Genomic DNA, 57671 nt, shown 5'->3' with positions numbered 1-57671 from the left:
GATGAATCTGAAAGTTTTTTTTTAGTAGAATTAGACAAAGAAAAAATGTTAGAAACCAGACAAAAATTAGGTTTTTTGAACGATAGAGATTTTTTTGAAATAAAAAACATATAAGTTTTAGTTCTTTTTTTCTGTTTTCGTATCTGTTTTCTTTTTAGGTTCCGGAATGTATGGAAGGCTCAAATCAAAAATTTGATTTACATCCCAATTAGCACGGACATCAATTTCTTTGGAAAAATAAATGACTTCTTCGGCTTGACGTTTTTCTAAATAATTACCGGAATCCCATTCCTTGTTTTTATTGGTGTCATAAATAGCACGCAAAGTATAAAGTGCAGGTTCAATCAAGTTAAAGTCTATTGTGGTGTTTTTTTCAGTGTATTCAGTAGCCAAAACATCACCTTTTATATTAGTCAGTTCTACAATGACAGGGAATTGCTTCACATTTTCTAATGCCACAGAAAGATTCCCATAATCTGAGGTGTTTCTCGTGTTTAATTTATAGGTCAAAGTGTCATTTGATTTTTCGAAAAAATCAGTTAACGCTCCAGGCAAAATTTCAAAAGTATAATTTTCTAAGGGTTCCTTTTTAAAATCAAAATACAATTTCTGATTAAATTCGTCGTATTCGGTGGTAAAAGGTACTGCGGCTTTTGCATTATTAATCAAATTTATTTTAGAATTCTCAATGCGAATTAATGGAGTTGAACTTTCTAAAGTAAATTTATCTCTAAAATTTAAAGTGCCACTTTGCACAGGCGTAATGTTTAAGGTGTCTTTTTTCTGGTCTTTTATTTTAAAGATGAAATTGGCTCCGTATTTGTCTTTGGCTACAGCCAAATTTAACGAATCTGTCTTGATGGGTTTATACCAGATTTGAAGGGAATCCTTTTTCGGGAATTTAGTAGTAATCGTAGACAAAACATCAGTATTGTTTTTCAAGATTATTTTAGGTCTCTCATTAGCAGAATTTACTTTCCCTTCATATCCCAAAAGCAATTTATTTCCAGATGCTTGGCTTGGTTTGAAAGCCTTAAAAGGGAGTGTTTCCTTAAATAATTCCAACTCGTAAATGGTGTCGTTTGGAATAGTAATAAAGTCTTTGCTAAATCCAATTTTATCCGTTTTTGGATTGTATTTGTTATTGCTGTTGTAGTCTTTCATCGCTACAAGAAGATATTTTCCGGCTTTTAAATTCTCAAAACGAAAAGTCTTCAAACTATCTAATGTGTTTGTCACATATCTTGGATTCTCATTATAAACTATTGAATCTTTAAAGGTGTCATTCACATCATAAAGCATAACCGAAACGAATGATTCTACTTCTTTGTCATAAGCACTTTTTACAGTTCCGCCAAGGCTTAAAGAGTCAATATAGTCTCCGGTAGAAAACACATATTTGAATTGGTTAAACGGATTTCCTTCGTTATTGTCAGCGATGCTTTGGCCAAAATTAAAGCTGTAAGTGGTATTAGGTTGTAACGTGTCTTTGATTTTTATTGTAATCGTTTTGCTTGGAGTAGTAGGTAAAATTGATGGTTCGTATTTCATGGGTGGTGAAATAATCAATTGCTTGTTGAGGTTTTTAAGTTTAATGTTTTCGTCAAAGACTAGTTTGATCTCGTTATCTTTGAAGTTTTTGCTGAAATTTTCCGGAAAACTTGCTTTTAAAACGGGTGCAATGGTATCTTTCAAACCACCAGTGATGGAGCCTCTTTTGGCACATCCAACAATAACTAAAAGCAATAGAAAGAAGGTGTATTTTAAATTGTTTTTCAACATATCAAATCATAATTAGAATGTACAAAATAACAATTATAATTCATGCAATCGAAATTTTTTATAGAATTATTATGAGCGATTTAATTCAGCTTACTTTTTAGAATGCCTCTCTTTTTTTGTTTTTAATGTTTAATTTTGCGTCAAATAAGTTTTGTTGCGGCTAGCTTACTGTTTAAATTTGAAACTAATGTTGAATCGATATTATAAATAATGAGAAAAATAGAACATATAGGGATTGCTGTTAAAGACTTAGAAGTGTCAAATTTAGTTTTCGAAAAACTCTTTGGGGCTCCAGCTTATAAATTCGAAGATGTAGCAACCGAAGGAGTAACAACTTCTTTTTTTAGGAATGGCCCCAATAAAATTGAGCTTTTAGCGGCAACTAATCCAGAAAGTCCTATTGCTAAGTTTTTAGAAAAAAAGGGAGAAGGGATTCATCATATCGCTTTTGATGTTGAAGATATTGTTTCAGAAATAGCGCGTTTAAAAAAGGAAGGGTTTGTGGTCTTGAATGAAATTCCGAAAAAAGGAGCTGATAACAAGTTAGTTGCATTTCTGCATCCAAAAAGCACGAATGGTGTTCTGATAGAATTGTGTCAGGAAATAAAATAATTTAATTGCAGATAAATGGGTAGTATTCTAATTTTCAGTTGGTTTCTATTTGAAATAAGTTAATAATTGAACTATATTAAAATCTAAGTCAAAAATATTTGGAGCAATTGAAAAATAGTGGTAATATTGCACACTCTAAACCGGTCCTATAGCTCAGCTGGTTAGAGCACCTGACTCATAATCAGGTGGTCCCTGGTTCGAGCCCAGGTGGGACCACGTAAAAAGCCTTTCAATTTTTTGAAAGGCTTTTTTTTATAACAGTATAAAAGCATATTTCATGTAAAAAAATCATACTTTTGTAACGATTACTATTGTTTTTGTTAAAGCTGTGAATTTTTTTGTAAAAAAAATAAATTATCAAATAAAAATATTTTTTAGGAGTAATTGATGCTTTATCTTTCTGATTTATGAAAATTTTTAAAAATATTTTTTTTATAATAATCATTTTCCTTTTTGGGATTATGGATGTTTTTGCGGGGCCTACGCCTCCAAATCCTTTTGGAAAGAAGAAGCCACCACCACCGCCTGGATTGCCTATTGATGAAAATATTTGCATACTAATGATAATTGCATTGTTATTTGGAATTTATATTATTTACAACAATATGTTAAAAACAAAAACCCCAATTTAAATTGGGGTTTTTGTTTTTAACATAGTTAAGGGGGATTATTTGTTAGCGTATAATCGGGAAACGTATTTGCCAATCACATCAAATTCAAGATTTATTTTTGTGCCAACTTCAATGGTTTTGAAATTAGTGTGCCCATGTGTATAAGGGATTATGGCTACACTAAACTGATTTTTTTTAGAATTCACCACGGTTAAACTTACGCCATTTACGGTAATTGAACCTTTTTCGATAGTAATGTTGTTTAATTTTTCATCATATTCAAAGGTGTAAAGCCAGCTTCCATCGGTTTGCTCTGCGATGATGCAGGTTCCTATTTGGTCTACGTGTCCTTGAACGATGTGTCCGTCAAGTCTGTCTCCAAGTTTCATTGCCCTTTCTAAGTTGACACTGTCGCCAACTTTCCAATCGGCTAAATTTGTTTTTTTTATCGTTTCGTCTATGGCGGTCACGGTATAGAAGGTGTCCTTGATTGCAACAACTGTAAGGCAAATTCCGTTATGAGCAACGCTTTGGTCAATTTGTAGTTCGCTGGTAATCGATGAATTCATCGTTATGTGAACATTACTGTTCTCTTTTTTTATTTCTTGGATGACACCAAGGGTTTCTATGATTCCTGTAAACATTTCTTGTTTTATTTTACTAAATTTGCACTTCAAAATTAGCAATAAATAACGTTAGGTCATGATGAAAAAAGCAGAAAATATAATCGTCGGGATTTCTATAGGAGATTTAAACGGTATTGGAAGCGAAGTTGTTTTAAAAACATTCGAGGATTCTCGTATGTTGGAGTTGTGTACTCCTGTTATCTTTGCTAATGTTAAGTTGTTATCTTTTGTGAAGAAAAGTTTTCAGTCTACTTCTTTGTTGCACGGAATTGATAAGTTGGATCAAATTGTAACAGGAAAGATTAATGTTTTAAATCTTTGGAAAGAAGGAGTTGATTTGAATCTTGGAGTAAATGATTCTAAGGCAGGTGAGTATGCTATAAAATCATTTGTTGCGGCCGCCAAAGCTTTGAAGGATGGTCTTGTAGATGTATTAGTTACTGCGCCTATAAATAAGTATAATATTCAATCAGAGGATTTTAAATTTCCGGGACATACGGATTATTTAGATCAAGAATTGGAGGGAAATGCACTTATGTTGATGGTTCAGGATAATTTAAGAGTTGGGCTCTTGACGGATCATATTCCGTTAAGTGAAGTGGCTTCTCATCTTACGGAAGAATTGATTAAAAGAAAAATTGAAACGGTTAAGCAATCATTGATACAGGATTTTAGTGTTAATAAGCCTAAAATAGCTGTTTTGGGGTTAAATCCTCACTGTGGTGACGGAGGAGTTATCGGTACCGAAGATGATTTGATATTAAAGCCAACATTAAAAAAAATATTTGATAAAGGAACCTTGGTGTTTGGTCCTTTTGCAGCTGATGGTTTTTTTGGAAGTAACCAATATGAGAAGTATGATGCTATAATTGCGATCTATCACGATCAAGGATTAATTCCTTTTAAAACGTTGTCTTTTGGTAATGGAGTGAATTATACGGCAGGTTTGAATAAAATAAGAACGTCTCCGGATCATGGTACTGCTTATGATATAGCAGGAAAAGGAGTGGCTGATTTTAACTCATTCAAAGAGGCGGTTTATTTGGCACTTGATATTTATCATTCGAGAAATCAATATGCCGAAATCAGTGTGAAGCCATTGAAAACAAAAGAAAAACAGTTGTAAACAAAAAAAAGTGAATAACATTATTAGATTTGCAATAATTTTATATCTTTGCACTCCCGAAGTTTAGGGTCAAATTGTTGTTGAAATGAAGAAGACAAAAGAATATTTAATACCTTTTATAGGATTAAAGCTAGGAAAACATCATTTTGAGTATCAAATAAATAATTCGTTCTTTGAAATCTTTGATTATAATGAATATCAAGATTCAAATATCAAAGTAAATGTAGTTTTAGAGAAAAAAAGTACGCTGTTAGAGTTAAGTTTTAAGCATAAAGGGACGGTAAATGTACCTTGTGATTTGACAAGCGAAGATTTTGACTTGCCGGTTAAAGGCAAAATGAATTTAATTGTTCGTTTTGGTGAGGAATATAATAATGACAATGAAGAATTGTTGATTTTACCTCATGGAGAGTTTGAAATTGATATTGCACAATATATCTATGAAATGATAGTGTTGTCAGTGCCTCTAAGACGTGTTCATCCAGGAATTAAAGATGGAAGTTTAAAAACGGAAGCTTTAACTAAGCTTAATGAACTGATAGTAAAAGAAGAAAAAAAAGAGAATAAACAAGAAGAAAATATTGACCCGCGTTGGGACAAATTAAAGCAACTATTAACGGATAAATAATATAGTAAAATGGCGCATCCTAAGAGAAAAATCTCCAAAACAAGAAGAGATAAAAGAAGAACACATTACAAAGCTACTGTAGCACAGATTGCTACTTGTCCTATTACAGGAGAAGCGCACTTATACCATAGAGCTTACTGGCATGAAGGTAAAATGTATTACAGAGGGCAAGTTGTTATAGATAAATCTGTAGCTGTTGCTTAATACATTTTTGTAAATGATATTCGAACTCTCACATCGTGAGAGTTTTTTTGTTGTTTATAATTTTCATTAAATAAGAAGTTCCAAATCAATGAAAATGGAATTTTTTTTTGTAATTTTCAAGTCTTTTAAAAATTTTTCAAATGGCAACATTTGACAAAAAATAATCGCATCCAATGAATACAATTACAGCCGCAATAACCGCTGTTGGAGCCTATGTTCCAGACTTTGTTTTAACTAACAAAGCTCTTGAGGCCATGGTCGACACCAATGACGAGTGGATAACCTCTCGTACAGGAATAAAAGAAAGAAGAATCCTCAAAGAAGAGGGTAAAGGAACTTCTTTTTTAGCCATAAAAGCTGCACAAGATTTATTAGCTAAAGCCAATATTGACCCTCTAGAAATAGACTTGTTGATAATGGCAACTGCAACGCCAGATATGCCAGTTGCTTCAACAGGTGTATATGTAGCAACCGAAATAGGAGCCTTAAATGCTTTTGCATATGATTTGCAAGCAGCATGTTCCAGTTTCTTATTTGGGATGTCAACGGCAGCAGCTTACATAGAGTCCGGAAGATACAAGAAAGTACTATTAATTGGTGCTGATAAAATGTCCTCTATCGTAGATTATACTGATAGATCAACCTGTATCATTTTTGGAGATGGAGCTGGAGCAGTATTGTTCGAACCTAATTATGAAGGATTAGGATTGCAAGACGAATACTTGCGCAGTGATGGAATCGGAAGAGATTTTTTGAAAATTGACGCTGGTGGTTCTCTACTTCCTGCCTCTTACGAAACAGTAAGAGATAATAAACACAATATTATTCAAGACGGAAAAACAGTATTTAAATATGCTGTGACCAACATGGCTGATTCAAGTGAATTAATTCTGAAAAGAAATAATTTAACCAATGAAGATGTAGATTGGTTAGTTCCTCATCAAGCCAACAAACGTATTATTGATGCAACAGCAAATAGAATGAATTTAGAAGATTCTAAAGTGCTAATGAATATTGAAAAATACGGAAACACAACTTCTGCGACTTTACCATTAGTTCTTAATGATTTTGAACATTTATTCAAAAAAGGAGATACGATAATTTTGGCTGCTTTTGGAGGTGGATTCACTTGGGGATCTATATATCTAAAATGGGCATACGATAAAAAATAAATTTAAACTAAAAACAAATAATTATGGATTTAAAAGAAATTCAAAATCTAATCAAGTTTGTAGCAAATTCAGGAGTTGCAGAAGTTAAATTAGAGATGGATGATGTAAAAATTACCATCAGAACAACTTTAGAAGGGAATGTAACAGAAACCACGTATGTTCAACAAATGCCGGCTCAAGCTGCACTTCAACAAGCAGTAGCTCCGCAACAAATTGCTCCGGTTGCAGTAGCTCCAGAAGTTCCAGTAGCAGAAAACGCTCATTATATCACCATAAAATCTCCAATCATTGGAACTTTTTATAGAAAACCATCTCCAGATAAACCAATGTTTGTTGAAATAGGTAAAACAATTGCTAAAGGTGACGTACTTTGTGTAATTGAAGCTATGAAATTATTTAATGAAATTGAATCTGAAGTTTCTGGTAAAATTGTAAAAATATTGGTTGACGATATGTCGCCAGTAGAATTTGACCAACCGTTATTCTTAGTAGATCCATCATAAGGAATTATAAATTATGAATTATAAATTATGAATTGGTTTTTATCACCAGTCCTATATTTTAAAAAATTCATAACTCATAACTCATAACTCAAAAAAGATGTTTAAAAAAATATTGATTGCCAATAGGGGGGAAATTGCGTTACGCGTAATTAGAACATGCAAGGAAATGGGTATAAAAACGGTAGCCGTTTATTCTACTGCAGATGCCGAAAGTCTACATGTAAAGTTTGCTGACGAAGCAGTTTGTATTGGACCACCTCCAAGCAACTTGTCCTATTTAAAAATGTCAAATATTATTGCCGCTGCCGAAATTACAAATGCAGATGCAATACATCCGGGATACGGATTCCTTTCTGAAAATTCTAAATTTTCTAAAATTTGTCAAGAACATGGTATCAAATTCATTGGAGCTTCTCCAGAGATGATTGATAGAATGGGAGATAAAGCTTCCGCAAAATCGACTATGATTGAAGCGGGTGTTCCTTGTGTTCCAGGTTCAGTAGGAATTTTAGAATCGTATGAGCAAGCCTTACAATTATCAAGAGATTTTGGCTACCCAGTAATGCTTAAAGCAACTGCTGGTGGTGGTGGAAAAGGAATGAGAGCTGTTTGGAAAGAAGATGAATTGTTGAAAGCTTGGGAAGATGCGCGTCAGGAATCTGCAGCAGCTTTTGGAAATGATGGAATGTATCTGGAGAAATTAATCGAAGAGCCTCGCCATATTGAGATTCAAGTAGTAGGTGATTCTTACGGAAAAGCCTGTCATCTTTCAGAAAGAGATTGTTCAGTTCAAAGACGTCATCAAAAATTAACTGAAGAAACTCCATCTCCATTTATGACAGATGAGTTACGTGAAAAAATGGGTGAAGCAGCTGTAAAAGCAGCTGAATACATTAAATATGAAGGTGCTGGAACTGTAGAATTTTTGGTTGATAAACACCGTAATTTCTACTTTATGGAAATGAATACCCGTATTCAAGTAGAGCACCCAATTACAGAACAAGTTATTGATTATGACTTAATCCGTGAGCAAATTATGGTTGCCGCTGGAATACCTATTTCGGGTAAAAACTACTTGCCACAATTACATGCGATCGAATGCAGAATTAATGCAGAAGATCCTTATAATGATTTCCGTCCTTCTCCAGGAAAAATCACAACATTACATATGCCGGGTGGACACGGAGTTCGTTTAGACACTCACGTGTATTCAGGGTATACTATTCCACCAAATTACGATTCAATGATTGCAAAACTTATTACTACAGCCCAATCCCGTGAGGAAGCGATTAGTAAAATGAGAAGAGCCTTGGATGAATTTGTAATCGAAGGAATAAAAACTACCATTCCGTTTCATAGACAATTAATGGACGATCCTCGTTATATCGCAGGAGAGTACACTACTGCATTTATGGATACTTTCAAAATGAACGATCCGGAATAAAAAATACTTTATTTAAGTAAAAAACCTTGCAGCGATGCAAGGTTTTTTTGTTTATTATATTTTGATACTGCCTGAATTGTATAATAATTATACACTTTGCCCCAGTATTTATACATCTTTCTTGTGTTTTGAATTTAATGGCTATTTTTAAAGCGTTGTTTTTTAATGCATTAACGATGTGATGCCTTGCTTTAAATGATTGGTATAATTATTTCTTTGTTTTAAGTAACAATAACAAATAAATAATTTAAAATTAAATACTATGAAAAAGTTAATCTTATCCGCAGCAATCGTTTTAGGAAGTTTGTCAACTTATGCTGCTACAGCTCCAATCGTGAGTAGTACCATTAAATCAGTATCAATTCAAGAGGAATACACTGAAGTAAAATTGGAAGAAGTTCCTGAAGCAATAAAAGCGGCATTAAAAGCGGCATATCCAAGTGCTGTTCTTGACAAAGCGTATATAAATGCTAACAAAGAATACAAATTAGACATTACTGTTGGAGATAAAAAAGGAAATCTTTTTGCTGATGCAAATGGGAAATGGATTCAAAAATAAAAATATAATAATAAATAAAAATATAATAATATGAAAAAGTTAATGGTATCAGCAGCAATCGTTTTAGGGAGTTTATCAGCATTTGCGACTACAGTTCCTAATCAAAATTTTCAAGTTCAATCCTCATTATTTCAAGAAGGATATACTGAAGTAGAAACAGTTCCAGATGCTGTGAAAAAAGCACTGGAAACAGCACATCCGGGTGCGGTTCTTGGAAAAGCATTTATAAATGCAAAGAAAGAATACAAATTAGAGATTACAGTTGGAGACAAGAAAGCTACTGTTTATGCGGATGCCAATGGGAAATGGATAAATAAATAATTTAGGTGAGTTTTGTTTTTAAAAAGAGAGATTGTTTGTAACAGTCTCTCTTTTTTTTGCAAAAAATTATGAGAATACAAATTTAATACCTTATATTTTAGCCTTAAAGTTAAAATGTAATGGCTAAGATTTTATTGATTGAAGATGATGTTGCCTTTTGTAAATTATTAGAAAAATTTCTAATAAAAAAAGCATACGATGTAACGCCGGCATTTTCAGCGGCAGAAGCAAAATCCAAAATTAAGAGCAACGAATTTGATTTGGTCATCACGGATTTAAGACTTCCCGATTCTGATGGGATTGCACTTATGTCAGAAATAAAATTGACTCACCCAAATGTCCCCGTAATACTAATGACGGGATATTCTGATGTGAGTACGGCTGTTAAAGCTATAAAAAATGGTGCTGCGGATTACATCTCCAAACCATTTAATCCTGAAGAAGTTCTATTGGTTATTACCAATGCTTTAGAAATTTCAAATGTCACGGAGTCAAATCAAATAGTCACCGCGACAAAAATCGGAAAACAAAGTGTAAAAAAAGATGCCAATGAATTCGTTAAAGGAATTTCTAAAGCATCCCAAAAGCTTGCCGAATACATACAGCTGGTCAGTCCGACAAATATGTCCGTTTTAATTATCGGCGAAAGCGGAACTGGAAAAGAAGTCATTGCCAAAAGTATTCACGAAAACAGTTCCAGAAAAAATACTAATTTCATTGCTGTTGACTGTGGTTCAATTCCAAAAGAATTAGCAGCGAGTGAATTTTTCGGTCATATTAAAGGATCTTTTACGGGAGCAATTCAGGATAAAATTGGTTTTTTTGAAGCGGCAAATGGGGGGACTATTTTTTTGGATGAAATTGGGAATCTGTCTTATGAGAATCAAATTCAGCTTTTGAGAGCTTTGCAGGAAAGAAAAATCAAACCCATTGGCAGTAATAAAGAAATAGACGTTGATATTAGGATTATTACCGCAACAAATGAAGATTTGCGTGAAGCGGTTAAAAGTGGAGATTTCAGGGAAGATTTATATCACAGAATCAATGAATTCTCTATTCATTCCCCGTCATTAGTCGAGAGGAATGAAGATTTAATGATCTTCTCAGATTTTTTTCTTGAAAAGTCAAATCAGGAATTGAATAAAAATGTCATCGGATTTTCTTCGGAAGTCATGACTATTTTTCAAAACTACAGATGGCCGGGAAATCTTCGGGAACTTCAAAATTGTATCAAAAGAGCAACGCTTTTATCGCAAGGGGATTTTATTGAAAAAACGGCACTTCCTATGGAGTTTTTTCAAAATGAAGACAAAAAAACTACCGATTTTTCTTTGTTTGAAAATGAGAAAGAAACCATTCTTGAAGCTTTAAATCAAACGAATAACAACAAATCTGAAGCTGCGAAATTGTTGAAAATTACCAGAAAAACGTTATATAATAAATTAAATCGTTACGATATTAATTAGTCTGATTCCTTTTCTAAAAGAGAAAAAAGACGGTCAATTTTATCTTTTAAGTTTTCAGAATGGATTTTAATTGCTGCGATTGTAAAATCGTCTAACTCTAAGTGATCTAATATTGCGCTAATTTTGTTGGCTTGAATTTGTTTGAACATTGGTCCCATTTTATGGGCAATATTTTTAATCTCAATAAAATTTTCTAAAGAAATAGCTTGTTCTAAATTGCCTAAATTTTCTTTGGTACTCGCCATAAACGATTCTAAAACCTCAGTTAAAGCCTGTTTTTCATTGGGTAAAAATGATTTTAATGCCTTTAAAGAATAGAGCTTGTCTGTTTTTGTAGCATCAGTCCTATTTTTTAATCCAATAGGAATTTCATCATTATTCAAAATTGCTTTTATGATTTTAAGTAATGTTTTAGGCGAATATGGTTTTCTGACAACGGTTGTGAATCCGGCTTTTTTATAACGCTCTAAATCCAAATCACTTTTTCCAGTCACGGCCATTATCGGTTGCTTTTTATAATTGGAGTCGGGTGTGTTTTGGAGTTCTTTTAAAAATGAAAAACCGTCCATAACGGGCATTTGAATATCCGTAATTATGAAATCAAAAGAGTTGTTCTTAATCCAATGAAGTGCTTCGCTCGCATTGTTAAACGAAACTGTATTAAAGTGATGCTGTTTTAAAACTTCGGTTGTCAATTTTAATAAACTCTCATCATCATCGATGATAATTGCGGTAAATTCTTCTTTTGATGGAGTGTTATTTAATTCTTTTTGAATCGCATCATCAAATTGTAATGGAATCTGGATCTGAAAAATACTTCCTTTGCCCAGTTCACTTTTCAAACTTAATTCACCGCCTAAAATAGCTGTCATTTTTTTAGAGATGGTAAGCCCTAAACCCGTTCCTCCATATTTTTTTTCAATATTTTCATCGGCCTGTGTAAACTCCTCAAAAATTAATTGTTGATTTTTTTCTTCTATTCCAATGCCGGAATCTTCAATTAGTATGGCTATTGTATTGGTTTCTGAATGAATTTTGGCTTGAATTTTTATGAATCCTTTTTCCGTAAATTTGAAAGCATTCCCAATGATGTTAGACAGTATTTGTCTTAGTCGGAATGGATCTCCAATGATTCTTTGTTTTAGATTAGGATCAATTTCAATAATCAGTTCAATTTGTTTTTGTGTATAAACAGATTGAATGCTATTTCCGACTTCGTTAATGATGTCGTCTAATGAAAACGAAATTTTTTCTATAGTGATTTTTCCCGCTTCAATTTGAGTGAAATCTAATAAATCCTGTACTAATTGTGAAATGTAATCGGAGGAGCCTTTGATGTTTTTGGTAAAATACAATTGCTTGGTATTTAAATCAGAATTTCCCAGCAGTTCCGTGTAACCAACAATAGTGCTCAATGGTGTTTTCAAATCGTGGCTTACTGTCGAAATAAGTTGTTCTCTGCTCGTTAATAGTTTTTTTGTTTTAGAATTTGCAATCTCCAGTTGTTTCTTATAAGATTGTGTTTTGGAGTAATCATTTAAAATGATAATCAAAAAGAACAAGGTCAATAACAATCCAATTATTGCGGCAGTGGTAACAATTTGGTTTGTTTTTTTTAAGGAATTCTCTCGGTCTGAATAGCTTTTGGTCGTATTTATAATGATTTCACGTTCTATAATATTGAGTACTTTTCTTAATTGATCGGATATCGAAAGTTCGTTTTGCAACAATTTATTTTCTTCCTGATTTAACAGCAGTTTCTTTTTTGCGGTTTCTTTCTTTACGTCATTCAGCAAGTTTTTTGAAGCCATTAAAATGGAATCTGATGCTTTTTTGCTTAATGTATTGGTGCTGTCATCGGGAATATTTTGATTCAAATAAGCCACGTACTTTTTAAGTACATTCCGTTGGTATTGCCCCATTTCCGAAGGGTATTTCACAAAATCTTCCAATTGAAGTTTTCGCAATGAAGACTCCATTTTTGTCAAATCCTCTATGGCGGTTTTAACAGAAGTTTCATCCTCGGTTTTATTTTTTATCGTTTTTAGTTGCTGGATGTTTTTAGTTTTTTTGGACAATAAATATTTTACACTATCCAGTAAAGTGATTTGATAGGGAGTAGAAACCAATAGTTTTAAAGAATCAATATCTGATTTTAAAGATGCAGTTTTGCTGATGTAATTTTTAAAATCTTTCTCTGATTCAGATTGAATAGCGATTCGGGCTAAACTTTCCGTTTTATGCATGTCAGATAGTAAACTACTCACTTTCAAAATAGTGCTGCTTTCCTCCGTAATTCTCTTCTCAGTTTTAGAAAAACTCTTGTTTTCAGTATATAAAAACCAGCCTACGCTTACAAAAAGTAACGCCAGCACCAGATAGCTTAGGAGAATTTTTATCGGAATATAACTTTTTTTACTATCCATTTTTCAAAGATAAAAATTACAAAAGCGTTTAAAGTTAAGTTATTCAAAATGTTTTGATACAAACAAAAAACCCCACTGAAAAGTGAGGTTTTATTTTCTTTAAGTTTTAATTTACAAGGTTTCTTTCAACCATTTGAAAAATTCACCTTGCCAAATTTGAGCATTCTGCGGTTTTAATACCCAATGATTCTCTTCAGGAAAATACAAGAATCTACTTTTTATCCCTTGTAATTGCGCCGCTTGGAAAGCTTCTTGACCTTGTCCTATCGGCACACGAAAATCTTTTCCGCCTTGAATAATTAAAATTGGTTTGTTCCATTTTTCTACCATGGTCATAGGATTGAAAATAGTGTAGGCTTTTTGCGCAACAGCATTGTCTTTTTTCCAATAGTTACCACCAAAATCCCAGTTGGTAAAGAAAACTTCTTCGGTAGTTCCATACATACTTTGTGTATTAAAAATTCCATCATGGGCAATAAAGGTTTTGAATCGGTTGTTGTGCATTCCGGCCAGATAAAAAACAGAATACCCGCCGTAACTGGCGCCAACACATCCTAAACGTGTCGCATCAACATATTTTTCCTTCGCCACATCATCAATCGCTGAAAGGTAATCTTGGATTACTTGTCCGCCCCAGTCTTTACTGATTTGCTCATTCCATTCCACACCATGACCTTGCATGCCGCGACGGTTTGGAGCTACAACAATATAACCGTTAGCGGCCATCAATTGTAAATTCCATCGGTAAGAATAAAATTGTGTCAATGGAGATTGTGGCCCGCCTTGACAATACAAAAGGGTTGGATATTTTTTTGAGGCATCAAAATTAGGAGGAAGAACGACCCAAACCAACATTTTTTTGCCATCCGTAGTCGTTACATATCTTCTTTCGGTTTTGCTTAACGCCAAAGAATTATAGGTTGTTGTATTGACATTAGATAGTTGTTTCCAAGTGTTTTTCTTTAAATTATAAGAAAAAATTTCCGCAGCATGATTCATGTCAGTTCTCGTTACGATGATGTTATCACCGGAAAAACCAACTAAATCATTGACGTCAAACTCACCATTAGTGATTTGGTGAACGTTAATTGCAATTTTGGTCAGACCCGGAAAATTAACTTCAAACAACTGTTTTGTACCATTTATTGGTGCAATAAAAAAGATTTTTTTTCCGTCAGTACTCCAGATAAAATGATCCACGGTTCCATCCCAATTAGCCGTTAAGTTCATTTTCATTCCTTTGAAGCTAACAATCAGGTCGTTTTTATCGGCTTCATAACCGTCTCGTTTCATTTGTAACCAAGTCAAATTTCCTGTAGGAGAAAATTGTGGAGCGATATCATATCCTAGATTTTCTTCGGTTCTATTGATGGTTTTTCCAGTTTCAAGATTGTATTCGAAGATATTAGTGTTGGTAGAAACAGCATAATCCGTTCCTGCTTTTTTCTTGCTTACGTAAAGAATACTTTTGCTGTCTGGCGACCAAATATAATCTTCATCACCACCAAAAGGTTTTTGTGGACTGTCGAAATTTTCTCCCTTCAGAATGTCAATTCCCACAGCGCCTTCTTTGTTTTCTTTGTAAAAAACATGATTGTATTTGCCTTCATTCCAAGTGTCCCAATGGCGATAATTCAATCCGTCGTAGATTTGAACATCTGATTTTTCCAGTTCAGGATAAAAATCTTTTCCGTGAATTTTTTCGATTTTCACTTCTTCATTGTAAACAATATATTTCCCGTCTGGAGAAATGTTCTTGTCTTTTAATAGGTCTTTAGTCTCTTTTACTTCGGTTGGATTTCCACCATTTACTGGTAAAATGTAGAATTTTGTATCCGATTTATTTTCTTGAACAGAAGGAGTTGTTACTTTATAGACTATATTTTTTCCATCTTTGGAAATACCTAAAGGAGTTACTCTTCCTAGTTTCCAAAGCAGCTCCGGAGTCATTACATTTTGTGCCATAGCAGTTAAACTCATCATTAATAAGGGTATTAGCAGTATTTTTTTCATTTTAATAAGTGATTTTTTCGAATGCTAAAATTAGCCAATTTAAATTGATGTTTTTTCGTTTTTAACACTTGCTTTTTAGCCCCGATAAAAGTGGAAATCCTTTTATTTTTTTGCTTTAAAAAAATAAAAGATTACTTCACACTGCTTTCATTTTAATTGAAGTTCAGTGAATTTATTTGCAAGGGATAGCGGGATTAGCTCCAAAAAATTATTATTTTTATAAAAAATATTTGGACATGGATTTGAGCTATTGGGAATTAAAAAACTGGTTTACTGATGTTAATTACACCATCGTAGGGAGCGGTATTGTGGGCTTGCATGCTGCATTACGCTTGCGCGAAAGATTCCCGGACAGCAAAATTTTAGTCTTAGAAAAAGGAATATTACCGCAAGGTGCGAGTACTAAAAATGCTGGTTTTGCCTGTTTTGGAAGTCTTTCAGAAATCATAGATGATTTAAAATCCCATTCAGAGGAAGAAGTGATTCGTCTCGTTCAAAAACGATGGAAAGGCCTGAAATTGTTACGAAAAAGACTCGGCGACGACACTATAGATTTCAAACCGTATGGCGGATATGAGTTGTTTTTAAAAGACGATGAAAGTTGTTACAGTGAGTGTGTTGGAAAATTACCCTTCGTCAATGAAATTTTAAGACCACTTTTTAAAGCCGATGTTTTTGCCAAGGAAGTAGACCGTTTTGGGTTCAGCGGCATACAGGAATATTTGGTTTTCAATCCTTTTGAAGCACAGATTGATACCGGAAATATGATGCAGGCGTTGTTGAAAGAAGCAGTTTCTAAAAATATTTTAATTCTAAACCAACAAACTGTTACCTCTTATTTCGACAAAGGAAATGGAGTTGAAGTGGCGCTTGGCAATTTTAGTTTTAGTACCCAAAAAATACTGTTTGCCACTAACGGTTTTGCGAATGCATTGACAAATGGAGCCGTTAAACCAGCCAGAGCACAAGTTTTAATTACGGAGCCTATTAAAAATTTAGATATAAAAGGAACATTTCACTTGGATAGGGGCTATTATTATTTTAGGAATATTGGCGACAGAATATTGTTAGGAGGTGGAAGAAACCTGGATTTTGAGACAGAAAACACAATAGAATTTGGACAAACAGAAATTGTCCAAAAAAAATTGGAACAATTATTAAAAGAAGTAATTTTGCCTCATCAGGATTTCCAAATTGCACACCGTTGGAGCGGGATTATGGGTATTGGGAACAGCAAGAATCCAATCGTTTCACAACTGTCCGATAATGTGTATTGTGGCGTACGATTGGGCGGAATGGGAGTGGCAATAGGTAGTTTAATTGGAACAGAATTAGCAGATTTAGTATAATGGCAACGAAAATAACACCTAGAAAATCAAGACAACCCGTTAAAAAAGAACCGACCTCTTTTATGAGCAAACTAACTCGTTTTATATTCAAAATATTTTTATGGTTCCTCGGACTCTCTTTGTTTTTTGTGGTACTTTTTAAATTTGTCCCAGTTCCGTTTACGCCTTTAATGGTCATTCGGGGGATTGAAAATAAAGTTGCCGGAAAAGAAGTTTTTTTCAGCCACGATTGGGAACCAATTGAAAACATCTCCATGAATCTTCAAAAAGCCGTAATTGCCAGTGAAGATGGAACGTTCCTGAAACACAATGGTTTTGATTTTGTTGCGATGCAAAAAGCGTATAAAAGCAATGAAAGAGGCCGAAGAATAAAAGGCGGAAGCACGATATCGCAACAAACAGCCAAGAATGTATTCCTTTGGCAAGGCCGAAGTTATTTGAGAAAAGGACTTGAAGCCTATTTCACTGTTTTAATAGAAATCATTTGGGGTAAAGAACGCATTATGGAAGTCTATTTGAATAGTATCGAAATGGGAAATGGTGTATATGGAGCGCAAGCAGCCACAGAACATTGGTACCGAAAAAATGCTTCCAGTCTCACACCGATACAGGCCGCAGGAATAGCAGCCATATTACCCAATCCAAGAAAATATTCGGCAACCAGTTCTTCCTCGTATATCAACAGAAGAAAAGCGAAAATTGTACGCGTGATGCGACAAGTGGGGAAAATTGAATATTAAAAAATAGTTTTTACAATTTATCGGATTATACCAAAAATAGCGGCTTAAGTTTTAAGCGGCTATATTTTTGTACTTTGTAGTATCTGCGTAACGTAGGAAGTTGTGATTTGCTGGAACTGTAGAACTAAACAATAGGGAGCAAACAAGAGAAACTGCTTGATTTATTTTTCCCAATGCATTTCATGAAAATATTTTCTGTATCAATATATTATCATTAGATCTAAAAAAGTTGGACATGCTAAGAGTAATTACGGTTTTTTGTGTGAGTGAAGAGGTAATTTGCCAAGCCCGAAATGTTCTCCTAAGATTAGTTAGGAATAATAAATCGTATTTTTTAAAATGCTTTCTTCTCTTTTTGTTTGGTTTAACCAAATTGTAAGTATAAAACGGATTATATAATAGTTTGTTATCTTTTATAAAAAATTGACATCAAGGAAGAGTATTCTAATTGTTAATGAACCGTTTGTGTTTTTTAATTGATGTACAGATTGATTTAATGTAATTATTATCCTATTAATGCTTTTTTTGCTATATTTACGTAGTATTTAAGTGATAATAAATTATAAAATATTTTTTCACAGTGTTTTAATTAAATCTTTTATTTATTGGATGATTGTAATTGGCAGATTTTTCTGTCGAAAGTTAAACAAAATATGGAAAATAAAATTTTAATAATAAATGATTGTCTAGTTGTAAGAGCTGGGGTTGCTATCATTTTAAAACAGCATATCAAAAACTTAAACATCTCAAATGCGGAGAATTTTATTCAAGCTATCGAAATTCTAAAGACGAGTTATTTTAATTTGATTTTTTTTGGGATTAATATTCGGGGAGGCAAAAATCTCGGAATGATCGAGGACTTAAGAGCCATTCAGCCTGATGTAAAAATATTAATATTTTCTGTCTTTGAAGAAGACCAATATGCTTGTCGTTATATTCTTTCCGGTGCGAACGGCTATTTGAATAAATCGTGTAGCGAAAAAAAGATTATTGAAGCCGTTACAATCATTTTAGAAAACGGAAAATATATTTCGTCAGAAATCGCGAATAAAATAGTAGAAGCGACGCTTAATAAAAAAACCATAAACCCATTAGATTTACTGTCTAAAAGAGAATTTGAGATTACTAGTTTATTAGTAAACGGTAATGGTAATCTGGAAATTGCCAATAAATTAAATATTCAAATGTCTACTGTGAGTACTTATAAAATTAGGGTTTATGAAAAACTTAAAATTAACAATTTAGTAGAACTTATTGGTGTTTTTAAAACCCATATTTATTAAATATAATCAACATTTATTGCTATAATTGTTCCTTTATTGATTTAACTTGTTAGTTTAAATAAAAATCAGACAGTTTTCTTACCGGTAAAGCATCTTTCCCTAGTGCAATAAGACGGTATACGAAATTCGCTTATTGACATCTGTTCTTTCCTAAATGACAATCATTTATTCCTTTCGGTTTTGTTCCTAAATTCAAGTTAGATATTTGAATGCTTCTCTTGTTAATAAGCTGTAGTTCTTTAAACCCTTCATTATAGCAGAACAAACTATCATTTTCTAAAGCACCTAAGATCTCCGTAATGCGGTTGCTGTTTAAATTTGTTGTAGTAGAATTAAAAGCTGAAAATTGATTTCCGTTATACCTCACAATCCCGTTTTTCGTACTAAGCCATATAAAACCATATTTATCTTGTACAATGCTTTTTACATTGCTTTGAGACAATTCATTATTATCAGAAGCATACCAGCGAAAAGAATAGTTTCCTAGCTAATTCCTTTATTGACGCATACGAGCAGTAATAAAAAACAATAGTAATAAACGGGTTGTAACGGTATCATCTTTTTATAGGTATTGATATAATTTTTTTAAACGTACTTACTTTTTTTAATTTATTACGTGTAGTAATAATTCTACATTAAAGTAAGTTTATTACTACATATAATTTAGGCTTTAGAGATTAAGAAAGAATAACTTTGTAAGGTAAAAGATTGTTAAAATAAAAAAAATGATAACGTATAGCTCCTGTTGCTTTATTTGATAAAGTGAATCGTTTGTTCGATAAAGTGAATAATTTAAATCTATAATGTGTGTATTAAATGGATTTAACATAAATAAAATTTTATGAAAAAAAAATACTTTTTTAATCGGACAATACTTCTGTTTTATATGTTTGTTTTTCTCTCAGGTATAATTATATCACTTCAATCCACGCTAATTTCTTATCAATAGCACAACTGCGCACTAGTAGTGTGTAATTTCCTTTATTAGGCTAGACAAATAGTGTCAAGTTCCCCCTAATTGTACAAATATTGTTTTGTCCAAGTTTCTTTTTTGTTAAAATTTCTTATTAAATCAGTTTGCATTTTTTTAAGTTTAATTTAATCAACATAGTCATGTTTAAAGATAAATATTCCTCTAGAATAGTTTTTTTTCTATTCGTCTTCTTTGCACTATTTAAATCCAATCTTTATGGTCAATGTAATACCGAAGATCCAATACCTTTTATAGACAGTACTTTTGGGAGTCTGACGGCAGAAGGAACCACTTCTGGCGGGTTAGCATGTTTGCTTTGCTCAGCTTCAAACGAAGAGAGATTGATAGATGCGGATTTGACTAATTTTGCTACTGCATCAGTTCCTTTAGGAATCGCTGGTTCTGTTCATTTCAAAGTAACGGATAGTGATACAGATTATGCTTCGGGTACTTTTGTGGGATACAGAATTGCACCTTCTGGAGGTATTTTGTCATTAGAATTGTTGAATAAAATTACGATTAAAACCTACCTAAATGGTAATAGTACTCCACAAGAAACATTTACGGGGAATTCTTTATTAAGTCTAAGTTTGCTTTCTAGTCCTGGAAATTATATAGTGGGTTTTAATTCAACGAATCCCTTTGATGCGATTGAGATTAGTGTTGGCAGTTTGGTAGGTTTGTTGAATTCTGTCAAAGTATATTATCCGGTAATCCGAAATTACTGCGCAGGTCCTGCATTGGATTGTAACGTTGCCACGGCAATGAACTTGCCAACATTTCCAGTGTCTATTGAAAATACTCATACGGGGTTATCTGGTGTAAGTGTCGGAAGCATTTCAGGTGCTGAAAATGTTACTAGCTCAAACACCACAGATTTTGCCACTATTAATCTGACAGTTGGTTTGTTAGCTTCTGGAAGTATTGCGGTTAAAGATCAGGTTACGGATTATCCAGCCGGGACTTTTGCGGGTTTTGAAATAGAGAATTCTAATTTAGTAAGTGTATCTGCTCTTGGGAGTTTACAAATAAGGACTTATTCAAATGGAATACTTAGAGAGGAATTCGCCGGTAATAGTTTATTGGTAAATGGAGTTCTATTGAGTGCAACAGGTCGTTATAAATTAGGTTTTGTATCTAATTCTTCCTTTGATGAAGTGCGAATAACCGTTAACCAGGCGGTTGGAATTAATCTTGGTTCTACCAAAGTGTACAGTGCGGTGTTCGAGAAATTTTGTGCAGGGCCAAGTCTGCCTTGTAATACGCAGACGGCGCTTATTGCTCCTGCCTATCCTGTTTATGTAAATGGAGCTAAGACTGGAATAGATGGTGTAGTTTGTGCTCTTTGTAGCGTTACTGGTCAGGATAACCTAATTGATGTAAATACTACAAATTATGCCGAAATCAATTTAACGACAAGTGTTGGTACTAAAGGGAGTCTTTCCATAAAAGACGAAATAACAGATTATCCGGCAGGAACATTTGCAGGTTATGATATTGAAAATCCATCTTTATTAAATGTAAATGTTTTTGATGCCATCAGTATAACAACCTATTTAAACGGTACGGAGCAAGAAACTAAATCGGGTAATGCGGCCTTGATTTCTATAGGAACAAACTTATTAGTAGGGACAAGCAGGCAGACTATTGGGTTTGTATCCACATTAGCTTTTGATGAGGTTAGAATTACTTTAACAAATCTTGTATCGGTAAATTTAGGTATTACCAAGGTTTATGCAGTAGTTTTTCAAAAATATTGCGAGGCTACAGTAGCGTGTAATGAGTCTTATGCATGGACAAATCCTGATTTCCCAGTAGTCATTGATGGTGATAAGACTGGAGTTGATGGTGTGGCTTGTGTTGCTTGTGCTGTCAACAATACCAATAATGTGCTGACTTCCGACATTACAGATTTTGCTAAAATTGATGTTATAGCAGGTGTTATTGGATCAGGTTCAATTGCAGTAATAGATCAGTTATATACATATCCGGCAGGTACTTTCGCTGGATTTGTTATTAAAGATTTAAACACTTTACTACAATTAAATTTATTTCAATCCTTAACGGTCACTACCTATAATAATGGAGTCCTTCAAGAATCAAAATCCGGAGGGCAGTTAATTGATTTGACATTATTAAGTGCTCCTATTTTGGGGTCTGGCCCTGGGTACTATAATGTAGGGTTTAACGTAAGTTTGCCTTTCGACGAGATTAAGTTTACTGTGGGTTCTCTTGTTGGAGTTATCAATTCTATTAGAGTATATGGAGCTTTTGTTGATACCAAAAATAGTAGTGGAGACTCATTAGTTTGCGTTAGTGATCTAGCCGTAATTAAAACGGTAAACAATTCTGCGCCAAATGTGGGTTCGAATGTTACCTTCACGATAACGGCGACCAACAATGGACCGAGGGCTGCCACAGGAGTTTCTGTTGTGGATGTCTTGCCGTCAGGCTATACTTTTGTAAATGCGACTCCATCGGCGGGAACCACCTGGTCAGCACCAAACTGGACAATAGGAGCTCTTGCCAACGGCGCCAGTGCGACTTTGAATATCGTGGCTACGGTAAATGCGACTGGAGTTTATGCCAATACGGCAACCATTTCGGGAGGAGAAACGGATCCTAACTCGGGGAACAACAGCTCAACGGTTACCCCAACGGTTACTCAAGCGGATTTAACAGTAACCAAAACGGTAAGTAATGCTACGCCTAATGTAGGTTCGAATGTTACTTTCACGATAATGGCGAGCAACAATGGGCCGAGTGATGCCACAGGAGTTTCCGTTGCGGATGTCTTGCCGTCAGGCTATACTTTTGTAAGTGCGAGCCCATCGGCGGGAACCACCTGGTCAGCACCAAACTGGACTATAGGAACTCTTGCCAACGGCACCAGTGCTACTTTGAATATCGTGGCTACGGTAAATGCGACTGGAGTTTATGCCAATACGGCAACGATATCGGGAGGACAAACCGATCCAGACCCAGGGAACAACAGCTCAACAGTTACCCCAACACCAACCCCTCAAACGGATTTAACGGTAATTAAAACGATAAACAATCTCACGCCTAACGTAGGTTCGAATGTTAGCTTCACGATAACGGCGACCAACAATGGGCCGAGTGCCGCCACTGGAGTTTCGGTATCTGATGCCTTGCCCTCAGGCTATACTTTTGTGAGTGCAACCCCATCGGCGGGAACTACCTGGTCAGCGCCAAACTGGACTGTAGGGACTCTGGCCAATGGCTCCAGTGCTACTTTGAATATTGTGGCTACGGTAAATGCGACTGGAGCTTATGCCAATACGGCAACGATTTCAGGAGGACAAACCGATCCAAATCCAGGGAACAACAGTTCGACTGTTACCCCAACGCCAATCCCTAGAACGGATTTAGCAGTAATCAAAACGGTAAGTAATATGACTCCTAATGTAGGTTCGAATGTTACTTTCACGATAACGGCGACCAACAATGGACCGAGTGCCGCCACAGGAGTTTCCGTTGCGGATGCTTTGCCATCAGGCTATACTTTTGTAAGTGCAAGCCCATCGACAGGAACCTGGACAGCACCCAACTGGATAATCGGAGCTCTTGCCAACGGCGCCAGTGCAACTTTGGATATTGTTGCTACGGTAAATGCGACTGGAGTTTATGCCAATACGGCAACCATATCGGGGGGGCAAACCGATCCGTCTCCAGGAAACAACAGTTTTACGGTTACCCCAACACCTGTTGCACAAACAGATTTAGCGGTAATCAAAACGGTAAGTAATATGACTCCTAATGTAGGTTCGAATGTTACTTTCACGATAACGGCGACCAACAATGGGCCGAGTGCCGCCACAGGGGTTTCCGTTGTGGATGTCTTACCATCAGGCTATACTTTTGTAAGTGCGACTCCATCGACAGGAACCTGGACAGCACCCAACTGGACAATCGGAGCTCTTGCCAACGGCGCCAGTGCAACTTTGGATATTGTTGCTACGTTAAACGCGACTGGACCTTATGCCAATACGGCAACGATTTCAGGAGGGCAAACCGATCCGTCTCCAGGAAACAACAGTTCTACGGTTACCCCAACACCTGTTGCACAAACAGATTTAGCGGTAATCAAAACGGTAAGTAATATGACTCCTAATGTAGGTTCGAATGTTACTTTCACGATAACGGCGACTAACAATGGGCCGAGTGCCGCCACAGGGGTTTCCGTTGCGGATGCTTTGCCATCAGGCTATACTTTTGTAAGTGCAAGCCCATCGACAGGAACCTGGACAGCACCCAACTGGACAATCGGAGCTCTTTCCAACGGCGCCAGTGCTACTTTGGATATTGTTGCTACGGTAAACGCGACTGGACCTTATGCCAATACGGCAACCATATCAGGGGGGCAAACCGATCCGTCTTCAGGAAACAACAGTTCTATGGTTACCCCAACACCTGTTGCCCAAACAGATTTAGCGGTAACCAAAACGGTAAGTAATATGACTCCTAATGTAGGTTCGAATGTTACTTTCACGATAACGGCGACTAACAATGGGCCGAGTGCCGCCACAGGGGTTTCCGTTGCAGATGCTTTGCCGTCGGGCTATACTTTTGTAAGTGCGAATCCGTCGACAGGAACTTGGACAGAACCAAACTGGACAATCGGAGCTCTTTCCAACGGCGCCAGTGCAACTTTGGATATTGTAGCCACGGTTAAGGCTACGGGGTCTTATACCAATACGGCAACCATTTCGGGAGGACAAACCGATCCGACCCCAGGAAACAACAGCTCAACAGTTAGTCCAACACCGGTTGCTCAAACGGATTTAACAGTAACCAAAACGGTAAACAATGCCACACCAGATGAAGGTTCGAATGTTAGCTTCACGATAACGGCGACCAACAATGGGCCGAGTGCCGCCACAGGAGTTTCCGTTGCGGATGCCTTGCCGTCAGGCTATACTTTTGTAAGTGCGAGCCCATCAGCAGGAACTTGGACAGCACCAAACTGGACAATCGGAACTCTTGCCAACGGCGCCAGTGCGACTTTGAATATCGTGGCTACGGTAAATGCGACGGGACCTTATGCCAATACGGCAACCATATCGGGAGGACAAACCGATCCGACTCCAGGGAACAACAGTTCAACGGTTACCCCAGTACCGGTTCCCCCAACGGGTATTCAAGCGGATTTAGCAGTAACTAAAACGGTAAATAGTGCCGCGCCAAATGTAGGTTCGAATGTTACTTTCACAATAACGGCGACCAATATTGGGCCAAATGCCGCCACAGGAGTTTCCGTTGTGGATGTCTTGCCGTCAGGCTATACTTTTGTAAGTGCGACTCCATCAACAGGAACTTGGACAGCACCAAACTGGACAATCGGAGCTCTTGCCATTGGCGCCATTACAACTTTGGATATTGTTGCCACGGTAAATGCGACGGGACCTTATGCCAATACGGCAATTATTTTGGGAGGACAAACCGATCCGACCCCAGGGAACAACAGCGCAACGGCTACCCTAACACCAGTTGCCCAAACGGATTTAGCCGTAACTAAAACGGTAAGTAATGCTACGCCGAATGTAGGTTCGAATGTTACTTTCACGATAATGGCGACCAACAATGGGCCGAGTGATGCCACAGGAGTTTCCGTTGCGGATGTGTTGCCCTCAGGCTATACTTTTGTAAGTGCGACTCCATCGACAGGAACTTGGACAGCACCAAACTGGACAATCGGAACTCTTGCCAACGGCGCCAGTGTAACTTTGGATATTATTGCCACGGTAAATGCGACGGGACCTTATGCCAATACGGCAACCATTTCAGGAGGACAAGCCGATCCAACCTCAGGAAACAACAGTTCAACAGCTACTATAACGCCTGCTGCCCAAACAGATTTAGCGGTAACCAAAACGGTAAATAATCTCACGCCAAATGTAGGTTCTAATGTTACTTTCACGATAACGGTGACCAACAATGGGCCGGGTGATGCCACAGGAGTTTCCGTTGCGGATGTGTTGCCCTCAGGCTATACTTTTGTAAGTGCGACTCCATCGGCAGGAGCTTGGTCAGCGCCAAACTGGACAATCGGAATTCTTGCCAACGGCAGCAGTGTAACTTTGGATATCGTGGCTACGGTAAATGCGACTGGAGTTTATGCCAACACGGCAACCATTTCGGGAGAACAAACCGATCCAAACTCAGGGGATAATAGTTCAACGGTTGCCCCAGTTCCGGTACCGCAAACAGATTTAACGGTGACCAAAACGGTAAGTAATATAAGTCCTAATGTAGGTTCTAATGTTACCTTCACGATAACGGCGACCAACAATGGGCCGGGTGATGCCACAGGGGTTTCTGTATTGGATGCCTTGCCGTCAGGCTATACTTTTGTAAGTGCGATTCCATCGGCGGGAACCGCTTGGTCAGCACCCAACTGGACAATCGGAGTTCTTGCCAATGGCGCCAATGCAACTTTGGATGTTATTGCCACGGTAAATGCGACTGGAGTTTATGTCAATACGGCAACCATTTCAGGAGGACAAACCGATCCAAACCCGGGGAACAACAGTTCAACGGTTAGCCCAACGCCAATCCCTCAAACGGATTTAATAGTAACTAAAACGGTAAGTAATACAACGCCAAATGTAGGTTCGAATATTAGCTTTACGATAACGGCGATTAACAATGGGCCGAGTGATGCCACAGGAGTTTCCGTTGCGGATGTCTTGCCGTCGGGCTATACTTTTGTAAGTGCGAGCCCATCGGCGGGAACCACTTGGACAGCACCCAACTGGACAATCGGAGCTCTTGCCAATGGTGCTACTGCAACTTTGGATATTGTTGTTACGGTAAACGCCACGGGGTCTTATGTCAATACGGCAACCATATCGGGAGGACAAACCGATCCAAACCCAGGAAACAACAGTTCAACGGTGACCCCAACACCAACACCCCAAACGGATTTAACGGTGACCAAAACGGTAAACAATCCCACGCCAAATGTGGGTTCGAATATTAGCTTCACAATAACGACGACCAATAACGGGCCGAGTGATGCCACAGGAGTTTCCGTTGTTGATGCCTTGCCGTCAGGCTATACTTTTGTAAGTGCGACTCCATCGACAGGAACCTGGATAGCACCAGACTGGACAATCGGAGCTCTTGTTAACGGCGCCAGTGCAACTTTGGAAATCGTGGCTACGGTAAATGGGACAGGAGTTTATGCCAATACAGCAACCATTTCGGGAGGACAAACCGATCCAAGCCCGGGGAACAACAGCTCAACGGTTACCCCAGCGGTTATTCAAGCGGATTTAACAGTAACCAAAACAGTAAGTAATGCTACGCCAAATGTAGGTTCGAATGTCACCTTCACGATAATGGCGAGCAACAATGGGCCGAGTGCGGCCACTGGAGTTTCCGTTGCGGATGTCTTGGCGTCAGGCTATACTTTTGTAAGTGCGACTCCATCGACAGGAACTTGGTCAGCACCAAACTGGACTATAGGAACTCTTGCCAACGGCACCAGTGCTACTTTGAATATAGTGGCTACGGTAAATGCGACTGGAGTTTATGCCAATACGGCAACCATATCGGGAGGACAAACCGATCCAAACCCAGGGAACAACAGCTCAACAGTTACCCCAACACCAATACCCCAAACGGATTTAACGGTAATTAAAACGATAAACAATCCCACGCCAAACGTAGGTTCGAATATTAGCTTCACGATAACGGCCACCAACAATGGGCAGAGTGATGCTACAGGAGTTTCTGTATTGGATGCCTTGCCCTCAGGCTATACTTTTGTAAGTGCGAGTCCATCGACAGGAACTTGGACAGCACCCAACTGGATAATCGGAGCTCTTTCCAACGGCGCCAGTGCAACTTTGGAAATCGTGGCTAGGGTAAATACGACAGGAGTTTATGCCAATACGGCAACCATTTCGGGAGGACAAACCGATCCAAACTCAGGGAATAACAGTTCAACGGTTACCCCAGCGGTTATTCAAGCGGATTTAATAGTAATCAAAACGGTAAATAATGCTACGCCAAATGTAGGCTCGAATGTCACCTTCACGATAACGACGACCAACAATGGGCCGAGTGACGCCACAGGAGTTTCTGTATTGGATGCCTTGCCCTCAGGCTATACTTTTGTAAGTGCGAGTCCATCGACAGGAATCTGGACAGCACCCAACTGGACAATCGGGGCTCTAGCCAACGGCGCCAGTGCAACTTTGGATATTGTTGCCAAGGTAAATGCGACGGGACCTTATGCCAATACGGCGACGATTTCAGGAGGGCAAACCGATCCGACTCCAGGGAACAACAGCTCAACGGTTAGTCCAACGCCTGTTGCTCAAACGGATTTAACAGTAATCAAAACGGTAAGTAATATGACTCCTAATGTAGGTTCGAATGTTACCTTCACGATAACGACGACCAACAATGGGCCGAGTGACGCCACGGGAGTTTCTGTGTCGGATGCCTTGCCGTTGGGCTATACTTTTGTAAGTGTGAGCCCATCGACAGGAACTTGGTCAGCACCCAACTGGACAATCGGAACTCTTGCCAACGGCGCCAGTGCAACTTTGGATATTATTGCCACGGTAAACGCGACGGGACCTTATGCCAATACGGCAACGATCTCTGGAGGGCAAACCGATCCAACCCTAGGAAACAACAATTCAACGGTTACTCCAACACCTGTTGCCCAAACGGATTTAACAGTAATCAAAACGGTAAGTAATATGACTCCTAATGTAGGTTCGAATGTTACCTTCACGATAACGACGACCAACAATGGGCCGAGTGACGCCACAGGAGTTTCTGTATCGGATGCCTTGCCGTCAGGCTATACTTTTGTAAGTGCGAGCCCATCGGCAGGAACTTGGACTGCACCAAACTGGACTATCGGAGCTCTTTCCAACGGCGCCAGTGCAACTTTGGATATTATTGCCACGGTAAACGCGACGGGACCTTATGCCAATACGGCAACGATTTCAGGAGGGCAAACCGATCCGACTCCAGGGAACAACAGCTCGACAGTTAGTCCAATACCGGTTTCTTCTACCCCATTGATTACGTTGACTAAAGACGGAACATATGTAGATAAGAATGGTGATGGAATAACCAACATCGGGGATGTAATTACTTATACTTTTGTGGTAGCCAATAGAGGAAATAGACCACTTACTAACGTAACGCTAACTGACAATAATGCAACGGTGACTGGCGGACCTTTAGCTACTTTGGCTGTAGGCGCTGCAGATAGTACTACTTTCACGGCAGTACACATTGTCTCACAAACAGATATCGATGCGGGTATTGTTTACAATTTTGCTACAGTTAGCGGAACGCCACCAACTGGACCGAACGTAACAGCAACTTCAACTGATCCAACGCCATGTGTAACTTGTCCTGTAAATCCGGCGTGTCCAACATGTACCACGACTCCGTTAACACAAAACCCAGCTATCGCGTTAATAAAAACAGCCGTGTTTGAGGATAATAACGGTGATGGTTTTGCGCAAGTTGGAGAAATTATGAATTATGCTTTCACGGTGATAAACATGGGGAATGTGACACTTAATAATGTAAGAATAACGGATCTTTTACCTGGAATTGTGCTAACGGGTGGGCCAATAAGCTTGTCAGCAGGGGAATCCAATAGTACTGCGTTCGTTGGGGTTTATACCTTAACACAACAAGATGTTATTGCGGGTTCTGTAGTTAACCAAGCAACGGTATATGGAACGAGTCCGTTAGGAATAATTGTTACAGATTTATCGGATAATGATAGCCCGTTAGAGGATGATTCTACAGTGCTTGGTGTTCAAAGTTGTGCTCTAAAAGTATTTAATGCTCTATCACCAAACGGAGACGGTTCAAATGATATTTTTTACATAAGAGGTTTAGAATGTTATCCGAATAACACCGTTGAAATTTACAATCGTTGGGGGGTTAAAGTATATGATGCGCAAGGATATGATAATAATAATATAGTGTTTAGAGGTATGTCTGAAGGAAGGGGTACAATAAATCAATCTGAAGGATTGCCAACCGGCACGTATTTTTATATTATTAAATATAGCGATTTAGATGGTAAGGGGATTGATAAATCAGGTTATCTGCATTTAAATAGAGATTAGTTTAAAAACTTCCGAAGAATCAGATAATTATTCTTCGGAATAAATAAATAAAATATTATGAAAACAAAGATTGTAATAATCATTTTACTGTTCGTAACGATGTCGGGTTTTGCACAACAAGACGCCCAATATACACATTACATGTATAATACTACCAACATCAATCCTGCCTATGCAGGAAGTCGTGGAGTAATTAGTGTTTTTGGATTGCATAGGACCCAGTGGGTAGGATTAGATGGTGCTCCGGTAACTAATGCAGTTTCTGTTAATGCTCCAATAGAAAATTCAGCTTTAGGGGTGGGACTGTCTTTTGTAAATGACAGAATTGGGGCATCTGATGAAAATACAATTTCTGCTGATGTATCTTATATTATTCAGACCTCAGAGAATTATAAATTATCGTTTGGATTAAAAGCAACTGCTAATTTATTAAATGTAGATTATACGAAATTAGACCGCTATGACATGGCTGACCCTCAATTTCAGAATAATATAGATAATAAATTTAGTCCAAATATAGGAGCTGGAGTTTATTATCATTCGGATAAATTATATTTAGGATTGTCAGTTCCTAATTTTTTAGAAACCGAACATTTTAATGACAATAGCTCGTCTGCAGTAAAAGAACGTATGCACTACTATTTAATCGGAGGTTATGTTTTTGATTTAAATCCTACTTTAAAATTTAAGCCAGCATTTTTAGCTAAGGCAGTAGAGGGCTCCCCATTACAATTGGACGTATCAGGAAATTTTTTATTTAACGAGAAGTTTACATTGGGATTAGCCTGGAGATGGAGTTCAGCGATTAGTGCTATGGCAGGATTCCAAGTTACAGATGGGTTGTTTATTGGTTATGGATACGATTTAGAAACAACCAAATTAGCTCATTACAACTCGGGCTCACATGAAATATTTTTGCGATTTGAGCTCTTCAAAATCCAAAATAAAACAGTTTCACCAAGATTTTTCTAAAAAAGCCTTAACATGAAAAACAGAATTATACTATTGCTTGTATCAAGTATCGCTTCGATACAAATGTCTGCTCAGAATCTTAAAGTTGTTAAAGCTGATAAAGAGTATGATCGATACGCCTACATAGATGCAATAAAAACCTATGAACGTATGTCCGAAAAAGGATACAAATCAGTAGATATGTTTCAGAAATTAGGTAACGCCTATTATTTTAATGGCGATTTAGCAAAAGCGGCCAAATGGTATACGGAGTTATTTGTCTTGACAAAAGATGTTGCTCCGGAATATTACTATCGCTATGCACAGTCTTTAAAAGCAATTAAGGAATATGATAAAGCCGATGCCATGATGGTTAAATTCAATCATGAGAATGGAAACGATCTTAGGGCAAAATTAGCTTCAGAACAAAAAGATTATTTGGCTGTAATCAAGAAAAATTCAGGAAGATATGCTATAGAAAATGCAGGAGTCAATTCTGAATATTCGGATTATGGAAGTTCTTTCTTTGGGGATAAAATAGTTTTTACTTCTGCAAGAGACATTGGAAATTTTGTAAAAATAATAGATTCCTGGACAGGTGAAGGGTTTACAAATCTTTATGAGGCTACTCGAAAATCTGATGGGACACTTTCATCGGTTGAACATCTTTCCCGAAAACTGAATTCTAAATTTCACGAGTCAACACCCGTCTTTACTAAAGATGGGAAAACGGTTTACTTTACAAGAAATAATTTCCTGAATGGTAAAAAAGGAAAAGATGCCAATAAAACGATGCTGTTAAAAATTTACAAAGCAACATTAGAAGATGACACCTGGACTAATATAATCGAATTGCCATTCAATAGTGACAATTATAGTGTGGCACATCCCGCTTTAAGTTCAGACGAGAAAATCCTGTATTTCGCATCCGATATGCCGGGGACATTTGGGCAATCCGATATATTTAATGTGTCCATTAATGAAGATGGCAGTTTTGGGACTCCACAAAATTTAGGGAATAACATTAATACGGAAGGAAGAGAAACCTTTCCGTTCATTACATCAGAAAATGAACTTTATTTTGCCTCAGATGGACATCCCGGACTAGGCGGATTAGACGTATTTGTTTCTAAAGCAAAACAGGAAGGAAGTTTTAAAAACGTTTTAAACGTTGGGGAACCCTTAAATAGTTCAAAGGATGATTTTTCGTTGCTGATAGATCCCAAAATACAGTTGGGTTATGTAACATCAAACCGAGAAGGGGGACAAGGCGATGATGATATTTACAGGTTTAAAGAAATAAAAAGTATAGAATATCCTTGTGAGCAATTTTTAACCGGTCTGGTTACGGATAAAGAAACGGGATTGGCACTGATTGGAGCAAAACTAACGTTGTTTGACAGCAGCTATAAATTACTAAAAGAAATTTTAACAGATAAAGACGGTAAGTTCGATTTTGATCAAGTGGAGTGTGACTCGAAATATTACATTAAATCAGAGAAATCAGAATATAATACGATAGAAACTCCTGTGGTTAGTGCTAAAGAATCTGGTAAAACTTTTGTGCCATTGGTGTTAGAAAAAACGATTAAAAAGCTTGCCATTGGCGATGATTTGGCAAAAGCATTTGATATTAAAGTTATTTATTTTGATTTAAATAAATTCAATATCCGACCTGATGCGGCTATAGATTTATCCAAAATTTTGGACGTAATGGAACAAAATTCAAATATAAAAATAGATATCCGTTCCCATACTGATAGCAGACAGACTCATGCTTATAACAAAAAACTATCCGAAAGAAGAGCTAAATCAACGATGGAATGGTTAGCTAATAATGGAATTAATAAATCTCGTTTAACGGCAAAGGGCTATGGAGAAACGCAACTGATAAATAAATGTACCGATGGAGTTGAATGCACCGAAAGCGAGCATCAAGCTAACAGAAGAAGTGAATTTATAATAGTGAAGTAAATTCAAAATAATGAAGGACTTGGGTAGTATTCCAATGAAAAAACCTCAAAATCATACGATTTTGAGGTTTTTGGTTTATTTTAGAAGTAATTCTGTGGAGAATATCGGATTCGAACCGATCACCTCTTGCCTGCCAGGCAAGCGCTCTAGCCAAATGAGCTAATCCCCCAAACTAGAGCGCAAATATAACATATAAATTTTCCAAAAAGCAAATTTCAAAATACAAATCCATTCTATTTGAAAAAAAGTCAAATCCTCCTTTACTTTTTTTAACTTTACATCAAAATTCCCATTATGGTATCAGAAAACCCAACAGGTTCGCTCTTCACAACAATCGAAAATAAAATCGCAACCGTTGCATTTGGTCATCCTTCGAGCAATTCTTTTCCAAGAGAATTGTTGGATCGTTTAACGAATGAGTTCAACATTTTGAGCACGAATCCAACCGTTTCGGTGATTGTTATTCAAAGCGAAGGCTCGGGAGCTTTTTGTGCAGGTGCTTCTTTTGATGAACTTTTGGCGGTTTCTGATGAAGCCGCAGGAACCCAGTTTTTCTCTGGATTTGCGCATTTAATCAATGCAATGCGTTCGTGTTCCAAGCTTATTGTTGGCCGCGTTCACGGAAAAGCAGTTGGCGGCGGCGTAGGAATTGCGTCCGCTTGTGATTATACATTGGCGACAAAAAACGCATCAATAAAACTATCGGAATTGGCAATTGGCATTGGTCCCTTTGTAATAGAACCCGTAGTTTCCAAGAAAATAGGTAAGACGGCAATGACCGAAATGACGCTCGCAGCCCACGAATGGAAAACCGCTGATTGGGCCGCAGCCAAAGGATTGTACGCCAATACTTTTGAAACCATTGCAGAACTGGATGCCGCAATAGCCGATTTCAGCGCTAAATTATCCAGTTATAATCCCGAAGCTTTACACGAAATGAAAAAGGTTTTGTGGGACGGAACGCAACATTGGGATACATTGTTGTTGGAACGCGCCGCGATTTCAGGTAAATTGGTGTTGTCTGACTTTACCAGAAAAGCGTTGTCCCAATTCAAAAAGTAATTTTTTCAGGAGCTATTTCCTGCTATCCGTTACAATCTTTTATTACCCTGTCAGGGTTCGAAACCCTGACAGGGTAATAAAAGGATTTTCACTCCTATCAGGGCTAGGTCTCAGTGGAATCCAAATACCAAGATTTACATCTCATTTCTCATATCAATTTGCTAAATTTGCATCAAAATTAAACTCCGATGAGCAATATCAGAATTACAAAACAATTTAGTTTCGAAACCGGACATGCCTTATATGGCTATGACGGGAAATGTAAAAATGTCCACGGACATAGTTATAAATTGTCAGTAACGGTAATTGGAACTCCAATTACAGATCGTTCCAATGTGAAATTCGGAATGGTGATTGACTTCACGGATTTAAAGAAAATTGTAAAAGAAGAAATTGTAGATCAGTTTGACCATGCGACTGTTTTTAACGGAACAACGCCGCATATCGAATTGGCAAACGAATTAATGAGCCGCGGACACCACGTTATTTTGGTAGATTACCAACCAACAAGCGAAAATATGGTCGTTGATTTCTCGCAAAGAATCATCAGCCGATTACCGGAAGGAATCACTCTTTTCTCCTTAAAATTACAAGAAACCGAATCTTCTTTTGCAGAATGGTTTGCCGGTGATAATGTGAAATCCATACTGTAACTTCATGCAATTACCCAACAACAAAAAAATATATTTCGCCTCCGATCAGCATTTTGGCGCACCAACACCCGAATTGAGTTTTCCGAGAGAACAAAAATTTGTGGCTTGGCTCGACGAAGTAAAAGGCGATGCCGAAGCTATTTTTCTATTGGGCGATTTATTTGATTTTTGGTTTGAATACAAAACTGTAGTCCCAAAAGGCTTTATTCGTATTTTAGGCAAACTCGCCGAAATACGAGACAGCGGAATCCCTATTTATTTCTTCGTGGGAAACCACGATTTATGGATGGAAGACTATTTCCAGAAAGAACTGAATATTCCCGTGTTTCATGACAATCAAGAATACACTTTTGGAGATAAAACATTCCTTATTGGCCACGGTGACGGAAAAGGCCCTGGTGATTTAGGATACAAACGCATGAAAAAAGTGTTTACAAATCCGTTTTTTAAATGGCTTTTTAGATGGCTTCATCCGGATATTGGCGTGAAACTGGCGCAATATCTTTCCGTAAAAAACAAACTGATTTCTGGCGATGAAGATGTGACCTTTCTTGGCGAAGACAATGAATGGCTGATTCTCTATTCCAAAAGAAAACTGGAAACCAAACACTACAATTACCTTATTTTTGGCCACCGCCATTTGCCTATGAAAGTAACCGTAGGAGAAAATGCCGAATATGTGAATCTGGGTGACTGGATTACTTATTTTACCTATGGCGTTTTTGATGGTGAGAATTTTGAGATTAAAAAATTTTAATAAATTCTTGAGAATTTATTCTTGATTTCCTGTTTTTTATTGTGCAAAAAAACTTATAAATATGCTAGTGGTTCTTCGTTGGTGTTTTTTTTCTGTATTTATTTGATTTAGGTAATGTTCGATGATTACAAGATCAATCTCTATAAATTTGGGTGCATTGTGATGATTTTGTCAGACCTATAAACGAGTTAGCGGTCATTGTACAAGAAGACACAACTGAAACTAATGGTACGACTTTGCAATATTTTAGTATCCGACAAAATTATTTGAATATAGATATATATTTATTGTTTATCAATAATTATTTATTATATTTGTGATGTAATTTTAACTTTTAAGAATTATGTCAAAAACAAACAACATTGTATTTAAAAGCTTGCATATTGTGGCTTGGGTCATCTTCGTTGGCTTGTGCATTGAGGTTGGAGGTTTGATAGTCAATTTCATTTTCAGTCTCTATAAACCTGAATTTATCCAAAATCTTTATCAAAAGGTGGACTTAAGTGAAATGTATGAACGTAGTAAATGGGCTTTTTTCAGTATGTATAGTTTTATACTTGTCATAGCGATTTTGAAATCTGTCCTATTTTATGTAGTCATCAGATTAGTGGGCAAGATTGATTTGTCAAAACCATTCAACAGCTTTGTTTCGAGACAAATTTCACAAATTAGTTACTACACTCTTTCAATTGGACTATTAAGTTACATAGCTCGACAGTCAGCTAAGAATTTAGTGCATCGTGGTTTTGTTACCGACAACTTAAACCAGTTTTGGGCAGATAGTCAAGCATTTATTTTGATGGCGGCTGTAATCTACGTTATTGCGACTATCTTCAAAAAGGGAATAGATATTCAAAACGAAAACGATTTAACTGTTTAAGCTATGCCAATAATAGTAAACTTAGATGTGATGATGGCAAAACGGAAAATTTCTCTGAATGAACTTTCTGAAAGAGTTGATTTAACATTATCTAACCTTTCAATCTTAAAGACAGGAAAGGCAAAAGCAATCCGTTTTACCACCTTAGACGCAATTTGTAAAGCCTTAGACTGTCAACCAGGTGACATTTTAGAATACATTAATGACAATTAAAGAACAACGAACCGCTAAAACAGCTAAGTTTTCGTTGCGTGCGTATCACAAAACAATGAAAACTGTGTTGAACAGTATTGATTACACGTCCGTTACACTATGGAGTTATCGTTAATTTTTAGAGGGATTTACATAGCTACAGGAAGTCTTCATCATCGTATGTGCTGTGAAAGCGCCTTTGGCTTTGCGCTTATTCTTGCATTATAAAAGTTGTTAAAAAGAATAAGTGCAATTATTAGATAGATAGTTAAAAAATAATAACCCTAATTCATTCCCTCTCCATACAAATAATCATCCAAATTTATTTTAAACAAAGTGCCTTCCACCAAATCTTTTACGGCATCTAATTCTTCCATGGAAACGGCCAAATCAATTTGGGAACAAGGCGTTTTTAGTAAAAATTTGTGGCATTTGTTTTTCAGTTCACAATCGTCGCAACATTTATTTTGGATATAGCTGTCCTCAATACAGCGCTTAAATAATTGCAGTTCTTGCGGAGTAAAATAAAATCCCATTTCTCTAAAAACCAGTTGAACTTTGTCCAGCACAATAGCATTGTCTTTTCTCCAGTAAAAAGCCGTGCCTAAATTGTTATGATATATTTGTTTTATTTCTTGCATGTGTCATCAGTTTGAAACAAAAATACACATTATTTATATTTGTTCTAAATAATAAAGCATAAAAAAGGCATAAAAAAAGTCGGTAAGGAATCTTAAGATTATTTTACCGACGGGTTTTAGAAAGTATTTTTTAAATCGATTTATTATTCGCTCTTTTCATGTTCCTCAATATCTTTTTGCAAGTCCAGTTTTCTAAAAGTAGGTGATACGGCTCCGGTAAGAAATACGGTGATCAATGTCATGCTTCCGCCAAAGACTACTGCGCTAACAGTTCCCATCAGTTTTGCAGTTAATCCGCTTTCAAAAGCACCCAATTCATTAGATGAACCCACAAAAATAGAATTCACGGCTGCAACTCGGCCTCGCATATGATCAGGAGTCTTCAATTGCAAAATAGTTTGGCGTATCACCACCGAAATCCCGTCAAAAACACCGCTTAAAAATAAAGCCGCAACAGACAACCAAAAAATCGACGAAAGCCCAAAAATGATAATACAAATCCCAAACGCAAAAATTGCCGACAGCAGTTTCATACCTGCATTTTTGGTAAAAGGAATATAAGCGGAGATTATCAACATCAAAAAAGCACCAACTGCGGGAGCGGCTCTCAAAACGCCAAATCCTTGTGGCCCTACTTTTAAAATATCTTGTGCAAAAATGGGTAACAACGCAACGGCTCCTCCAAAAAGAACGGCAATCATGTCCAATGATAAAGCGCCTAAAATCGTCTTATTGTTGAAAACAAATTTCACACCTTCTTTCAAACTTTCCATAATGGGTTCGCCAATTTTTGGATTCAAAATAGGCTTCGTTGCAATCTGGGTTAAAGCGATTAAAGCAAAAAGTGAACATCCCAAAACGATTGACATCGACCAATGAACACCAATCCAATTGATCGAAAAACCGGCTACCGCAGGACCTAAAACTGAACTTATTTGCCAAACGGAACTGCTCCATGTGGCAGCATTGGGATATATTTTTTTAGGAACAATCAATGCCAAAAGAGAAAATATGGTCGGGCCAAGAAAAGCACGGACCAATCCTCCTAAAAACACGAAAAAGTAAATAGAATATAAAATGGTTTGAGTAGAAAAGTCTTTTATAAACGGTGGCCACGTAAATAGAAACAAGCCCAAACTAATAATTGAAAACCCTAAAATACATTTAAAAAGCAATCCTTTTTTCTCTTTCTGATCGACAATGTGCCCGGCAAATAAAGCCATCGAAATAGCCGGAATAACTTCCATTAATCCAATGATACCTAGCGATAGTGGGTTTTTGGTCAAACTGTAAACTTCCCATTCAATGACGATAAATTGCATGGACCAGCCAAAAACCATGGCAAACCGCAACAACAAAAAAATATTGAATTCTTTATAACGCAACGCCGAATAAGGGTCTTTTTTTTTCATAACAAAAGAATCATTCTTTAATATCTCGCAATCGCAATTGCAAACTTAATTTACCTTTCCATTCGTTTTCATCGATGCAATACACGGCTTGAAAAGGTTTTTGATGGGTAGTCAGTTCGATTTTGTTTCCCAAATTAAAACCAATTGCAGCGATGCCTTCGGAGTTATTTTGTTTTACAAAAAGTTTTAAATGTTCGTCTTCTTGTCCAAGAGGTTTTCCATAACCGGTGTCTTTGATGTTTTTGGTCAGGAAAATTGGCGTCATATTTTGCGGTCCGTACGGTTCAAATTGCTTCAGAATCCGGATTAATTTTGGCGTAATATCCGCAAAATCAATCTCGGCATCAACTGCAATTTCGGGCGTCAGCATATCCGGATGAATGGTTCTTTCGACTTCTTTTTCGAAAGCATCTTTGAAGATTTGATAATTTTCTGCCGCTAAAGTCATCCCCGCAGCATACATGTGACCGCCAAATTGTTCCAAATGTTCGGTACAGGCTTCGAGTGCATTATACACATCAAATCCCTTTACGGAACGTGCCGAAGCCGCATATTTATCACCACTTTTGGTAAAAACAAGTGTCGGACGATAATAGGTTTCGATCAATCGGGAAGCGACAATTCCAATCACGCCTTTGTGCCAATCCTCTTGAAAAACTACCGAAGTAAAACGTTCTTTTTCATTGTTTTCCTCAATTTGTTTGAGCGCTTCTTTGGTGATTAATTTATCTAAATCCTTTCGCTCCGAATTATACGCTTCAATTTCTGAAGCAAATTGTTGGGCTTGCTCAAAATCAAATTCGGTTAATAATTCCACCGCATGATTGCCGTGTTTAATGCGTCCGGCAGCGTTTATTCTGGGTGCGATGATGAAAACAACATCGGTAATATCTAAGGTTTGTTTTTTTATTTGGTGAATGATGGCTTTGATTCCCGGTCTTGGGTCAGTGTTGATGACTTGCAAACCAAAATAAGCCAGCACCCGATTTTCTCCGGTCATCGGGACGATATCAGCAGCAATCGCCGCCGAAACTAAATCCAGATACGGAATCAAATCATCTATTGTTTGGTTTCGGTTGAGACCTAAAGCCTGAATCAATTTGAAACCTATTCCACAACCACACAATTCATCATAAGGATAGTTGCAATCGTCTCGTTTTGGGTCGAGAACGGCAACGGCTTCCGGTAAGAATTCACCGGGTCTGTGGTGGTCGCAAATGATAAAATCGATGTTTCGTACTTTGGCGTAAGCCACATGATCGATGGATTTTATACCGCAATCCAAAGCAATGATGAGTGAAAATCCATTGTCATCAGCAAAGTCGATTCCCTTAAATGAAATTCCATAACCTTCGTCATAACGATCCGGAATATAGGTCGCCACGTTTGGATAATACGTTTTTAAATAGGAAGAAACGAGAGAAACTGCAGTGGTTCCATCGACATCATAATCGCCAAAAACAAGGATATTTTCCTCATTTTCAATTGCTTTTTCAATTCGAGCGACTGCTTTTTCCATATCTTTCATCAAATACGGATCATGTAAATCTTCTAAACTCGGACGAAAAAAGAGTTTGGCATCTTCAAAAGTTTCGATACCGCGTTGCACTAATAAAGTGGCCACAAAATCTTCTACATTCAAAGCTTTCGCCAAATTTCTTACGGTATCTTCGGAAGGTTTTGATTTGAGGGTCCAACGCATAGTGATTTGGGATTTTAGATTTTGAAATTAGGATTTTAGGAACTCTAAAAAAAGAATAACCGCTAATTCGCTAATTGTGTCTGTCGATTTAATTTTCGAATTAGCAGTTTAACTATTTTATTTCAATACTAAAGCACTTCCGTAAAATGCAATTCCATCCCAACTGGTTTTCATGAAATTACGAATGTTTTGATGATCAGTTCCGTTTGGATTTTTTAAAACATCTTCATAATAATATGCTCCAAAACAGGCTAATGTAGCTGCTTCTGATAAGTTATGAATTTCGGCGAAAGCAAATAACTTGCAAGATCCTGAATTTTCTCCTGCGGTATTGTGTTGCAATCCGTTCTCAAATGCCGTTGGAGTAAAGTCGTAGTTTTCTTCAATTGTTGCAATGGTTTCTGCAAAAATGATAGATTCGGGTGTCTGCTTTAATTTTTCTAAAAAGGATTCTAAATTCATGGTGTTTTTGTAGGTTATTCTTCTTCCGAAAATTTACTTTTTTTAGGCTCTTTAGTGATTGTTTTTCCACTGACTACGACGACAATCTCTCCTCTTGGTGCTATTTTATCAAAATGGGCGACCACTTCTTTCACCGTTCCGCGAACATTTTCTTCGTGCAGTTTGGATAATTCTCTGGAAACCGATATTTGACGGTCTTCGCCAAAATAGGTAATGAATTCCGCTAAAGTCTTCACTAATTTATGGGGAGAAACATATAAAATCATCGTTCTTGTTTCTTCCGCCAAGGCTAAATATCGGGTTTGACGCCCTTTTTTGTCAGGCAAAAAACCTTCGAAAACAAACTTGTCATTGGGCAAACCGCTGTTGACTAATGCGGGAACGAAAGCCGTTGCGCCGGGTAAACATTCGACGTCAATTCCGTTTTCAACACAAGCGCGGGTCAATAGAAAACCGGGATCCGAAATGGCTGGCGTTCCCGCATCTGATATCAAAGCGATGTTTTCTCCGGCTTTCAACCTCGAAATTAAATTCTCGATGGTTTTGTGCTCGTTGTGCATGTGATGGCTGTACATGTGCGTGCCAATTTCGAAATGCTTTAACAATTTTCCACTCGTACGGGTGTCTTCGGCGAGAATCAAATCGACTTCCTTAAGAATCCGAATCGCTCGAAAAGTCATGTCTTCGAGATTGCCAATAGGCGTAGGAACGATGTATAATTTTGACATAGATAAAATAATTAAATACAAATTTTATAGAAAATCTGTATTTGTTCAAATGTATATTCAGAAAAATTCAAGGAAATTTACAAGAATTTTTTCTCTATGACATCCATAAAACGTTCCTCATACTCTTGTTTTCCTTCCCAGTTATTGTAGTCCGGTTTTACCATTTCCTGAATAAAATCTCTGGTTTCGTAGAACGTATCAAACGTGATTAATTGGTTTAAAACGCGGTTGTAATCTTCGCTGCTGTTTCCAAAAAGGTGTTTTATAAAAGCAATACGATCATTCAAATCAATATTGATTCCTTTGGCTAATTTTTCGTTCAGTGAAACTGTTTTTTGTTCAACCGCTTCAGCTTCTTCTTTGATAGGTGCTGTTTTTTCTTCCTCAGCAACGATTTCTTTTGGAGTTTCGATTACTACTGCAGTAGGAATGTTTTCAATCTGTTGCACTTTTACAAACTGGGTATCATGGTAATTTCCGCCCAATAAATCTTCGAAAGAAATTTGAACTGGTTCCATTTTCTTTGGCACTTCCAGTTCCGTTTCTACTTCCTCTTCTTGAGATAATTCAAAAGCCGGTGTGAATGCAGCTGTTTCAGGTTCTGAAGTTTCTTTTTCCTCAGCAACTACTTCTTCCTCAATAACAGGCTCTTCAACAAGCTCTTCTTCTTTTTCTTCTTCCGCGGTTATTTCTTCATTAGAAATTGTTTCTTCCAAAGGAGTTTCGACAGATTCTTCTTTCACAATACTCGTTTCAGATGCATCAGCAGTTTCTATTGTTTCTTCCAAAGGCGTTTCAACAATTTCTTGGGCAATAGTTTCTTCAACTACAGCTTTGATTTCCGGTTGAATCGAATCCGTTTTGTCAAAAATAGATTCAATTTTTTGCTCTACTTCGGCAGCGCCAATAGTTGGTTTTACCTCACTAAAGTGTTCGTCTACAAATCGTAAGACAGAAAGTTTTTCATATAATTTCTGTGTTTCCAGATATAATTGATTGATATCAGATTTATTTTTTAGTTGTAATACTCTGTGTGCAATGCTGATTAAATCGGCTTCCAATTTTTTTTTCATAACTTTGAAATTATAGTGTGTTAGGCGGGTCTTTTTAATAAATATCTTCCTGGTTTTTATTTAGCATAAGGAAGAAGGAACCTTTGCTCGCATGATTTTATTTTTTAAATAAGAGCTCGCGAATCTCCGATTGAATAAAAATGTTATACTTTTGAAACGACGTAAAAGTATAAAATTTTTAAGTCGGTTTTATCCATTACAAAGTAATAAAAACTATTCATTTTTTAAGTCAGAAAAATACAAAATGTTTCTCGAAAATACAGTAAATCATAAAGAACAATTTGGTTGGATCGAAGTCATTTGTGGCTCCATGTTTTCGGGTAAAACCGAGGAATTGATCCGTCGTTTGAAAAGAGCGCAGTTTGCCAAGCAAAAAGTAGAAATTTTCAAACCTGAAATAGATACACGCTATCATGACGATATGGTAGTTTCGCATGACGCTAACGAAATTCGTTCCACGCCCGTTCCCGCTGCCGCAAATATTGCTATTTTGGCGCAAGGTTGTGATGTGGTAGGAATTGACGAAGCACAATTTTTTGATGACGAAATTGTCAAAATTTGTAACGATTTGGCCAATCAGGGAATCCGTGTCATTGTTGCCGGACTCGATATGGATTTCAAGGGAAATCCTTTTGGCCCGATGCCCGCACTAATGGCCACTGCCGAATATGTTACCAAAGTGCACGCCGTGTGTACCCGCACCGGAAATCTGGCGAATTACAGTTTCCGTAAAACTGACAATGACAAACTTGTTATGCTTGGTGAAACCGAAGAATACGAACCGTTAAGCCGTGCTGCATATTATCATGCGATGCGGAAAGATCAGGAGAAAAAATAGAAATCCTCTCCCCAACCCTCTCCGAAGGAGAGGGAGCCGAAACTGGATTGAAATATAAAGTTATGAAAAAGACAAGCCCTTTCAGAGTTTAGAACTCCGAAAGGGTTTTTAATTTTCTTGTGATAGGACTATAATTCAATCTGAATTTTTACTTTTCCACCTAAACCTTTTTCAACAATATCATACAAGGTTTTTAGGGTAAGGTTACTTCCGTTATTTTCGATTTTTGAAATGTATTCTCTTTTTTTATCAACAAGTTCTGCAAGTTCATTTTGCGTTAAGTTTTTTTCTAAACGTGCTTTTTTTAATTGTAGCCCAATTTTAAATCCTTCAAAGTCTCTTTCTAGTTCATCACGTCTCTCTGTTCCTTTTTCTCCGTAAACACTATCTTTAATTTCTTTCCAGCTTTTAGTTTCCATTTTCATTTAATTTTTCTTGATAATATTGTTTCATTAAATGCAGGGCTTTATCAATCTCATTTTTAGGCGTTTTTTGCGTTTTCTTTTGAAAGCCGTTTAGCAAAATAACAAGTCTTCCATGGTCAAAAAAACAGAAAACCCTCCAAATGTTTGAAGCCAATTGTATTCTAGCTTCATAAAGTCCATTTGCTCCTTCCATTGATTTTAAATAATTGGCTGGAACTCTTTCAAGAGTTTCTATAGCTTCAATAATTTTAAAGATTTCATCCTGAACTTTTTTTGGTTGTTCAAGAAGAAAATCTTCAAAGTAATTTTTATACGCTATTACTTCTCGTATATTCATTTCAAAGGTAATTTAAAAGTTACATAAAAGCAATTTTTTATTTTAATTTTGGTTGTTTTTAGATTTTATAAAAACTATTGTCGTTAGTTCTGGTTATCTTAATTGAATGCTTTTTTGTAATTCAATTGCAATTGAATAGCTTGTTTTCAATTTTGCTAATAAATCCTCTAGTTTTTCTACGACGTTTGTTTTTGCTTTATTAAACTCTTTCGACATTCTCGGAAATCCTTCTATTGAACTTAAAAATGAAGTCATTCCGTTGATAGCACTTATAATTCCACTAGACAAAATATTTATAGAATTATTAGTTGATTCAATTTCTTCATCAGATATTGTTAAGTCATTTCGGGTAATATTATAAAGATTTGACATTGAGTCTATTGTCTTTTCGAAATTGTCAAAGAAAATAGGAATTTCTGGTTCAATTCTATTTGCATAATTATCCATTACTTTCGCAGTTCTAATGAAAAAATCCTTGATAATCTTTAAATTAGTTTGATTTCCACTAGCTACTATAGTTCCTATTTCAGTTGTTTTTTTGTTAAATTGTTCGCCAATCCATGTTGTAGCTTCTGAAATTCTATTTAATGATTGATTAGATTCAAGAACATATTCTTGCATCATTATTTGAAAATCAATTAAACCATATTCTTCTTCTATTACTTCTGTAAAAATTGGTTTTGTTTCAATTGTTTCCTTTAAATTTGGTTGACTATTTTTTAAATCATTTATTCTAATTGGAATATGAATTCTTAGGAATTGATTTAATTCTGATGTGTCATTATATTCAAAATACAAAGTCTTTTTGTGATTACCAATTTCGGATTTGAATTCTTGAATTTTTTTTACTTGATCGGGCTTTATTTCATTCATTGAAATAGGAGCGTTTTTGAAATAAAATAAAATTTGTAAAGAATTTGGATTTTGTTGAAATCGGTTATAAGCATTTAAGAATTCTTCTTCAGTTCCAGATTCAGCAGTATCTGTTGGAGTTCCAAATTTTCCCCATATTATTCCTATGAATAAATCATAATCAGTTCCTAAATCAGAATTTATAATGTTTTGAGGATGAATCGTAGAAATTCCAGGGGCAGAATGAGTTTCCCATTTTAGAAGTTCAAGAAATATATCATTTTGTCTTCCGTAAGAGATATTTAGTTCTTTGATTACTTCATCAATGGATGATCTATCATCTTTTAAATCACTTGGTGAAGCTAAAAATATTTTATATTTGGTTACTGTTGATGGCATATTTTTTAGTTTTTGGTTAATTCCGTTAAATTTATGAATTTATATTTTTTTAAATAATGTGTATTTTTTAAAACTTCCAATCTGCAATGTCAATCTTTTCAACTCACTGCACAATACCCACTTTTAGTGATATTTAACATCTTGTAAATCAGTAAATTTGCTACGTAAAAAAAGGGGAAGCTTGTTTTAAACAAATTTCCCCTTTTTAGTATTTTTAAATTTCAGTTTACATCTTCTTTCTCATTCTCGCTACTGGAATATCGAGTTGCTCTCTGTATTTTGCAATTGTTCTTCTCGCGATTGGATAGCCTTTTTCTTTTAGGATTTCTGCTAGTTGATCGTCAGGAAGTGGTTTTTTCTTGTCTTCTTCCTCAATTGTATTCTGAAGAATTTTCTTGATTTCCAGTGTAGAAACATCTTCACCTTGGTCATTTTTCATTGCTTCCGAGAAGAATTCTTTAATCAGTTTCGTACCATAAGGCGTTTCTACATATTTGCTGTTCGCCACACGCGAAATCGTCGAAATATCAAGACCCACCATATCGGCAATGTCTTTCAGGATCATCGGTTTCAACTTGGTTTCATCACCATCCAGGAAATAGTCGCCCTGATAATGCATAATCGCATTCATGGTTACAAAAAGCGTTTCCTGGCGTTGGCGAATCGCATCAATAAACCATTTAGCCGAATCCAGTTTTTGCTTGATAAATTGCACCGCATCTTTTTGCTGAGCCGATTTATCACGGGAATCCTTGTAGGTTTGCATCATTTCCTGATAATCTTTGGAAACGTGCAGGGAAGGAGCATTTCGTCCGTTTAGGGTCAGTTCCAGTTCGCCGTCCACAATTCTGATAGCAAAATCAGGAACTACATTTTCCGTTACTTTGTTGTTTCCGGTAAAGGAACCGCCTGGTTTTGGATTCAGTTTCTCTATTTCGTGAATGGCTTTTTTAAGTTGCTCATTCGAAACATTGTATTTTTGAATTAATTTATCGTAATGTTTTTTGGTAAACGCATCAAACTGATTTTCGATAATATCAGTGGCTAATTCCACGTATTCCGTTGGTGTTTTGTGTTTCAACTGCAACAACAAACATTCCTGCAAATCACGCGCACCTACACCGGATGGTTCCAGTTCATGAATCACCTGCAGCATTTTTTCTACCATTTTTTCATCGGTGTAAATCCCTTGGGTAAACGCCATATCGTCCACCATATCAGGAACGCTTCTGCGGATATAACCCATGTCGTCGATACTTCCTACTAGAAATTCAGCAATTTCACGCTCTTCATCATTCAAGATGAACGTATTCAACTGATTGATTAAATCTTGATGAAAACTCACCGGTGCGGCAAAAGGCGTTTCGCGATCTTCATCGTCGTCGCTGTAATTGTTGGCCTGTGTTTTATAATCCGGAGTTTCGTCGTTGCTTAAATATTCGTCAATATTGATGTCTTCGGCTTCAATTCTATCCGATTCTGAATCATCATAATCGTCATAATCTTCGTTTTCGAACTCGTCCTTTTCATACTCATCTTCTTCTTTTCCGGCTTCCAAAGCTGGATTCTCGTTCATTTCTTCCAGTAAACGTTGTTCGAAAGCTTGCGTAGGCAATTGAATTAACTTCATCAACTGGATTTGTTGAGGAGATAATTTCTGTGATAATTTTAAATTTAAGAATTGCTTTAGCATGTTAGTTTATTTGGGTATTCGTTTATTTGGTTATTTGGAATCGAATCCACAAATAACCAAATCCACAAATCAACTTTTTATTAAAATTCCGCATTCATTGGCGTTCTAGGGAAAGGAATTACGTCACGAATGTTTGTCATTCCTGTTACAAATAATACCAATCTTTCGAATCCAAGTCCAAAACCAGAGTGAACCGCTGAACCAAATCTTCGGGTATCAAGATACCACCATAATTCTTCTTCATCAATTCCTAAGGCTTTCATTTTTTCAACCAAAACATCAAAACGTTCTTCTCTTTGAGAACCTCCCACGATTTCTCCAATTCCAGGGAAAAGGATATCCATCGCACGAACTGTTTTTCCGTCTTCGTTCAAACGCATGTAAAATGCTTTGATATTTGCCGGGTAGTCAAACAAGATTACCGGACATTTAAAGTGTTTTTCCACCAGATAACGCTCGTGTTCTGACTGTAAATCAGCACCCCATTCGTTGATGATATAGTTGAATTTTTTCTTTTTATTTGGCGTACAATCTCTTAAAATATCAATTGCTTCGGTGTAGGAAACACGTTTGAAATTGTTTTCCAAAACAAAGTTTAATTTGTCAAGTAAAGCCATTTCGCTTCTCTCTGCAACCGGTTTTGATTTCTCTTCATCCAATAAACGTCCTTCAAGGAATTTCAAATCCTCCGGACATTTGTCCATGGTATATTTGATTACGTATTGAATAAAATCTTCGGCCAAATCCATATTATCATTCAAATCATTGAACGCCACTTCCGGCTCAATCATCCAAAATTCCGCAAGGTGACGCGAAGTATTCGAGTTTTCAGCTCTAAAGGTTGGTCCAAAAGTATAAATCTGACCTAAAGCCATCGCAAAAGTTTCTCCTTCCAGTTGTCCCGAAACCGTAAGATTCGTTTCTTTTCCGAAGAAATCTTCTTTATAATTCACTTTTCCGTCTTCGGTTCTTGGCGTTCCGTCAAATGGCAAAGCGGTAACTTTAAACATTTCACCGGCACCTTCCGCATCCGAACCCGTGATGATTGGCGTATTCACATACACAAAACCTTTCTCTTGAAAATAACTGTGAACCGCATACGACAATACCGAACGCACTCTCATTATGGCTCCAAACATATTGGTACGAACTCTTAAATGCGCATTTTCACGCAAGAAATCCAAGCTTGGTTTGTTTTTAGGTTGTATCGGGAATTTTTCCGCATCTGAATCTCCAAGGATTTCCAGTTTAGCCACCTGAATTTCAAATTTCTGTCCGGCACCTTTACTTTCCACCAAAGTTCCTGTCACAGATATTGCTGCTCCAGTCGTAATTCGCTTCAACGTTTCGTCTGGCGTGTTCTCAAAATCGACAACACATTGTATATTATCAATGGTCGAACCATCGTTTAAGGCAATAAATTGATTGTTTCTAAAAGTTCTCACCCATCCTTTTGCATTTACTTCATGAAGCGTCGTAGTACTGTTTAGCAAGTCTTTAACTTTTGTATGTCTCATTTTATGTGTATAATTGATATTAAAAATTGTCTTGTGACTGAACTGCAAATATAAATGATTTGTTTGTAATTGTCATGGTGAGAAATAGGGTAATCTGGAGCTATTTCCCGCTATTCGCTATATCTTTTACTTTTTAAAGAAAAAAGTAAAAGGATGCCGCTGCTATCGAGGCTAAAAGAATGGAGTTATTTGAAATCTTACAGAAATATTCGGATAAATTTCCTGTGCCGTTTTGTAACCTTTCAGATAAAATGGATTAGTGAAATCACTTGTAGTTTCCACAATTCCAAATCCTGTCAGGGTTCAAAACCCTGACAGGATTGAAAAAGATTGTAACGAATAGCGGGACACGAGCGTAGCGAACTGACGAAGTAAACAGCTCCAGATTGCTTCGTTTCTCGCAACGACTATTTATTTTTTTCGAAATTGTCAATCTCTTCATCGGTGTGTTCGATGATGTCAATTTTTGGTTCGATGAATTCCTGTTCGTTGGCCAATGTTTTATTCAACGTCAATACCAAAGCTGGCAATAACATCAAATTCGACAGCATTCCGAATAATAATGTCAACGAAATCAATCCGCCAAGAGCGATTGTTCCTCCAAAACTGGACAACATAAACACCGAAAACCCGAAGAATAGCACGATAGAAGTATAAAACATGCTCAAACCGGCATCTGTAAATGTGGCGTAAACCGACTTGCGGATTTTCCAGTTGTTTTTCTTTAATTCCTCGCGGTATTGTGCCAAAAATCGAATCGTATCATCAACCGAAAGTCCAAACGCGATTCCAAAAACCAAAATCGTCGATGGTTTCAACGGAATATCCAAATAGCCCATAATTCCTGCTGTTAACAACAAAGGCAATAAATTCGGGATAATGGAAACCAGTACCATTTTGAACGAACGGAACATAAACGCCACCAAAAGTGAGGTCAGGAAAAAGGCAAAAACCAAAGACGAAAGCAAATTGTCCAGCAGGTAACCGGTTCCTTTTTGGAAAACCAATGCTTTTCCGGTAATGCTAACGTTATACTGACTTGGCGGGAAAAGTTTATCGGCTTTTTTGCGAATTTCGGCTTCAATTTTGGCAATATTATCACCGTTTTCATCGCGCATAAAAGTTGTGATTCGGGCAAATTGTCCTGTCGAATCCACGTAGCTTTTCATCAGATTGTCTTTGGAATTTTTCGTGGCATTTTTAGCATACGACAAAATAAACGATTGTTCCTGTGACGTAGGCAATTCGTAATATTCAGGGTTTCCGTTGTAATACGCTTGCTTGGAGTATTTAACCAAATTGACAATAGAAATGGGTTTTGACAGTTCCGGAATTTCGTCAATAGTTTGCTCGAGTTCTTCCATCCGCCTCAGCGTAGACAATCTCATGACTCCTTTTTTACGTTTGGTATCAATCATGATTTCCAGCGGCATAACACCATCAAACTCTTTTTCGAAGAAAACAATGTCTTCAAAAAAGGCTTCTTTTTTAGGCATGTCTTCGATTAAACTGCCCGAAATACGCATTTTGTAAATACCTACGATACTAATCACCAAAAGAAGAATGGCAACGACGTAAATAGAGAAGCGATTGTACTTTACGTTTCTCAGAATCCAATCCATAAAAACCTTGACATAATTACGGTCTAAATGCTCGATATGACGGTCTTTTGGTGGTGGAATGTAACTGTGAAAAATAGGGATTACAATGATACACAAAAAGAAAAGCGCCATGATATTAATAGAAGTTACCACCCCAAATTCCAATAATAATTGATTGTTTGAAGCGACAAATGTAGCAAAACCAATGGCTGTGGTAAGATTGGTCATTAGTGTTGCCATTCCCACTTTGGTGGTGACACGCTGTAATGCTTTGGCTTTATTACGATGGACTTTGTATTCCTGATGGTATTTATTGGTCAGGAAAATACAATTCGGAATCCCGATTACGATGATTAAAGAAGGAACTAAAGCCGTTAAAACCGTGATTTCGTAATTCAGTAATCCTAAAAACCCAAAAGACCACATTACACCAATAATAACAATAATCATTGATATTAAGGTGGCTCTAAAACTTCTGAAAAAGAAGAAAAAAAGCAATGAGGTGACTAATAATGAGGCTCCAATGAAGATGCTTATTTCGTCAACAATCGTTTTTGCATTCAGCGTTCGGATATAAGGCATTCCCGAAACGCGCAGGTCGACTCCGGTTTCTTTTTCGAATGTTTCGACTGCAGGAACGAGTTTTTCTAGGATAAAATCTTTTCGAGCCGCCGTGTTTACAATTTTTTTATCCATGTAAACGGCAGAGCGAATGCTACCTGATCTTTTGTTGAAAAGCAATCCTTCATAAAAAGGCAAATCATTGAAAAGTTCCTTTTTTATTTTTTGAAGATAGGCTTTGTCAACGGTTTTGCTTTGGTCAACAAAAGGAACCAATTCGAAGGTTTCCAGCGAATCATTTTTTTGTAATTTTTTTAAGTTATTTAATGAAATTACTAAATCTACCGCTTTGTCTTCTTTAAGAGTGTTTATCAGTTTACTCCAGGAAGCATAAGCTTTTGGGGTAAAAATGGCGTTGTCTTTTACGCCGATAATGACAAGATTTCCTTCTTCACCAAATTTATTCAAAAAGGCATTGTACTGTATATTTACAATATTGTCATCCGGTAATAAATTGGCTTCGGTAAAAGTGAAGTGGATATTCTTCCATTGCATTGCTAAAAGAGCTGTTATCGCTACAATAATGGATAACATCAAAATTCTATTTCTAAGGACAATTCGGGCTATTAATTCCCAAAATCCTAAACTAAACCACTTCATCATAAGTCATATTTAACGGTGGCAAAGGTAGTTAAAACCGCTATAAATCATTTATTTTAACTAAAATTTTATGACTAATTATCCCCGTTTTTTATTTTACAATAAAATAATTTTGTGGGATATAAATTATACATTTGAATTTCTCATCTTTGTTTTTTTATAGTTGAGTGCGAATACATAAAAATTGATATGAAGAATTATAAAAATACATTGTTTTATTTAAGTGTAACAGGCGGTTTCATTGCCTTAATGTATTGGATTATAAATAAAGGAAAAAAATTAGAAGTTAGTGAGGTTATCGTAACACCTGAAAGCGGAAACGGTTCTTGGAATGATTTTATAGCTTCCATGCAACATAATTTTCAGGATCCTTTAGCCATCCTTTTGGCACAAATCATCACGATAATCCTTGTGGCTCGCGTTTTTGGTTGGATTTTCAAGAAAATTGGACAACCATCAGTAATAGGGGAGATTATTGCGGGTATTGTCCTTGGACCGTCCTTATTGGGATTGTATTTTCCGGAATTTTCAAGTGCTTTGTTTCCTGCTGAATCCTTAGGGAATTTAAAATTTTTAAGCCAGATAGGATTGATACTTTTTATGTTCGTGATAGGGATGGAACTCGATTTGAAAGTGCTGAAAAACAAAGCCAATGAAGCGGTGGTGATTAGTCACGCCAGTATTGTAATTCCTTTTGCACTCGGAATTGGGCTGGCTTATTTTGTTTACAATCGATTTGCTCCCGAAGGTGTGAAATTTTTAGCTTTCAGTTTGTTTATGGGGATAGCCCTGAGCATTACCGCTTTTCCGGTTCTGGCAAGAATCGTTCAGGAAAGGGGAATTCACAAAACGAAATTAGGGGCAATTGTCATTACGTGTGCTGCTGCCGATGATATTACCGCTTGGTGTATTCTGGCTGTGGTAATTGCAATTGTAAAAGCGGGAACTTTCGTCAGTTCATTATACATTATTATGTTGGCAGTACTTTATGTTGTTGCCATGATTTTTATTGTAAAACCATTTTTGAAAAGAATAGGGGATTTGTATGGTTCGAAAGACACTATAATCAAACCGGTCGTGGCTATCTTTTTTCTGGTATTGATTCTTTCGTCCTATGCTACCGAAGTGATTGGGATTCATGCATTATTTGGAGCGTTTATGGCGGGAGCTATTATGCCGGATGTTCCAAAATTCAGAACCATATTCATTGAAAAAGTAGAGGATGTTGCTTTGATACTTTTACTGCCGTTGTTTTTTGTATTCACGGGTTTGAAAACCGAAATTGGCCTTATCAATGATCCATATTTATGGAAAGTGACCGGTTTTATTATTTTGGTAGCCGTAGTGGGAAAATTTTTAGGAAGTGCTTTGGCAGCGAAATTTGTAGGTCAGAGTTGGCGAGACAGTTTGACCATTGGAGCGTTGATGAATACCAGAGGGTTAATGGAGTTAATTGTTTTAAACATTGGGTTAGAACTTAAAGTTTTGACTCCCGAGGTATTTACGATGATGGTAATCATGGCATTAGTGACCACTTTTATGACTGGACCAGCCTTGGATTTAATCAATTATATCTTTAAAACTAAAGATGGTGTTGAAATTGTTGAACAAACACACCATAATAAATACCGCATTTTAATTTCATTTGGTAACAATGAAAAAGGCAAATCCTTGTTGCGATTGGCGAATAGCTTGATAAAAAAACAAAAAGATTCTGCCAGTATTACGGTGATGCATTTGTCCTTAAGTGATGAGATGCATACTTTTAATATGGATGACAAAGAGAAAAGTAGTTTTTATCCTATTGTTGAAGAATCCCAACTGTTAAATCAGGACATTACCACTATTTTTAAAGCAACCATGGATATTGAAACCGAAATCGCTGATGTTGCCAATCAAGGGGATTATGATTTGTTGTTGGTAGGTTTGGGAAAATCAATATTTGAAGGGACTATTCTTGGAAAAGTAATCGGTTTTACAACAAGAATAATAAACCCAGACCGTTTAATCGATAAGTTTATCGGGAAAGAAGGATTGTTCGAAAACTCCCCTTTTGACGAAAGAACCAGACAGATTATTTCTAAAACCAAGATGCCAATAGGGATTTTGATCGATAAAGATTTACAGCACGTAAATCATGTTTTTATTCCAATTTTTAGCCCCGAAGATTCATTTGTGATTGATTATATCCAAAAATTAATTTACAACAACAATTCTAAAATTGTTATTTTGGATGTCAATGGGCATGTCAATACTAATTTTGTAATCAAGAGCGCTATTGATTCTTTGGAACAAAAATATCCGAAGAATATTGGTTTGATAACGGATAAAATAATTAAAAAAGAATTTTTAGACCAACAGGATTTAATGTTAATTAGTCTTGAAAGTTGGAAAGAATTAGTGGACTCTAGAAGTGATTGGTTGAGTGGCGTTCCTTCGGTATTAATTTTAAAACAATAACATGAACTGGATTTTATTAATTATAGGTGGGATTTTTGAAGTAGGTTTTGCAACTTGTTTGGGCAAAGCCAAAGAAAGTTCCGGAATGACAGCAACATTATGGTTGGGCGGATTCTTGATTTGCTTGGCAATAAGCATGGTATTGCTTTACAAAGCCACACAAACTTTGCCCATCGGAACAGCTTATGCGGTTTGGACAGGAATTGGTGCGGTAGGAACGGTTTTGGTTGGAATTTTTGTGTTTAAAGAACCGGCTGATTTCTGGCGAATTTTCTTCATTACCACTTTAATCAGTTCTATTATTGGACTAAAATTCGTTTCGAGTCATTAAAGTCCCAGATCAAGAACGAAACTTATTTTGACAGCTATATTATCTTGAAATTTGCTCAGCTGATTCGGGCCATAGCGGTAAAATCCGCCTAATCCCAAGCCATTGTAAATTTGGTTGAGTTCTATTCCAGATTCGAAATAACCTTTGTTGAGGGTTTTATAATCCAACCCGATGTGTTGTTCCGGTTTTTGTAAATTCCCCCAAGCCATTCTTGAAACGAGAACTAAGGAAGGTTTTACTTTTTTGAACAGTGTTACGCGGCTAAAGCCATGTTTGAATTGAAAATAGGCGTATTCACTGGAGAAAAATTCATTGAAAAACATGGTTTCAAAACTGTTTTTTCCTGCAAAAGTCATCCGCTGCAAGATAGTTTCCTTGGTGATATTATTAGGAGAGGTATTGTACAAATGTGTCAGCGGTACATCACCAAGAGCATAACCGGCTTCGAAAAGTAAACTTGTTTTTTGACCGTTTAAATATATTTTTTCATACTCTGTTTTGAAATCTATTTTGCTGAATTCAAAATCATTTTGCAAAACATTAGGTAAGGATTGTGTGTATTGAAAAGTGAATTTCGGGAAACGTTTTTCTACTTCAATTCGTCCCGTAGGCGTTTGCATGTAATCGCTAAACGGATTCCAACGCAAAGAAACCATAGCAGTTGTCATGATGTAACTCGTATATAATTTCTCGTTTAGGTTGTATATATAATTGAATTTAGGTTCTATTGCAGCACGGGAAAGTTCCCATAAGCTTTCTGTTTTGGGGATAATTTTTGTTTCTATAAATGTTTTCCAACTCACATAATTGTAAAATGTACTGATGTTTATTGGTCTTGGATTATAGATTTTGAATGCTCTTTTATCAATTGTAAATACAGTACTTGCAATTTCTCGAATGTCATCAGTATAGGAAACTCCAATCCAGGAATTCGAAAATTTGCCAACCCGAGCCGCCATTCCTAAATTATATTTGAAATTCCCATCCTTTGTTCCATAAGCGGTGTAACCTTCGATTCTGAATTTTTTTGAAAATTGTTCATTGGTGATTCCGCCAATTCCCAATCTAAATCCTTCGTAATTATTATAGCTGAACAATTTGCGTAAGTCTAAGTCGAATTTTCCGATGGGTAAATATCCGTTGATGATTTTCCGTCCAAAGCGGATGCGACTTTCAATTCGTTTTTTAACTGAAATGCTGTCCAATGCCAAATACGTTTTTTGGCTTCGGCTGTCTAAACTGTCTTTTCTGTAGGTGTTCCAAAAACGTTCCGGTTTGTTAATCGCATCGTCTTTGATTTCGATATAAATAGCCGATTTTTTAATTTGTATCGGAATGTTATACTGAATTTCAAAATTATTCGTGTGCGAAAGCAAATAAGTGAAATCTGAGGCGACTTTTTTTCTTTCTTTAAAATCTCGTTCTACATCGCCATCAAATTGAATGGTTCCGCCAAGGATTTTTATATCGTCATCATTTTTGCCTTTTACAATTTTAAAAGTTTTGTCCGTTGGAAACCATAATTTTTCATTGGGGATGTACTTAAAATCATGAATCCCGCTAATGTCAAGAACGCCTTTTATGCGCATTACCGCTTTGGCGACAGCAAAATTATTTTGGTCAATATAAAGCACGCCTTCCAGTCCTGATGCTTTTCTTTTTTTCTTGTTTTTAAAGTAAATCATGTACGTATTTCGACCGTCAATGATAAGTGAATCCAGGAGTTTGTAATTGTAATCTTTTAGCGCATCATTTGCAATGGGGCTGTTGTATTTGGTTTCAAAAAGCTCATAACTGGAGTCGTAAATAGAGAATGACTGCAAATTAAAAGCAATGACTTCATAAACTGGTTGCTTGAAACCGGCCATTTTGGTACCTAATATCGTTTCTTTTAATCTGGCATTCGCAAATTGATATTGTGACACTTTTTCGGTTTGAAAAAGATGCTGTTTACTGATGACTTCTTTAAATTTATAATCGGAGGAGTCAATTTTTGAGAATTGTTTTCCAATAGATTTTTGGACAAAAACAGAATCAATTCTTCCGTCAATAGAGTCAGGATTTGCGGTTACAATAAGTTTGTTATAGGATTTAAACTCAAAACTACGGAGCTTTTTTTGGGGATTATTGTTGTCTTTATTTTCGATTGTCTTCTTGATAATTGCCAAAGCCGGGTTTTCGCTTGAAATCCTCACTTCATTCAAATTATCCGTTTTTTGGGAAAGAACGACAACATAATAATTTTTATTTTTTTCGATGGCAATCCTAGCTTTGGTGAAACCAATATACGAAATATCAAAAGCTGTAAAGGGAATTACAGTTACAATACTAAACTTCCCATCGACATCAGAGATGGAATTTAGACCATTATTTGTGGTAATCGTGGCAAACGGCAAGGATTTGTTGGTTGTGGATTCTTTCACAATTCCATTGACCTGAAATTGCGCCTGTAGCGAAAGCGTTAAAAAAAAGAATAACAAACACAATTGCTTCATAAATAGGGTTTACTGCAAAACGGGTATAATCTCATTTTGGTATCGCAAAAATAACAATAAAAAAATCCGTTCCCCTAAGCGAACGGATTTTTAATATAGTTTGAAAGGGATTTACACCTTCATAATTTCAGCTTCTTTCACCACTAAAAGTTCATCTATTTTCCTGATGAAAGTATTCGTTAGGTTTTGAACTTCTTCTTCGGCACTTTTGCAAATGTCTTCTGATGTTCCTTCTTTTTCTAATTTTTTAATATCAGTATTGGCATCTTTTCGAGCATTTCGAATACCCACTTTTGCATCTTCGGCTTCTACTTTGGCTTGTTTGGCAAGATCACGTCTTCTTTCCTCAGTCAATGCTGGAACACTTATGATAATTACATCACCGTTATTCATTGGATTAAAACCAATGTTGGCAACCATAATTGCTTTTTCAATTACGTGCAGCATATTTTTTTCAAAAGGTTGCAACGTAATTGTTCTGGCATCAGGTACACTAATTTTTGACACTTGAGAAAGGGGTGTCGCAGATCCGTAATAATCTACAAAAACGCTTCCCAACATGGCCGGAGATGCTTTCCCTGCACGAATATTCAAAAATTCTTTTTCTAAATGCGCAATAGAACCTGTCATAGATTCTTTGGTGCTATCTAATATAAATTCAATTTCTTCAGTCATAATTTAGATTTTTAGATTTTTAGATTCTTGGATTTTTAGACTTATTAATGATCTAGTCTAAAAATCTAACAATCTAAGTAGTCTATTATATATTTACTACGGTTCCTATATTTTCTCCATCGCAGATTTTCAATAAGTTTCCTACTTTGTTCATGTCGAAAACTACGATAGGTAATTTATTTTCTTGGCTTAATGTAAATGCAGTGGTGTCCATTACATTCAATCCTTTTTTAAGGACGTCTTCAAAAGAGATATGGTCAAATTTCACGGCAGAAGCATTTTTCTCCGGATCACAATCATAGATACCATCAACACGGGTTCCTTTTAGGATTACATCGGCATTGATTTCCACACCACGTAAAA

Annotated in this window: 46 protein-coding genes and 2 tRNA genes (2 of these 48 only partly in view); 27 read left to right on the top strand and 21 right to left on the bottom strand. The window is 36.6% G+C overall.

Annotation, left to right across the window (positions count from 1 at the left end):
• A protein-coding gene (locus E0H99_RS01220; RefSeq protein ID WP_131990428.1) for an amidohydrolase crosses the window boundary here: on the top strand, positions 1-114 show its final stretch. 657 nt of this gene lie to the left of the window's left edge; 114 of the gene's 771 nt are visible here — the last part of the coding sequence; its start codon lies beyond the left edge, outside the window; the stop codon is at positions 112-114.
• Between the two features lie 3 nt (positions 115-117).
• Here E0H99_RS01220 and E0H99_RS01215 read toward each other — a convergent pair whose 3' ends face one another.
• A complete protein-coding gene (locus tag E0H99_RS01215) occupies positions 118-1782 on the bottom strand; it encodes an Ig-like domain-containing protein (RefSeq protein WP_131990427.1) in 1665 nt (554 codons plus the stop codon).
• A 210-nt stretch (positions 1783-1992) separates the two neighbouring features.
• Between E0H99_RS01215 and mce the strand changes: the two genes are divergently transcribed.
• From mce to E0H99_RS01200, 3 genes are all read left to right on the top strand, one after another.
• Positions 1993-2394: a methylmalonyl-CoA epimerase gene (gene mce, locus E0H99_RS01210; protein WP_131990426.1), complete on the top strand. Its 402-nt coding sequence runs from the start codon at positions 1993-1995 to the stop codon at positions 2392-2394.
• Between the two features lie 142 nt (positions 2395-2536).
• Positions 2537-2610 (top strand) — tRNA-Ile (locus E0H99_RS01205).
• A gap of 191 nt (positions 2611-2801) precedes the next feature.
• A complete protein-coding gene (locus tag E0H99_RS01200) occupies positions 2802-3026 on the top strand; it encodes a hypothetical protein (protein WP_131990425.1) in 225 nt (74 codons plus the stop codon).
• Positions 3027-3061: 35 nt separating this feature from the next.
• Here E0H99_RS01200 and E0H99_RS01195 read toward each other — a convergent pair whose 3' ends face one another.
• Positions 3062-3649 carry a riboflavin synthase gene (locus E0H99_RS01195; protein ID WP_131990424.1) on the bottom strand — a complete coding sequence of 196 codons (588 nt, stop codon included), beginning with the start codon at positions 3647-3649 and terminating at the stop codon, positions 3062-3064.
• Between the two features lie 58 nt (positions 3650-3707).
• On the opposite strand from E0H99_RS01195, the gene pdxA reads away from it, so the two are divergent.
• The 9 genes from pdxA to E0H99_RS01150 all read left to right on the top strand — a co-directional run bounded on the left by pdxA (position 3708) and on the right by E0H99_RS01150 (position 11054).
• Positions 3708-4757 carry a 4-hydroxythreonine-4-phosphate dehydrogenase PdxA gene (gene pdxA, locus E0H99_RS01190; protein ID WP_131990423.1) on the top strand — a complete coding sequence of 350 codons (1050 nt, stop codon included), beginning with the start codon at positions 3708-3710 and terminating at the stop codon, positions 4755-4757.
• An 85-nt stretch (positions 4758-4842) separates the two neighbouring features.
• A complete protein-coding gene (locus E0H99_RS01185) occupies positions 4843-5385 on the top strand; it encodes a YceD family protein (RefSeq protein ID WP_131990422.1) in 543 nt (180 codons plus the stop codon).
• A gap of 9 nt (positions 5386-5394) precedes the next feature.
• Positions 5395-5589, top strand: coding sequence for a 50S ribosomal protein L32 (gene rpmF, locus E0H99_RS01180; RefSeq protein ID WP_007137315.1), 195 nt, complete (start codon positions 5395-5397; stop codon positions 5587-5589).
• A gap of 173 nt (positions 5590-5762) precedes the next feature.
• Positions 5763-6761: a beta-ketoacyl-ACP synthase III gene (locus E0H99_RS01175; RefSeq protein ID WP_131914827.1), complete on the top strand. Its 999-nt coding sequence runs from the start codon at positions 5763-5765 to the stop codon at positions 6759-6761.
• 23 nt (positions 6762-6784) lie between these two features.
• Positions 6785-7264 carry an acetyl-CoA carboxylase biotin carboxyl carrier protein gene (accB, locus tag E0H99_RS01170; RefSeq protein ID WP_131990421.1) on the top strand — a complete coding sequence of 160 codons (480 nt, stop codon included), beginning with the start codon at positions 6785-6787 and terminating at the stop codon, positions 7262-7264.
• Between the two features lie 97 nt (positions 7265-7361).
• Entirely contained in the window at positions 7362-8708 is a 1347-nt protein-coding gene (gene accC / locus E0H99_RS01165; protein WP_131990420.1) for an acetyl-CoA carboxylase biotin carboxylase subunit, read from the top strand.
• Positions 8709-8970: 262 nt separating this feature from the next.
• Complete coding sequence (locus E0H99_RS01160; RefSeq protein WP_131990419.1) at positions 8971-9267, top strand: hypothetical protein; 297 nt, start codon at positions 8971-8973, stop codon at positions 9265-9267.
• Positions 9268-9297: 30 nt separating this feature from the next.
• Positions 9298-9588, top strand: a complete 291-nt coding sequence (locus tag E0H99_RS01155; RefSeq protein ID WP_131990418.1) for a hypothetical protein — start codon at positions 9298-9300, stop codon at positions 9586-9588.
• Between the two features lie 119 nt (positions 9589-9707).
• Positions 9708-11054: a sigma-54-dependent transcriptional regulator gene (locus tag E0H99_RS01150; protein WP_131990417.1), complete on the top strand. Its 1347-nt coding sequence runs from the start codon at positions 9708-9710 to the stop codon at positions 11052-11054.
• Here the strand turns inward: E0H99_RS01150 and E0H99_RS01145 are convergent.
• Together E0H99_RS01145 and E0H99_RS01140 are read right to left on the bottom strand one after the other, a co-directional pair.
• Positions 11051-13480 (bottom strand): ATP-binding protein, encoded by a 2430-nt coding sequence (locus tag E0H99_RS01145; protein WP_131990416.1) that lies wholly within the window; start codon positions 13478-13480, stop codon positions 11051-11053. The two genes, E0H99_RS01150 and E0H99_RS01145, sit on opposite strands and share 4 nt — an antisense overlap.
• 111 nt (positions 13481-13591) lie before the next feature.
• Positions 13592-15493, bottom strand: coding sequence for a S9 family peptidase (locus tag E0H99_RS01140; RefSeq protein WP_131990415.1), 1902 nt, complete (start codon positions 15491-15493; stop codon positions 13592-13594).
• Between the two features lie 236 nt (positions 15494-15729).
• On the opposite strand from E0H99_RS01140, the gene E0H99_RS01135 reads away from it, so the two are divergent.
• From E0H99_RS01135 to E0H99_RS01125, 3 genes are all read left to right on the top strand, one after another.
• A complete protein-coding gene (locus E0H99_RS01135) occupies positions 15730-16842 on the top strand; it encodes an NAD(P)/FAD-dependent oxidoreductase (RefSeq protein ID WP_131990414.1) in 1113 nt (370 codons plus the stop codon).
• On the top strand, positions 16842-17582 hold the full coding sequence (gene mtgA / locus E0H99_RS01130) for a monofunctional biosynthetic peptidoglycan transglycosylase (protein WP_131990413.1): 741 nt from the start codon (positions 16842-16844) through the stop codon (positions 17580-17582). Before E0H99_RS01135 ends, mtgA begins: the two co-directional genes overlap by 1 nt.
• A gap of 653 nt (positions 17583-18235) precedes the next feature.
• Positions 18236-18865 (top strand): response regulator transcription factor, encoded by a 630-nt coding sequence (locus E0H99_RS01125; RefSeq protein ID WP_131990412.1) that lies wholly within the window; start codon positions 18236-18238, stop codon positions 18863-18865.
• A 130-nt stretch (positions 18866-18995) separates the two neighbouring features.
• Here the strand turns inward: E0H99_RS01125 and E0H99_RS01120 are convergent, their stop codons facing one another.
• Positions 18996-19307, bottom strand: a complete 312-nt coding sequence (locus E0H99_RS01120) for a two-component regulator propeller domain-containing protein (protein WP_131990411.1) — start codon at positions 19305-19307, stop codon at positions 18996-18998.
• A gap of 671 nt (positions 19308-19978) precedes the next feature.
• Between E0H99_RS01120 and E0H99_RS01115 the strand changes: the two genes are divergently transcribed.
• The 3 genes from E0H99_RS01115 to E0H99_RS01105 are packed head-to-tail and all read left to right on the top strand — an operon-like array spanning position 19979 to position 32902.
• Complete coding sequence (locus tag E0H99_RS01115) at positions 19979-29977, top strand: gliding motility-associated C-terminal domain-containing protein (protein ID WP_131990410.1); 9999 nt, start codon at positions 19979-19981, stop codon at positions 29975-29977.
• 57 nt (positions 29978-30034) lie between these two features.
• A complete protein-coding gene (locus E0H99_RS01110; RefSeq protein WP_131990409.1) occupies positions 30035-30949 on the top strand; it encodes a type IX secretion system membrane protein PorP/SprF in 915 nt (304 codons plus the stop codon).
• Positions 30950-30961: 12 nt separating this feature from the next.
• Entirely contained in the window at positions 30962-32902 is a 1941-nt protein-coding gene (locus E0H99_RS01105; RefSeq protein WP_131990408.1) for an OmpA family protein, read from the top strand.
• A 95-nt stretch (positions 32903-32997) separates the two neighbouring features.
• Here the strand turns inward: E0H99_RS01105 and E0H99_RS01100 are convergent.
• Positions 32998-33071: transfer RNA gene (locus E0H99_RS01100), tRNA-Ala, on the bottom strand.
• Between the two features lie 125 nt (positions 33072-33196).
• Here E0H99_RS01100 and E0H99_RS01095 point away from each other — a divergent pair.
• The 5 genes from E0H99_RS01095 to E0H99_RS01075 all read left to right on the top strand — a co-directional run bounded on the left by E0H99_RS01095 (position 33197) and on the right by E0H99_RS01075 (position 36467).
• Positions 33197-33964 carry an enoyl-CoA hydratase/isomerase family protein gene (locus tag E0H99_RS01095; protein WP_131990407.1) on the top strand — a complete coding sequence of 256 codons (768 nt, stop codon included), beginning with the start codon at positions 33197-33199 and terminating at the stop codon, positions 33962-33964.
• A 188-nt stretch (positions 33965-34152) separates the two neighbouring features.
• Complete coding sequence (locus E0H99_RS01090; RefSeq protein ID WP_131990406.1) at positions 34153-34617, top strand: 6-pyruvoyl trahydropterin synthase family protein; 465 nt, start codon at positions 34153-34155, stop codon at positions 34615-34617.
• A gap of 4 nt (positions 34618-34621) precedes the next feature.
• Positions 34622-35374 carry a UDP-2,3-diacylglucosamine diphosphatase gene (locus E0H99_RS01085; protein ID WP_131990405.1) on the top strand — a complete coding sequence of 251 codons (753 nt, stop codon included), beginning with the start codon at positions 34622-34624 and terminating at the stop codon, positions 35372-35374.
• Between the two features lie 343 nt (positions 35375-35717).
• Complete coding sequence (locus tag E0H99_RS01080; RefSeq protein ID WP_131990404.1) at positions 35718-36254, top strand: DUF2975 domain-containing protein; 537 nt, start codon at positions 35718-35720, stop codon at positions 36252-36254.
• Positions 36255-36257: 3 nt separating this feature from the next.
• Complete coding sequence (locus E0H99_RS01075; RefSeq protein ID WP_131990403.1) at positions 36258-36467, top strand: helix-turn-helix domain-containing protein; 210 nt, start codon at positions 36258-36260, stop codon at positions 36465-36467.
• Positions 36468-36730: 263 nt separating this feature from the next.
• Here the strand turns inward: E0H99_RS01075 and E0H99_RS01070 are convergent, their stop codons facing one another.
• The 6 genes from E0H99_RS01070 to E0H99_RS01045 all read right to left on the bottom strand — a co-directional run bounded on the left by E0H99_RS01070 (position 36731) and on the right by E0H99_RS01045 (position 42464).
• On the bottom strand, positions 36731-37087 hold the full coding sequence (locus tag E0H99_RS01070) for a hypothetical protein (RefSeq protein WP_131990402.1): 357 nt from the start codon (positions 37085-37087) through the stop codon (positions 36731-36733).
• A 143-nt stretch (positions 37088-37230) separates the two neighbouring features.
• The gene (locus E0H99_RS01065; protein ID WP_131990401.1) at positions 37231-38499 is read right to left on the bottom strand and encodes an MFS transporter; all 1269 of its coding nucleotides are present in this window, start codon (positions 38497-38499) and stop codon (positions 37231-37233) included.
• Positions 38500-38509: 10 nt separating this feature from the next.
• Positions 38510-40201, bottom strand: coding sequence for a single-stranded-DNA-specific exonuclease RecJ (recJ, locus tag E0H99_RS01060; protein WP_131990400.1), 1692 nt, complete (start codon positions 40199-40201; stop codon positions 38510-38512).
• Positions 40202-40318: 117 nt separating this feature from the next.
• Complete coding sequence (locus E0H99_RS01055; RefSeq protein ID WP_131990399.1) at positions 40319-40663, bottom strand: HopJ type III effector protein; 345 nt, start codon at positions 40661-40663, stop codon at positions 40319-40321.
• Positions 40664-40677: 14 nt separating this feature from the next.
• Positions 40678-41391, bottom strand: a complete 714-nt coding sequence (gene rsmI, locus E0H99_RS01050; protein WP_099714190.1) for a 16S rRNA (cytidine(1402)-2'-O)-methyltransferase — start codon at positions 41389-41391, stop codon at positions 40678-40680.
• A 77-nt stretch (positions 41392-41468) separates the two neighbouring features.
• The gene (locus E0H99_RS01045; RefSeq protein WP_131990398.1) at positions 41469-42464 is read right to left on the bottom strand and encodes a hypothetical protein; all 996 of its coding nucleotides are present in this window, start codon (positions 42462-42464) and stop codon (positions 41469-41471) included.
• Between the two features lie 244 nt (positions 42465-42708).
• Between E0H99_RS01045 and E0H99_RS01040 the strand changes: the two genes are divergently transcribed.
• Positions 42709-43302: a thymidine kinase gene (locus tag E0H99_RS01040; protein WP_131914846.1), complete on the top strand. Its 594-nt coding sequence runs from the start codon at positions 42709-42711 to the stop codon at positions 43300-43302.
• 128 nt (positions 43303-43430) lie between these two features.
• On the opposite strand, the gene E0H99_RS01035 is transcribed toward E0H99_RS01040, so the two are convergent.
• The 6 genes from E0H99_RS01035 to E0H99_RS01010 all read right to left on the bottom strand — a co-directional run bounded on the left by E0H99_RS01035 (position 43431) and on the right by E0H99_RS01010 (position 51350).
• Positions 43431-43721: a helix-turn-helix domain-containing protein gene (locus tag E0H99_RS01035; protein WP_131991593.1), complete on the bottom strand. Its 291-nt coding sequence runs from the start codon at positions 43719-43721 to the stop codon at positions 43431-43433.
• On the bottom strand, positions 43711-44064 hold the full coding sequence (locus E0H99_RS01030) for a type II toxin-antitoxin system RelE/ParE family toxin (RefSeq protein ID WP_131990397.1): 354 nt from the start codon (positions 44062-44064) through the stop codon (positions 43711-43713). Before E0H99_RS01030 ends, E0H99_RS01035 begins: the two co-directional genes overlap by 11 nt.
• 93 nt (positions 44065-44157) lie before the next feature.
• Entirely contained in the window at positions 44158-45315 is a 1158-nt protein-coding gene (locus E0H99_RS01025) for a DUF4062 domain-containing protein (RefSeq protein ID WP_131990396.1), read from the bottom strand.
• Positions 45316-45541: 226 nt separating this feature from the next.
• Positions 45542-47008 (bottom strand): RNA polymerase factor sigma-54, encoded by a 1467-nt coding sequence (gene rpoN / locus E0H99_RS01020; protein WP_131990395.1) that lies wholly within the window; start codon positions 47006-47008, stop codon positions 45542-45544.
• 80 nt (positions 47009-47088) lie between these two features.
• The gene (asnS, locus tag E0H99_RS01015; RefSeq protein WP_131914848.1) at positions 47089-48525 is read right to left on the bottom strand and encodes an asparagine--tRNA ligase; all 1437 of its coding nucleotides are present in this window, start codon (positions 48523-48525) and stop codon (positions 47089-47091) included.
• A gap of 407 nt (positions 48526-48932) precedes the next feature.
• Complete coding sequence (locus E0H99_RS01010; RefSeq protein ID WP_131990394.1) at positions 48933-51350, bottom strand: efflux RND transporter permease subunit; 2418 nt, start codon at positions 51348-51350, stop codon at positions 48933-48935.
• Positions 51351-51536: 186 nt separating this feature from the next.
• On the opposite strand from E0H99_RS01010, the gene E0H99_RS01005 reads away from it, so the two are divergent.
• Positions 51537-53807 (top strand): cation:proton antiporter, encoded by a 2271-nt coding sequence (locus tag E0H99_RS01005; protein WP_131990393.1) that lies wholly within the window; start codon positions 51537-51539, stop codon positions 53805-53807.
• Position 53808: 1 nt separating this feature from the next.
• Complete coding sequence (locus tag E0H99_RS01000) at positions 53809-54138, top strand: DMT family transporter (RefSeq protein ID WP_131914852.1); 330 nt, start codon at positions 53809-53811, stop codon at positions 54136-54138.
• On the opposite strand, the gene E0H99_RS00995 is transcribed toward E0H99_RS01000, so the two are convergent.
• The 3 genes from E0H99_RS00995 to pyrH all read right to left on the bottom strand — a co-directional run.
• Positions 54135-56633, bottom strand: coding sequence for a DUF5686 family protein (locus E0H99_RS00995; RefSeq protein WP_131990392.1), 2499 nt, complete (start codon positions 56631-56633; stop codon positions 54135-54137). The genes E0H99_RS01000 and E0H99_RS00995 overlap by 4 nt on opposite strands.
• A 111-nt stretch (positions 56634-56744) precedes the next feature.
• Positions 56745-57308 (bottom strand): ribosome recycling factor, encoded by a 564-nt coding sequence (gene frr, locus E0H99_RS00990; protein ID WP_131990391.1) that lies wholly within the window; start codon positions 57306-57308, stop codon positions 56745-56747.
• A gap of 85 nt (positions 57309-57393) precedes the next feature.
• Positions 57394-57671 carry the final stretch of a UMP kinase gene (gene pyrH, locus E0H99_RS00985; RefSeq protein ID WP_131914855.1) on the bottom strand. The gene runs 430 nt beyond the window's last position, so the window shows 278 of its 708 coding nt (coding positions 431-708); its start codon lies beyond the right edge, outside the window — the gene reads right to left on this strand; the stop codon is at positions 57394-57396.

The organism is Flavobacterium sp. GT3P67 (assembly GCF_004349155.1).
Classification (GTDB): Bacteria; Bacteroidota; Bacteroidia; order Flavobacteriales; family Flavobacteriaceae; genus Flavobacterium; species Flavobacterium ranwuense.
Note: the sequence above shows the minus strand (reverse complement) of the source record. Positions and strands in the feature narration are given on the sequence as shown.

What these genes read in the sequence shown, in the direction of transcription:
- E0H99_RS01215 (WP_131990427.1), bottom strand. Translation starts at nt 1,782, where the DNA reads ATGTTGAAAAACAATTTAAAATACACCTTCTTTCTATTGCTTTTAGTT.
- mce (WP_131990426.1), top strand. Translation starts at nt 1,993, where the DNA reads ATGAGAAAAATAGAACATATAGGGATTGCTGTTAAAGACTTAGAAGTG.
- E0H99_RS01200 (WP_131990425.1), top strand. Translation starts at nt 2,802, where the DNA reads ATGAAAATTTTTAAAAATATTTTTTTTATAATAATCATTTTCCTTTTT.
- E0H99_RS01195 (WP_131990424.1), bottom strand. Translation starts at nt 3,649, where the DNA reads ATGTTTACAGGAATCATAGAAACCCTTGGTGTCATCCAAGAAATAAAA.
- pdxA (WP_131990423.1), top strand. Translation starts at nt 3,708, where the DNA reads ATGATGAAAAAAGCAGAAAATATAATCGTCGGGATTTCTATAGGAGAT.
- E0H99_RS01185 (WP_131990422.1), top strand. Translation starts at nt 4,843, where the DNA reads ATGAAGAAGACAAAAGAATATTTAATACCTTTTATAGGATTAAAGCTA.
- rpmF (WP_007137315.1), top strand. Translation starts at nt 5,395, where the DNA reads ATGGCGCATCCTAAGAGAAAAATCTCCAAAACAAGAAGAGATAAAAGA.
- E0H99_RS01175 (WP_131914827.1), top strand. Translation starts at nt 5,763, where the DNA reads ATGAATACAATTACAGCCGCAATAACCGCTGTTGGAGCCTATGTTCCA.
- accB (WP_131990421.1), top strand. Translation starts at nt 6,785, where the DNA reads ATGGATTTAAAAGAAATTCAAAATCTAATCAAGTTTGTAGCAAATTCA.
- accC (WP_131990420.1), top strand. Translation starts at nt 7,362, where the DNA reads ATGTTTAAAAAAATATTGATTGCCAATAGGGGGGAAATTGCGTTACGC.
- E0H99_RS01160 (WP_131990419.1), top strand. Translation starts at nt 8,971, where the DNA reads ATGAAAAAGTTAATCTTATCCGCAGCAATCGTTTTAGGAAGTTTGTCA.
- E0H99_RS01155 (WP_131990418.1), top strand. Translation starts at nt 9,298, where the DNA reads ATGAAAAAGTTAATGGTATCAGCAGCAATCGTTTTAGGGAGTTTATCA.
- E0H99_RS01150 (WP_131990417.1), top strand. Translation starts at nt 9,708, where the DNA reads ATGGCTAAGATTTTATTGATTGAAGATGATGTTGCCTTTTGTAAATTA.
- E0H99_RS01145 (WP_131990416.1), bottom strand. Translation starts at nt 13,480, where the DNA reads ATGGATAGTAAAAAAAGTTATATTCCGATAAAAATTCTCCTAAGCTAT.
- E0H99_RS01140 (WP_131990415.1), bottom strand. Translation starts at nt 15,493, where the DNA reads ATGAAAAAAATACTGCTAATACCCTTATTAATGATGAGTTTAACTGCT.
- E0H99_RS01135 (WP_131990414.1), top strand. Translation starts at nt 15,730, where the DNA reads ATGGATTTGAGCTATTGGGAATTAAAAAACTGGTTTACTGATGTTAAT.
- mtgA (WP_131990413.1), top strand. Translation starts at nt 16,842, where the DNA reads ATGGCAACGAAAATAACACCTAGAAAATCAAGACAACCCGTTAAAAAA.
- E0H99_RS01125 (WP_131990412.1), top strand. Translation starts at nt 18,236, where the DNA reads ATGGAAAATAAAATTTTAATAATAAATGATTGTCTAGTTGTAAGAGCT.
- E0H99_RS01115 (WP_131990410.1), top strand. Translation starts at nt 19,979, where the DNA reads ATGTTTAAAGATAAATATTCCTCTAGAATAGTTTTTTTTCTATTCGTC.
- E0H99_RS01110 (WP_131990409.1), top strand. Translation starts at nt 30,035, where the DNA reads ATGAAAACAAAGATTGTAATAATCATTTTACTGTTCGTAACGATGTCG.
- E0H99_RS01105 (WP_131990408.1), top strand. Translation starts at nt 30,962, where the DNA reads ATGAAAAACAGAATTATACTATTGCTTGTATCAAGTATCGCTTCGATA.
- E0H99_RS01095 (WP_131990407.1), top strand. Translation starts at nt 33,197, where the DNA reads ATGGTATCAGAAAACCCAACAGGTTCGCTCTTCACAACAATCGAAAAT.
- E0H99_RS01090 (WP_131990406.1), top strand. Translation starts at nt 34,153, where the DNA reads ATGAGCAATATCAGAATTACAAAACAATTTAGTTTCGAAACCGGACAT.
- E0H99_RS01085 (WP_131990405.1), top strand. Translation starts at nt 34,622, where the DNA reads ATGCAATTACCCAACAACAAAAAAATATATTTCGCCTCCGATCAGCAT.
- E0H99_RS01080 (WP_131990404.1), top strand. Translation starts at nt 35,718, where the DNA reads ATGTCAAAAACAAACAACATTGTATTTAAAAGCTTGCATATTGTGGCT.
- E0H99_RS01075 (WP_131990403.1), top strand. Translation starts at nt 36,258, where the DNA reads ATGCCAATAATAGTAAACTTAGATGTGATGATGGCAAAACGGAAAATT.
- E0H99_RS01070 (WP_131990402.1), bottom strand. Translation starts at nt 37,087, where the DNA reads ATGCAAGAAATAAAACAAATATATCATAACAATTTAGGCACGGCTTTT.
- E0H99_RS01065 (WP_131990401.1), bottom strand. Translation starts at nt 38,499, where the DNA reads ATGAAAAAAAAAGACCCTTATTCGGCGTTGCGTTATAAAGAATTCAAT.
- recJ (WP_131990400.1), bottom strand. Translation starts at nt 40,201, where the DNA reads ATGCGTTGGACCCTCAAATCAAAACCTTCCGAAGATACCGTAAGAAAT.
- E0H99_RS01055 (WP_131990399.1), bottom strand. Translation starts at nt 40,663, where the DNA reads ATGAATTTAGAATCCTTTTTAGAAAAATTAAAGCAGACACCCGAATCT.
- rsmI (WP_099714190.1), bottom strand. Translation starts at nt 41,391, where the DNA reads ATGTCAAAATTATACATCGTTCCTACGCCTATTGGCAATCTCGAAGAC.
- E0H99_RS01045 (WP_131990398.1), bottom strand. Translation starts at nt 42,464, where the DNA reads ATGAAAAAAAAATTGGAAGCCGATTTAATCAGCATTGCACACAGAGTA.
- E0H99_RS01040 (WP_131914846.1), top strand. Translation starts at nt 42,709, where the DNA reads ATGTTTCTCGAAAATACAGTAAATCATAAAGAACAATTTGGTTGGATC.
- E0H99_RS01035 (WP_131991593.1), bottom strand. Translation starts at nt 43,721, where the DNA reads ATGGAAACTAAAAGCTGGAAAGAAATTAAAGATAGTGTTTACGGAGAA.
- E0H99_RS01030 (WP_131990397.1), bottom strand. Translation starts at nt 44,064, where the DNA reads ATGAATATACGAGAAGTAATAGCGTATAAAAATTACTTTGAAGATTTT.
- E0H99_RS01025 (WP_131990396.1), bottom strand. Translation starts at nt 45,315, where the DNA reads ATGCCATCAACAGTAACCAAATATAAAATATTTTTAGCTTCACCAAGT.
- rpoN (WP_131990395.1), bottom strand. Translation starts at nt 47,008, where the DNA reads ATGCTAAAGCAATTCTTAAATTTAAAATTATCACAGAAATTATCTCCT.
- asnS (WP_131914848.1), bottom strand. Translation starts at nt 48,525, where the DNA reads ATGAGACATACAAAAGTTAAAGACTTGCTAAACAGTACTACGACGCTT.
- E0H99_RS01010 (WP_131990394.1), bottom strand. Translation starts at nt 51,350, where the DNA reads ATGATGAAGTGGTTTAGTTTAGGATTTTGGGAATTAATAGCCCGAATT.
- E0H99_RS01005 (WP_131990393.1), top strand. Translation starts at nt 51,537, where the DNA reads ATGAAGAATTATAAAAATACATTGTTTTATTTAAGTGTAACAGGCGGT.
- E0H99_RS01000 (WP_131914852.1), top strand. Translation starts at nt 53,809, where the DNA reads ATGAACTGGATTTTATTAATTATAGGTGGGATTTTTGAAGTAGGTTTT.
- E0H99_RS00995 (WP_131990392.1), bottom strand. Translation starts at nt 56,633, where the DNA reads ATGAAGCAATTGTGTTTGTTATTCTTTTTTTTAACGCTTTCGCTACAG.
- frr (WP_131990391.1), bottom strand. Translation starts at nt 57,308, where the DNA reads ATGACTGAAGAAATTGAATTTATATTAGATAGCACCAAAGAATCTATG.